Source organism: Hyphomonas pacifica (assembly GCF_000682675.1).
GTDB classification, from domain to species: Bacteria; Pseudomonadota; Alphaproteobacteria; order Caulobacterales; family Hyphomonadaceae; genus Hyphomonas; species Hyphomonas pacifica.
Map to the genome: position 1 here is coordinate 57,159 of NZ_AWFA01000003.1, position 42,136 is coordinate 99,294.

Annotated in this window: 45 protein-coding genes and 1 other RNA gene (1 of these 46 running past the window's edge); 28 read left to right on the top strand and 18 right to left on the bottom strand. The window is 58.8% G+C overall.

The features are described 5' to 3' along the window. On the bottom strand, positions 1-238 hold the 5' portion of the coding sequence (locus tag HY2_RS01745; protein ID WP_051594608.1) for a transcriptional repressor. The gene continues 242 nt to the left of window position 1, outside the view; only the first 238 of its 480 coding nucleotides appear in the window; its start codon is at positions 236-238; its stop codon lies beyond the left edge, outside the window. Between the two features lie 134 nt (positions 239-372). On the opposite strand from HY2_RS01745, the gene HY2_RS01750 reads away from it, so the two are divergent. Continuing rightward, positions 373-759, top strand: a complete 387-nt coding sequence (locus HY2_RS01750; protein WP_233346295.1) for a MarR family transcriptional regulator — start codon at positions 373-375, stop codon at positions 757-759. A gap of 24 nt (positions 760-783) precedes the next feature. After that, the gene (locus tag HY2_RS01755) at positions 784-1,626 is read left to right on the top strand and encodes a C40 family peptidase (RefSeq protein WP_034824090.1); all 843 of its coding nucleotides are present in this window, start codon (positions 784-786) and stop codon (positions 1,624-1,626) included. Positions 1,627-1,642: 16 nt separating this feature from the next. On the opposite strand, the gene HY2_RS01760 is transcribed toward HY2_RS01755, so the two are convergent. Further along, entirely contained in the window at positions 1,643-2,470 is an 828-nt protein-coding gene (locus HY2_RS01760) for a c-type cytochrome (RefSeq protein WP_051594609.1), read from the bottom strand. A 160-nt stretch (positions 2,471-2,630) separates the two neighbouring features. Here HY2_RS01760 and HY2_RS01765 point away from each other — a divergent pair, with 160 nt between their 5' ends. Next, positions 2,631-3,467 carry a prephenate dehydratase gene (locus tag HY2_RS01765; protein WP_034824092.1) on the top strand — a complete coding sequence of 279 codons (837 nt, stop codon included), beginning with the start codon at positions 2,631-2,633 and terminating at the stop codon, positions 3,465-3,467. On the opposite strand, the gene HY2_RS01770 is transcribed toward HY2_RS01765, so the two are convergent. Beyond that, a complete protein-coding gene (locus HY2_RS01770) occupies positions 3,464-4,360 on the bottom strand; it encodes a LysR family transcriptional regulator (protein ID WP_233346294.1) in 897 nt (298 codons plus the stop codon). The two genes, HY2_RS01765 and HY2_RS01770, sit on opposite strands and share 4 nt — an antisense overlap. 250 nt (positions 4,361-4,610) lie before the next feature. Between HY2_RS01770 and HY2_RS01775 the strand changes: the two genes are divergently transcribed. The 3 genes from HY2_RS01775 to HY2_RS17540 all read left to right on the top strand — a co-directional run bounded on the left by HY2_RS01775 (position 4,611) and on the right by HY2_RS17540 (position 6,370). Beyond that, entirely contained in the window at positions 4,611-5,015 is a 405-nt protein-coding gene (locus tag HY2_RS01775; protein ID WP_034824165.1) for a YHS domain-containing (seleno)protein, read from the top strand. 418 nt (positions 5,016-5,433) lie between these two features. Then, positions 5,434-6,003 carry an outer membrane beta-barrel protein gene (locus tag HY2_RS01780; protein WP_034824094.1) on the top strand — a complete coding sequence of 190 codons (570 nt, stop codon included), beginning with the start codon at positions 5,434-5,436 and terminating at the stop codon, positions 6,001-6,003. A gap of 64 nt (positions 6,004-6,067) precedes the next feature. Continuing rightward, positions 6,068-6,370, top strand: coding sequence for a hypothetical protein (locus HY2_RS17540; protein WP_199285694.1), 303 nt, complete (start codon positions 6,068-6,070; stop codon positions 6,368-6,370). 90 nt (positions 6,371-6,460) lie between these two features. Here HY2_RS17540 and nudC read toward each other — a convergent pair whose 3' ends face one another. After that, positions 6,461-7,378, bottom strand: coding sequence for an NAD(+) diphosphatase (nudC, locus tag HY2_RS01790; protein ID WP_034824096.1), 918 nt, complete (start codon positions 7,376-7,378; stop codon positions 6,461-6,463). A gap of 83 nt (positions 7,379-7,461) precedes the next feature. On the opposite strand from nudC, the gene HY2_RS01795 reads away from it, so the two are divergent. The 3 genes from HY2_RS01795 (at position 7,462) to HY2_RS01805 (ending at position 11,429) form a co-directional block, all read left to right on the top strand. Beyond that, entirely contained in the window at positions 7,462-9,132 is a 1,671-nt protein-coding gene (locus HY2_RS01795) for a hypothetical protein (protein ID WP_034824098.1), read from the top strand. A 108-nt stretch (positions 9,133-9,240) separates the two neighbouring features. Then, positions 9,241-11,070: a translational GTPase TypA gene (typA, locus tag HY2_RS01800; RefSeq protein ID WP_034824100.1), complete on the top strand. Its 1,830-nt coding sequence runs from the start codon at positions 9,241-9,243 to the stop codon at positions 11,068-11,070. 173 nt (positions 11,071-11,243) lie between these two features. Further along, the gene (locus HY2_RS01805) at positions 11,244-11,429 is read left to right on the top strand and encodes a hypothetical protein (protein WP_034824102.1); all 186 of its coding nucleotides are present in this window, start codon (positions 11,244-11,246) and stop codon (positions 11,427-11,429) included. A gap of 11 nt (positions 11,430-11,440) precedes the next feature. Here HY2_RS01805 and HY2_RS01810 read toward each other — a convergent pair whose 3' ends face one another. Further along, positions 11,441-11,869, bottom strand: coding sequence for a globin (locus tag HY2_RS01810; RefSeq protein WP_146617186.1), 429 nt, complete (start codon positions 11,867-11,869; stop codon positions 11,441-11,443). Beyond that, on the bottom strand, positions 11,853-13,934 hold the full coding sequence (locus HY2_RS01815) for an alpha/beta hydrolase family protein (RefSeq protein ID WP_034824104.1): 2,082 nt from the start codon (positions 13,932-13,934) through the stop codon (positions 11,853-11,855). The genes HY2_RS01810 and HY2_RS01815 overlap by 17 nt, the downstream gene beginning before the upstream one ends. Before the next feature lie 119 nt (positions 13,935-14,053). On the opposite strand from HY2_RS01815, the gene ffs reads away from it, so the two are divergent. Further along, positions 14,054-14,145, top strand: an RNA gene (gene ffs, locus HY2_RS16980) — signal recognition particle sRNA small type. 17 nt (positions 14,146-14,162) lie between these two features. Here the strand turns inward: ffs and HY2_RS01820 are convergent. After that, on the bottom strand, positions 14,163-14,678 hold the full coding sequence (locus HY2_RS01820; RefSeq protein WP_034824106.1) for an SRPBCC family protein: 516 nt from the start codon (positions 14,676-14,678) through the stop codon (positions 14,163-14,165). Between the two features lie 393 nt (positions 14,679-15,071). On the opposite strand from HY2_RS01820, the gene HY2_RS01825 reads away from it, so the two are divergent. Next, positions 15,072-16,940 (top strand): ribonucleoside-diphosphate reductase subunit alpha, encoded by a 1,869-nt coding sequence (locus tag HY2_RS01825; RefSeq protein ID WP_034824108.1) that lies wholly within the window; start codon positions 15,072-15,074, stop codon positions 16,938-16,940. 87 nt (positions 16,941-17,027) lie between these two features. Here HY2_RS01825 and HY2_RS01830 read toward each other — a convergent pair whose 3' ends face one another. After that, on the bottom strand, positions 17,028-17,405 hold the full coding sequence (locus HY2_RS01830; RefSeq protein ID WP_034824110.1) for a DUF4168 domain-containing protein: 378 nt from the start codon (positions 17,403-17,405) through the stop codon (positions 17,028-17,030). Between the two features lie 722 nt (positions 17,406-18,127). On the opposite strand from HY2_RS01830, the gene HY2_RS16560 reads away from it, so the two are divergent. Both HY2_RS16560 and HY2_RS01840 read left to right on the top strand, forming a co-directional pair. Next, positions 18,128-18,862 carry a lipid A-modifier LpxR family protein gene (locus tag HY2_RS16560; protein WP_158534009.1) on the top strand — a complete coding sequence of 245 codons (735 nt, stop codon included), beginning with the start codon at positions 18,128-18,130 and terminating at the stop codon, positions 18,860-18,862. Then, the gene (locus HY2_RS01840) at positions 18,859-19,917 is read left to right on the top strand and encodes a lipid A deacylase LpxR family protein (protein ID WP_233346769.1); all 1,059 of its coding nucleotides are present in this window, start codon (positions 18,859-18,861) and stop codon (positions 19,915-19,917) included. The genes HY2_RS16560 and HY2_RS01840 overlap by 4 nt, the downstream gene beginning before the upstream one ends. A 2-nt stretch (positions 19,918-19,919) precedes the next feature. On the opposite strand, the gene HY2_RS01845 is transcribed toward HY2_RS01840, so the two are convergent. After that, positions 19,920-21,173, bottom strand: a complete 1,254-nt coding sequence (locus HY2_RS01845) for an RNA polymerase sigma factor (RefSeq protein WP_034824112.1) — start codon at positions 21,171-21,173, stop codon at positions 19,920-19,922. Further along, positions 21,160-21,510 carry a YciI family protein gene (locus HY2_RS17410; protein ID WP_034824170.1) on the bottom strand — a complete coding sequence of 117 codons (351 nt, stop codon included), beginning with the start codon at positions 21,508-21,510 and terminating at the stop codon, positions 21,160-21,162. Before HY2_RS17410 ends, HY2_RS01845 begins: the two co-directional genes overlap by 14 nt. A gap of 183 nt (positions 21,511-21,693) precedes the next feature. Between HY2_RS17410 and HY2_RS01855 the strand changes: the two genes are divergently transcribed. Next, a complete protein-coding gene (locus HY2_RS01855; protein ID WP_034824114.1) occupies positions 21,694-23,685 on the top strand; it encodes an alkyl/aryl-sulfatase in 1,992 nt (663 codons plus the stop codon). Positions 23,686-23,721: 36 nt separating this feature from the next. Here HY2_RS01855 and HY2_RS01860 read toward each other — a convergent pair whose 3' ends face one another. Then, positions 23,722-24,579, bottom strand: coding sequence for an alpha/beta hydrolase (locus HY2_RS01860; RefSeq protein WP_158534010.1), 858 nt, complete (start codon positions 24,577-24,579; stop codon positions 23,722-23,724). A 240-nt stretch (positions 24,580-24,819) separates the two neighbouring features. On the opposite strand from HY2_RS01860, the gene HY2_RS01865 reads away from it, so the two are divergent. Next, positions 24,820-25,848: a ribonucleotide-diphosphate reductase subunit beta gene (locus HY2_RS01865; protein WP_034824116.1), complete on the top strand. Its 1,029-nt coding sequence runs from the start codon at positions 24,820-24,822 to the stop codon at positions 25,846-25,848. Between the two features lie 74 nt (positions 25,849-25,922). On the opposite strand, the gene HY2_RS01870 is transcribed toward HY2_RS01865, so the two are convergent. From HY2_RS01870 to HY2_RS01880, 3 genes are all read right to left on the bottom strand, one after another. Beyond that, positions 25,923-26,288, bottom strand: coding sequence for a PRC-barrel domain-containing protein (locus HY2_RS01870; RefSeq protein WP_034824118.1), 366 nt, complete (start codon positions 26,286-26,288; stop codon positions 25,923-25,925). Between the two features lie 86 nt (positions 26,289-26,374). Then, entirely contained in the window at positions 26,375-27,643 is a 1,269-nt protein-coding gene (locus HY2_RS01875; protein WP_158534011.1) for an EAL domain-containing protein, read from the bottom strand. Between the two features lie 148 nt (positions 27,644-27,791). Then, positions 27,792-28,142, bottom strand: coding sequence for a UrcA family protein (locus HY2_RS01880; protein WP_034824119.1), 351 nt, complete (start codon positions 28,140-28,142; stop codon positions 27,792-27,794). A 321-nt stretch (positions 28,143-28,463) separates the two neighbouring features. Here HY2_RS01880 and HY2_RS01885 point away from each other — a divergent pair, with 321 nt between their 5' ends. Continuing rightward, complete coding sequence (locus tag HY2_RS01885; RefSeq protein WP_034824120.1) at positions 28,464-29,915, top strand: AMP nucleosidase; 1,452 nt, start codon at positions 28,464-28,466, stop codon at positions 29,913-29,915. A gap of 12 nt (positions 29,916-29,927) precedes the next feature. Beyond that, a complete protein-coding gene (locus HY2_RS01890) occupies positions 29,928-30,410 on the top strand; it encodes a GNAT family N-acetyltransferase (RefSeq protein ID WP_034824121.1) in 483 nt (160 codons plus the stop codon). 78 nt (positions 30,411-30,488) lie between these two features. Here the strand turns inward: HY2_RS01890 and HY2_RS01895 are convergent, their stop codons facing one another. Further along, the gene (locus tag HY2_RS01895; protein ID WP_034824173.1) at positions 30,489-31,049 is read right to left on the bottom strand and encodes a lipid-binding SYLF domain-containing protein; all 561 of its coding nucleotides are present in this window, start codon (positions 31,047-31,049) and stop codon (positions 30,489-30,491) included. A 184-nt stretch (positions 31,050-31,233) separates the two neighbouring features. On the opposite strand from HY2_RS01895, the gene HY2_RS01900 reads away from it, so the two are divergent. The 3 genes from HY2_RS01900 (at position 31,234) to HY2_RS01910 (ending at position 34,139) form a co-directional block, all read left to right on the top strand. Further along, complete coding sequence (locus HY2_RS01900; protein WP_034824122.1) at positions 31,234-32,010, top strand: tyrosine-protein phosphatase; 777 nt, start codon at positions 31,234-31,236, stop codon at positions 32,008-32,010. Between the two features lie 85 nt (positions 32,011-32,095). Further along, positions 32,096-33,796: a DNA polymerase III subunit gamma/tau gene (locus tag HY2_RS01905; RefSeq protein ID WP_051594618.1), complete on the top strand. Its 1,701-nt coding sequence runs from the start codon at positions 32,096-32,098 to the stop codon at positions 33,794-33,796. A 16-nt stretch (positions 33,797-33,812) separates the two neighbouring features. Further along, a complete protein-coding gene (locus tag HY2_RS01910) occupies positions 33,813-34,139 on the top strand; it encodes a YbaB/EbfC family nucleoid-associated protein (protein ID WP_034824123.1) in 327 nt (108 codons plus the stop codon). A gap of 10 nt (positions 34,140-34,149) precedes the next feature. Here the strand turns inward: HY2_RS01910 and HY2_RS01915 are convergent, their stop codons facing one another. Next, positions 34,150-35,106 (bottom strand): glycosyltransferase family 2 protein, encoded by a 957-nt coding sequence (locus tag HY2_RS01915; RefSeq protein ID WP_206740974.1) that lies wholly within the window; start codon positions 35,104-35,106, stop codon positions 34,150-34,152. 36 nt (positions 35,107-35,142) lie between these two features. After that, positions 35,143-35,769, bottom strand: coding sequence for a hypothetical protein (locus tag HY2_RS01920; protein ID WP_034824124.1), 627 nt, complete (start codon positions 35,767-35,769; stop codon positions 35,143-35,145). 134 nt (positions 35,770-35,903) lie between these two features. On the opposite strand from HY2_RS01920, the gene HY2_RS01925 reads away from it, so the two are divergent. The 8 genes from HY2_RS01925 (at position 35,904) to HY2_RS01955 (ending at position 41,866) form a co-directional block, all read left to right on the top strand. Continuing rightward, complete coding sequence (locus HY2_RS01925) at positions 35,904-37,259, top strand: DNA recombination protein RmuC (protein ID WP_034824125.1); 1,356 nt, start codon at positions 35,904-35,906, stop codon at positions 37,257-37,259. 44 nt (positions 37,260-37,303) lie between these two features. After that, entirely contained in the window at positions 37,304-37,834 is a 531-nt protein-coding gene (def, locus tag HY2_RS01930) for a peptide deformylase (protein ID WP_034824127.1), read from the top strand. Positions 37,835-37,839: 5 nt separating this feature from the next. Then, on the top strand, positions 37,840-38,001 hold the full coding sequence (locus HY2_RS17265) for a potassium-transporting ATPase subunit C (protein WP_146617187.1): 162 nt from the start codon (positions 37,840-37,842) through the stop codon (positions 37,999-38,001). Next, complete coding sequence (fmt, locus tag HY2_RS01935) at positions 37,986-38,951, top strand: methionyl-tRNA formyltransferase (protein ID WP_034824129.1); 966 nt, start codon at positions 37,986-37,988, stop codon at positions 38,949-38,951. Before HY2_RS17265 ends, fmt begins: the two co-directional genes overlap by 16 nt. Next, a complete protein-coding gene (locus tag HY2_RS01940; protein ID WP_034824131.1) occupies positions 38,951-39,433 on the top strand; it encodes a GNAT family N-acetyltransferase in 483 nt (160 codons plus the stop codon). Before fmt ends, HY2_RS01940 begins: the two co-directional genes overlap by 1 nt. A gap of 10 nt (positions 39,434-39,443) precedes the next feature. Beyond that, positions 39,444-40,190, top strand: a complete 747-nt coding sequence (gene truA / locus HY2_RS01945; protein WP_034824133.1) for a tRNA pseudouridine(38-40) synthase TruA — start codon at positions 39,444-39,446, stop codon at positions 40,188-40,190. A gap of 69 nt (positions 40,191-40,259) precedes the next feature. After that, entirely contained in the window at positions 40,260-41,495 is a 1,236-nt protein-coding gene (locus HY2_RS01950; protein WP_034824135.1) for an acyl-CoA dehydrogenase family protein, read from the top strand. Further along, positions 41,492-41,866: an EthD domain-containing protein gene (locus tag HY2_RS01955; protein ID WP_034824137.1), complete on the top strand. Its 375-nt coding sequence runs from the start codon at positions 41,492-41,494 to the stop codon at positions 41,864-41,866. The genes HY2_RS01950 and HY2_RS01955 overlap by 4 nt, the downstream gene beginning before the upstream one ends. 77 nt (positions 41,867-41,943) lie before the next feature. On the opposite strand, the gene HY2_RS17415 is transcribed toward HY2_RS01955, so the two are convergent. Then, on the bottom strand, positions 41,944-42,136 hold a 193-nt coding region (locus HY2_RS17415), incomplete at its 5' end, for a hypothetical protein (RefSeq protein WP_034824139.1).

The following is a 42,136-nucleotide window of genomic DNA, read 5'->3' on the forward strand; positions in this document are numbered from 1 at the left end:
CTAGGGCGCGATATATGGTCGGTGGCTTCGCCGAGCCTTCCCCGTCCAGATTGGCCAGCAGGTCATACGCCTTGGCTGGCTCTTCACTTTCCAGCAGCAGACGCAACACCTTGCGTCGAATGCGGGTCATGCGCTGGCCCTGACGAGCCACAAGGGCTTCGGCCTCCAGCAGGAATGCGTCGACATCCTGCGGGCTGCAGGGCGTATTGGCATGAATATCTTCGTGCGCGTGCGTCATCTCCCCAATGTCGTGCGTTTCGTGCCGGATGTGAAGACCTGTCCCCAGCTTTACAGCTGGGACCCCTAGACGGCCCCCGCAAATCAGCTGAGATTCTCCAACAAAGCGAAGAAAACAAGGGTAGAGCCATGGGAATGTCTGAGCGTGAGGGTTTGGAATTGTGGCGCCGCGCTGTAACGGCGTCTGTTCGCTCTGATGCGCCAGACCTGACGGCCCGGCAGCAGGCCATTCTCATGACGATTGCCCTCACGCCTGGCCCGCACACGGTGCGGGGGCTTGCAGAGCATCTCAATATTGCAAAACCGGCCGTGACGCGCGCCCTGGATGCCTTGTCGCGACTGGACTTCATTCGCCGCATCAAGGATGACAGTGATCTGCGCAATATCTTCATTGAGCGCACACCTGCCGGAATGAGCTATCTGCGGGCCTTTTCCGGCCTTGTTCTTGCCGCAGCTTCCGGCAAGGATGACTCTGAACTGGCGCCGAAGAAGGCGAGCGGAAAGTCCACTGCCGCTGCCTAGAGGTGCCGCAAGGCGAGGCTCGGTATGCCGGAATTTGATGATAAGAGACTGAAGCTTCCTGAGGGCGAGCTTGAGACGTGTCAGGTGACGGCCGCCGTTGCGAACATATATGAAGGCCCCGATCCGGCGGCCCGTCTGTACACGCAGGCTCTGCATGGTGAGTTTGTGTATGTTGATCAACGTCGGGATGGCTTTGCGCGTGTTCAGTGCCAGCGGGATCGTTATGTCGGCTGGGCGCTTCTGGACGGACTTTCCGAAACCGTGTTTGAGCCATCCCACAAGATTTGCTCGCGCTTGGCCCATGCGTATTCAAACCCGGATTTGAAGTCCCCGCCGAAAGCCCTGCTTAGCCTCGGTGCGCGCTTGACCATCAGCGGACGGGAAGGGGATTGGCTTCATGCAGATCGTGCCGGATGGGTGCACAAGCGCCATGTAGCAGCGCTGACAGATATGGAGAGCGATCCGGCCGCGATTGCAGAGCGGTTCCTTGGTACGCCATATCTCTGGGGCGGGCGTCAGAGTGTGGGCATGGATTGCACGGGGCTGACGCAGCAGGCCTATGAGGCAGTGGGCGTGCTGTTGCCGCGTGACAGCGACATGCAATACGCATGGACTGGAAGGGATATTCCTGAGTGGCGAGAGCCTGGTGCCCTGCGGCGGGGCGATCTCGTCTTCTGGAAGGGCCATGTCGGCATCATGACCGATGCCGAGCACATCCTGCATGCCAATGCCTGGCATATGGCGGTCGCAGTGGAGCCACTAAAGGGCGCGATCACCCGGATCGCAAACTATTACGCCGAGCCCATAGGGGCCCGGCGCATAGATGTTTCGTCTGAAAGAAGGACGGAGCCGGCCTGGAAGGCCTGATCCCGCGCCGCCAGGCTTACTCGCCCTCTTCTTCCGTCGGTGTCGGGGCTTCTTCTTCAAAAGCCTCTTCAGCTGTGGCGTCTGCCGCGTCGGCATCTTCCTCGACCGCTTCGCTTACCGTTTCGTCAGCGGGGGCTGTAGCTTCTTCGGTCGTTGCGGCATCACCCTCTGTTGCTTCTGCAGGTGCAGCGCCTTCTTCCGTGGTGGCTTCTTCGCCCTCTACGGCTTCGTCACTGCCTTCTTCAGCAGCCGGCAGCGGCTCAGGGAAGGGCGGCGGGTTTTCCGTGTTGGAGGCAAGGTATGCGATCACATTGATGCGGTCAGCATCACGGCGCAGACCAGCAAACGACATTGAGGTGCCGCGGGCATAAGAGCCCGGATTGGTCAGCCACTCATTGAGGTTTTCATAGCTCCATGTGCCTTCCATGCCGGAAAGCGCAGCGGAATAGTTGAAGCCTGCATGGTGGGCTTTGTCGGCACCGACAACATTGTGAAGGTTCGGGCCTGTCCCGTTGGAACCGCCAGCTTCAATCGTGTGGCAGGTGGTACATTGGCCTTTGAAGGTACGCTCGCCGCGGGAAACGTCTGCATTGGCAAGCAGGAGACCGAGGTCGAAGACCTCTTCTGCCTCACCACCGGCGCTGCCCGAATCGGCAATATCGACGCAGTAGGCGAACTTGGCGCACATCTGCTCCGACATGGAGGTAGCTTCAGCGTGTTCTTCACCATGGCCGCCTTCGCTTCCATGGCTGAATACGACATTCGACAGTTCGTGCAGTGCGAACAGGCCGAGGGCGGTGGCCAGCAGCGCACCGAAAATCTTATTGAGACCGAGTTCTCCCATGGGGGTTCTTCCTTCGAATCTGTCTGGTCATAACGTCTTGGCGCGCGCCTTTTGGCACGCTAACGGGTTACGCACAATATAAACGCTGCGAGATTGAGGCGCTTCCCCCTATCGTCGCGGCGATCCGACGCACACAAAACCACCGAAAGGAGCGCGTCAAATGACGGGCAAGATCGCATATCAGGGCGAACCTGGTGCAAATTCGCACATTGCGTGCAATGAGGCCTATCCGCATCTGGAGCCTCTTCCTTGCCGGACGTTTGAGGATTGTTTTGCGGCGGTTGAGCGTGGTGACGCTGATCTGGCGATGATTCCGGTGGAAAACACGATTGCTGGTCGGGTAGGGGACATCCACTATCTGTTACCAAGCACACAATTGCAGATCGTTGCGGAATACTACCTGCCGATTCGATTCCAGTTGATGGCACTTCCGGGCACGAAGCTGGCGGCTGTCAAAAAGGCCCGCTCGCACATTATGGGGCTTGGCCAGTGCCGCAATTTCCTGCGCGAGCATGGCATTGAAGGCGTAACGTCGGCTGATACAGCAGGCGCCGCGCGTGAAGTGGCAGAGCTGGGGGATTCCACACTTGCGGCGATTGCGCCGCGACTGGCAGCGGATGTCTATGGCCTGGAAATCCTGGCCGAGGACATTGAGGACGCAACCCACAATACAACGCGCTTCATTATCATGTCGCGCGAGCAGGCCGAGATCGAGGCAGGGGACGGCCCGGCCAAGACGGCATTCCTGTTTGAAGTGCGCAACATTCCGGCAGCACTTTATAAAGTGCTCGGCGGCTTTGCGACGAATGGCATCAACATGACCAAGCTGGAGAGCTATCTGATCGGCGGGTCTTTCGTCTCGACACAATTCTATGCCGAAATTTCCGGGCATCCGGACGAACGCCACGTTCAGCTCGCCTTGGAGGAACTGGGCTTCTTCTCGCAGTCCCTGAAAATCCTCGGCGTGTTCCCGACTTCGGAATACGTGCTGGTCTAGCAGCGATTCATGGAGGCCTTCAGGGCGTCCGCGATGTGATCGGCGAAAAGTTTCGTCTTTCCGCGCAGGCGTCCGGAGGTCCATACGCAATTCACGGGAAGGTTTTCAGTCGTCCAGTCTGGCAAAACTGCCTGCAGGCGGCCTTCCGTGACGCAATTGGCAACCAGCCATTTGGGCCCCAGCAAGATGCCAAGGCCTGCTTCGGCCGCCTGCACGAGATTGTCTCCGCCTGACGCGATGAAGCGGCCTTCCAACCTGGCTGTGACTGTTTCGCCTTCTTTTGTGAGATACCAGTCTGGATGGCGCGCCTTGCGGAAATGTACAGCGCTATGGTGTTCCAGGTCTGCGGGCGTCTTGGGCGTTCCCATGCGGGCCAGATAATCTGGCGAGGCCCAAAGCGCCTGGGGCGAGTCGGCCAGTTTGCGCATCATCAGTCGGGAATCGTCCAGATGCCCGAACCTGAATGCCAGATCGACGCCTTCCTCGACCAGGTCTGTAAAGGAATCATCCGAGATTACATCGAAGCGAATGCGGGGATACTTGTCTGCGAATTCAGGAATAGCAGGAATGATGATACGGCGCGCAAAGGAATTCGAGCATGAGATGCGGAGCAGGCCAACAGGTTCATGCTCCAGACCGCGCACCTCTGCCTCAGCCTGCTCATAGTCGGCAATCAAATCCACGGCGCGCTTGTAAAAGCGCTCACCTGCCTCGGTCAGGCTGAGGGCGCGCGTAGTTCGCTGGAACAGGACGGCGTCCAATTGAGCTTCCAGATCCTGTATTCTGCGCGAGACGGTGGGTTGGCCCACGTCCAGAGCAACCGCTGCTTTTGAAAAGCTGCCGGATTCCGCCACACGAACGAAGAGGCGCATTGCATCTATCCGGTCCATCATCACTCCCGCTTCCAGTGGGGTGCAGCCTAGACGGATAAGCGCGATTCCGCGAGGGGCTTGATGCTCTCTATGGGCGGGCGTGTCTTCACGCAAATGTGGGCCACGCTTACACGGGCTTGCTTTGTCATAAGAGCGGGCGTGTGGGAGGCTGTACCCCGTCTGGCCATAAGGGCTGCCCTCCTGAAAGGAACACTCCATGAAGCTTCATAGCATGTTGGTTACAGCCCTGTTGGCATCAGCGCCAGTTCTAATGGTGGCACCTGCTGCAAGGGCAGAGCCCCCGGTCTATACGGGACTCTTCTCCGATACGGCGCTGCAGGGGTATGATCCTGTCGCCTATTTTACCGATGGAAAGCCCGTAAAGGGATCAGATGAGTACACGACTGAATATATGGGGGCCGAGTTCAAATTCAGCAGCGCGTCGCATCGTGAGACCTTCCTGGCTGATCCGGAACGCTATGTGCCGCAATATGGCGGGTACTGCGCATGGGCGATGGCTGATGGCAAACATGCCAAGGGAGACGCGCGGTTCTGGAAGATTGTCGATGGCAAACTCTATCTGAACTATAATTCTGCCATCCAGAAGAAGTGGGGAGCGGGTGAGGTGGCCTTCATTGAGCGCGCAGACCAGGCGTGGCGCGATATTAACCAATAAGTCGCTGCGCCATATTTATTAATTTCCAGGCGGAGGATGATGTCCGCGTGGCTTCAGTCTCTGGCATGCATTATGCCAGGAAATTCAATACTTTGAAAGCTGACGAAGTTACCACTAAGCGCGACGCTTTGTTTGGGGCGGGTAAACAGACCGCAGGGAACTTCGCCACATTCCTGATGTATTCTGTATGCTGGATACTTCAGGAAGTGAAACCTCCTGGATAAATGGGCGCCCATACTGCTTGCTCTCTCTGGGGGGGGGGCTTCTTTGTTGTAGTGATTATTATCAGCCTAAGGATGAGCAATCGCTATTGGAGGGTGCTGCCTTAAAAGGATGTCATGACGTGCATTTAACTACCGTCCGGCTGATGCGCTGTCCTAGGAGTGAAGGCTTCTTCAACTGCCGAAAAGGTGATTTTATGAAGTATGTTTATCTCGTTGCAGCCGGGGCGCTCGCTGCGCCAATGGCTCTGGCTCAGTCTACGGACGGTAGGGGCTGGTATGGCGGCGTGGGGTATGAATACCTTGTTGTGGATAATGATGCCATCAACGACCGCGAGCTTGATACCCTGTCCATTACGGGTGGTATGAATCTCAACAAGAGCTTTGGGGCGGAAGTCACAGCAGCCACGGGTATTGGCGATGACAGTGTCAACTACGGCAACTATGCCGCCAAGACGAGCCTTAATCACCGTATTGACCTCATGGGCGTCGCCCGTGTTCCTATTGCCGAGCGTCTGAACCTGACCGGCAAACTGGGCGTCTCGAATTATGAATTCCAGACCAAGGGGTGGGTGCAGCCTGCCAGCGACGTCTCTGCCCGAGGTTTCCGGAACATGGATAACGGGTATGCGATCGCCGGTGAGGTTGGTGCGGAATACGCCCTGACCAAAGATCTAACGGTTGATGCGGGTTACACTTATTATGATGGTATCGACACCGACACGGAGTTCGATACGCTGAAAGTCGGCATCAAGAAAAAGTTCTGACAATAAAAAACGGGCGGGATATCCCGCCCGTTCCCATACACTCTGTCCGCAAGCTTACTTTTTCTTGGCGGCAGGCTTTTTCGCTGCTGGCTTTTTTGCGGCTGGCTTGGCCGTCTTGGCTGCAGGTTTTTTTACTGCGGCAGCGGCGGCTTTCGGCGCTGCGGCTTTCTTGGCGGCCGGCTTCGCTGCAGGTTTTTTGGCTACAGGCTTTTTCGCGGCTGGTTTCTTGGCTGCGGGTTTCGCCGCAGCTTTAGGGGCGGCCTTGGCAGCCGGCTTTGTTGCCGGTTTCTTGGCTGCGGTCTTTTTTGCGGCCGGTTTTGCTGCCGGCTTTTTCTTTGTTGCAGTTGCCATGTCGGGTCTCCTGTAAATGGCAAGTGCCAGAATAGAATGATTCTGGAAAAATCAACTCTTATTTTTCGCGTATGAGGGGAGGCGGAAGACCCGGATCCGTGTACGGTTAATCCGTGCGCTCAGCCCATTCCTTCAATAGATGGTGCGCGATAGCGGTTTTGGGCGGGCAATAGAAACGCTCATGCGCCCCGGCCAGCATTTTTTTCAAATCCTCGCGTGATATCCATTCTGCAGACTCCAGTTCCTTTTCATCCACGGTCACCTCTTCGGTTTCCGCTTCCAGGATCAGTCCGACCATCAGCGAAGAAGGGAAGGGCCAGGGCTGGCAGGCAATGTATTCTGCACGGGCCGGATCACAGTGAATGCCGGCTTCTTCAAGAATCTCCCGTGCCGCCGCCTGTTCGATGGTTTCGCCAGGTTCACAGAAACCGGCCAGACAGGAAACAAAGCCAGCGGGCCAATTTGCCTGACGCCCGACCAGGCATTTATCGCCCTTCACGGCCAGCATGATCGCGACGGGATCAGTTCGCGGAAAATGTTCCGTTCCGCAAGCGGGGCATTCACGTTTCCAGCCGGCCTCAACAAGAGCGGTCTGCGCGCCACATTTGGCACAGAAGGCGTGAGACGTGTGCCACATGAAAAGACTGCGCGCGGTAGACGCACAATTGGCATCCAGATCACTCATGCGGGCAGCGGCCGCGCGAAATTCAACGAAACCCCCAACTCCCGCAACAGGCGAATTATCGACATCAAATTTGGAGGGCAGATTGATGGCGAAGACGGGGGCACCGCTTGTGTCTTCACCGAGAAAAAGACGTGGAGAACCAGGAGAAATCTTTTCGACTTCCGGCCCCATCCAGACAAGCCCGCCTTCGGCGCTGACAAATGGGTCTCCGTTGCGCATCATCACGATCAGAACGTCATCGCGCTGGAACGCAGCGTCCAGCCAGCCACCGTCGCAGCGCCTGTGGGCCGCGCGGTCGATCGGTCTTGCGGCCAGTGGCATGTCGTTCGAATTGGTCATGTGGCGATCCTCTTTGATGTCATGGTGACTTGCCGCGACTGAAGCAGTTTGTAAACGTGCCGTGCGTAAAGAAGGAATGCTTCATGATCCGCCTTGCCCTGTTCCTGATACTCGCTTTTGCGGCAGCCTGCTCAAAGCCCCAGCCCGTTGTACCAGAGGGCGTTGAGCAGCTGACAGTAACGCTGTCTCCGGAGGAGGAGCGCATCCTCGCAACCTGGCAGTTGCCGAAAGCTGCCACGGAGTTTTCCTTCAATGAAGACGACATGCCGGTCAGCCAGAGGGAGTCTGACTGGACGCCGGCAGGCGAGGGCTGGGTATTCGATGGCCAGACGCTGTCCCGTGAAGACGGATCGGCTTTCCAGGAATTCTCCTTCACGCTTCCGGCGGCTTCCATGTTCTATGATCGCTATTATGTGCCGGTCTCCAAAGTGGGGAAGGGTGGCTGGGTAATCTTCGCCAACACTCTGGCCCCGGCAGAGGGAGACTTTGAGGTCCGTTTCGATGGCCTGCCGGAAAGCAATGTGATTTATGGGGAAGGCGAGATTACGTCACCAAATGAGCCTCGCGACGGCAATACGCTTGGTATTTTTTATATTGGCCCGGCTGAAAACCTATCTATGGAAGGCGGCATTCTGATTGCGGGGCCTGAAATTCCGGATGCGATCAGAAATGACATTTCCGGCAATCTCGAGAATGCCGTTACCAAGCTGACGGATGCCTGGGGATACGCGCCTGAAATTCCGCCGGCCGTGATCATTACCTATGACCAGAACTGGCATGGCCAGTCCTGGAAAGGCGGCGTGCTCGAAGAAGTCATCACCTTCCATTTGCGCGGCATGGATCTGAGCGGCGATACATCTGAATTTACAGATCATCTGCGCAACACATCTCTGCATGAAGCCATCCATGTCTGGAATGGCACACTGTTCGAGTCTTCTGAAAATTCCGAACAATCCTGGGTGCATGAAGGCGCGGCGGAGTATATCGCCAACCGCCTCTGGATGGATGACGCCACCTTCAATGCCGCTGTTCAGAAGGCGCTGAATGGTTGCATCCTGCAGCTTGGTGATCATTCCATTCGCGGTACTGAAATCGCAAGCCGGGGGCAGACACCCTATCGCTGCGGTCATGTCGTGCATCTGGCGGCAGAGCTATCTGCATTGAAACATACCGGCAAGAATGTGCTTGGTGTCTGGAAAGATGTTTACGATGCCGCCGGAGACGAGCGTGTCTATGACAGCGCGACATTCGTGACGGCCGCTGAGGCAGATGGTGGCACGCCGTTTTCGGACATCATGAATTTGTTCAATAAAGGCCTGACGCCGGAAAATCGTGCGGCCCTTGTCGCGGATCTGGTTGCGCTGGGCGCCGATATCGTGCCGCTGACGCCGGAAAGTGAGACACCTTATGAAACGACGCTGTCCGTAAGAGTGTTGCGCGATTTGCTCATCGGCTATTGCGAAGGCGGATATGGCTTCACCCAGACGCAGGAAGGCTTTGCCCTCGAAACGGCGCAGCGCTGCGGCGATGCCCTGGCCGGAGACCCGCTTGTATCCAGACTGAACGGGCATGATCTGCTGAAAACCCCTGTGGCCGCTTACTTTGCCGCCCGGGAAGCGTGTCAGGCAGGTGAGCCGCTGGTGCTTACGCGCCCAGATGGCCCCGCGCTGGAGCCGTTGGACTGTCCTGAAGGCCTGGCAGCCCTGCCCGAACTGTACGATGTACGGTCTGCTGGGACATTGCCGCCACTCTAGGCGCGGGGGAGGGGCACAGGAAAAGTCTGTCAACAAGGCATAGCCAAGCCTTGCGGGCGCGTGTATGTGCGCGACAAAACAGCCCTCCCTCCCGAAAGCACTACCCATATGTCCACGCCTATCGAGAAAATGCGCAACATTGCGATCATTGCCCACGTTGACCACGGCAAGACCACGCTTGTTGACGAATTGCTGAAACAGTCCGGCACTTTCCGCGAAAACGAGAAGACTGCTGAGCGGATGATGGATTCCAACGATCTCGAAAAAGAGCGTGGCATCACCATTCTGGCCAAAACCACGTCAGTTGAGTGGAATGGCCACCGCATCAATATCGTTGATACGCCCGGACACGCCGATTTCGGCGGCGAGGTTGAGCGTATTCTGCACATGGTGGACGGCGCCATCGTTCTGGTGGACGCGGCTGAAGGCCCGATGCCACAGACCAAATTCGTGGTTTCAAAGGCCCTCAAGGTCGGCCTGAAGCCGATTGTGGCCGTCAACAAGATCGACAAGCCGGAGCGCCGTCCTGACGAAGTGATCAATGAGGTGTTTGACCTCTTTGCGAACCTCGACGCGACCGATGAGCAACTCGACTTCCCGATCCTCTATGGCTCTGCCAAGCAGGGCTGGATGGGCTCTAATTATGAAAGCCCGACCGAGAATATGGATTCCCTGTTCCAACTGGTCGTGGACCATGTGCCGGTTCCGAAAGTGGAAGAGGGCCCGTTCCGCTTCCTCGCAACAACCATTTCGTCTGACCCGTTCCTCGGCCGTATCCTGACGGGCCGCGTTGCATCCGGCACGATCAAGCCGAACCAAACCATCAAGGTGCTGAACCGTGAGGGCGAACTGGTCGAGCAGACCCGCGTTTCCAAGGTTCTGGCCTTCCGCGGTCTTGAGCGCGTTCCGGTCGAAGAGGCTCAGGCAGGCGACATTGTTTCGCTGGCGGGTACGACCAAGGCCAACGTGGCCGACACCTTCTGTGACCCGTCCGTTAGCGAACCGATCGAAGCCCAGCCGATCGACCCCCCGACCATCTCCATGACCTTCCGCGTGAACGACTCCCCGCTCGCCGGTACGGAAGGCACGAAAGTCACCAGCCGGATGATATGGGATCGCCTGCTGAAAGAGGCTGAAGGCAATGTTGCGCTGAAAGTGGAGCGTGCATCTGATGCCGAGGCCTTCACCGTCTCCGGCCGCGGCGAGCTTCAGCTGGCTGTTCTGATCGAGACCATGCGCCGGGAAGGCTTTGAGCTCGGCGTCTCGCGTCCGCAGGTTGTGATGCAAGAAGGCGAGAATGGCGAGAAGCTCGAACCGATCGAGGAAGTCGTCATCGACGTGGATGACGAACATTCCGGTATCGTTGTGCAGAAACTCTCAGAGCGTAAAGCCGATATGCTGGATATGCGCCCCTCCGGTTCTGGACGTACACGGATGATTTTCCATGCGCCGACACGCGGCCTGATCGGCTATCAGGGCGAGCTGCTCTCTGATACGCGTGGCACAGCCATCATGAACCGGGTTTTCCACGAATATGCTCCGCACAAGGGCCGTATCCAGGGCCGTCACACGGGCGTGCTGATCGCCATGGAGCAGGGCGAGGCGGTTGCCTTCGCGCTTTGGAATCTGGAAGATCGGGGTCCGATGATGATCCATCCGGGCGATAAGGTGTATGGGGGCATGATCATTGGCGAGCATACCCGCGACAATGACCTTGAAGTGAACGTGCTGAAGGGCAAGAAGCTGACCAACATGCGCGCGTCAGGCTCCGATGAGGCTGTGCGCCTCACGCCGCCGCTTCAGATGACGCTGGAAAAATCGCTGGCCTATATTGCCGATGATGAACTGGTTGAAGTGACGCCGGAAAACATCCGTCTGCGCAAGATCTACCTCGACCCGCATGAGCGTAAGCGCGCAGCAAAGAAATCTGACGCATAGGCTGCCCTTGCCTCGCTAAGAGGTAAGCACATGTTTCTGTCAGAAGACAAAATAGCGGGCTTCCTGCCGATGGCGGGGAGCCCTTCTTCGTATCTGGAGGAATGCCCTGGTGGGAACCGCTTAGGGCCCTGAACGTTTGAATGTCAGTTCCGTATCAGATTTGGAGATCCCTCATGTCCTCGTTTGGCTTGTATATTATTGGTTTCATTGTTCTCATTGCAGGTCTCGCCTATGCCGCATTCCTGGTCGGCGCGCCGCCTGTCTGGATTGGCGTTGGCGCAATTGTGCTGGTCGGTATTGGCATCATCACGGGTGTCGGCAAGACGCGCCAGAAGGATGAAACCCAGACCAGCGAATAATGTCTGAGGTATCAGGTTACCAGGGAGGGAGCCGACAGTTGGTCGGCTTTCTCCAATACCTGTGTCCAAGCCATATTCATGTCTTCTGTCCATGACGGACCAAGCGCGTCTCGCGTCACATCCCGGATGATGCTGAAGAAGACTTCAAACATGCCGGCTGGCACATCATAAGCATCATGATTCATCCGCTCTGCACGGATAACCGTTTCCGCCAATTGGCCTGTCCCGGCCAGATCCATCAGACACTCAAACGCCTGTGAGAGCATGGACCCCCGCACACCGCCATCTCTGTCCATATCAAATACCGCTTCCATTTCGGGATACTTCTGAAACAGAAGCGCATAGATCTGGTCTGTCGGGTCTCCCTGCGTCTCGGCAAGCTGTGCCAGCGCCAATTCAATTGGATTGACGCTGGCAGCCGCTTTACTCTGTGTCATCATTCTTCCCCTGTTTGGCAGGATCATATTTGGCAAACCAGCCCATGATGTTGTCTGTCTTCGCGATCAGCAGGCTGGGCCGTCCCGCGATGTGGTGAGGCGAGTCCGGTACGCGAATATAGGCCGTGTCCACGCCATTCATTTTGAGGCCGGTATAGAATTGCTCTGCCTCCCAAGCGGGGGTGCGCCAGTCTTCCTCGCCCACCATGACGAGCGTCGGTGTCACAACCTTGTCGACATAGCTGATCGGGGAGCGCTCAAGGAATGCTTCAGGGTTCGACCACGGGTCTTCGCGTACCCAGTATTTGCGCACAAACTGGCCGATATCGGCAGATAGGGCCATCGTCATCCAGTTGATGACCGGCTTCACTGCAGCGGCCGCCGCAAAGCGATCCGTCTTTGTCACGATCCAAGCCGTCAGGATACCGCCGCCAGAGCCGCCTGTTACGAACAGACGCTGTGGGTCCGCATAATTGCGCGCCACCAGATCATCCACGACACTCATCAGGTCGTCATAGTCATGGCCCGGATAGGCAAGGTCGATTTCCTGCGCGAAGGCTTCTCCGTAGCCGGTAGACCCGCGCGGATTCACATAGACCGTGACATAGCCTTCGGCCGCGTAGCGCTGGATTTCACTAGCAAAGAAAGGCCCGTACATTGCAAACGGTCCGCCATGGATTTCCAGGATCAGCGGGAAGCTTCCATCGGCCTTGAAGTCCGGCGGCAAGGCCACCCAGGCTTCGATTTCCTGGCCGTCATGGCTGGAGGTGATTTTCAATTCTTCAATGCGCGCCATGTCCAGATAGGGCAGAACGTCAGCATTCAGATCGGTCAGAACTTTTGCGTTCTTGCCGTTTGTGCCCACAACGGCCACCTCCGCAGGCCGGTCTGTGAAGCCGGCCGTGTAGGCGATTTTTGCGTGGCGTCCAGAGCCCCCAACAGAATAGCTGCCATCGGCATAGGGCCGCCCGATGGAGGCGCCGCCAAGGCCGGTCACCACTTCAGAAATGCGACCTCTCAAATCCACGGAACTCACGCTGAGAACGCCATGCTCCTCGAACAGGAAGTAGAGCGTCTTGCCATCGTCAGACCAGGACATATTGCTGGGCGAGCCTGCAAAGTCCGCGGCCAGCTCCCGCGAATTTCTGCCATCACCATCCATCACATAAAGATGATTCTGCTGATAGGCTTTCAATTCGTCATCATAGCCAAGATAGGCAATCGTCTTGCCGTCCGGGGAAGGGGTGGGCGAATAGTCCGGGCCGTTGCGATCCGTCAGGGGACGAATCGAGAGGTCAGATAGCTTCACTGCATAGATTTCGGATTCGTTCGGATCATCGTCCCGGTCTTCGGCCGTGTTCCCGCTGACCAGCAGCGTGTTATTGTCCAGCCAGGCAGGCTGGCCAATATCAGCGTCGCCATAAGTCACCTGCCTTGGCGTGCCGCCATCTGCCGGCACGACGAACACCTGCGTCGCGCCATCTTCCAGATAGCCCGCGCCATCAAAGCGGAACGTCAGATCGTCGATCACCTTGACTGGGTCTGCCCATTTTGCGCCTTCAGGCGGTGTTAGCGGCTTCGCAAAGCCGGGCTTTTCGCCGGGCACGAACATGGTGAAAGCGATGGACTTGCCATCCGGAGACCAGGTCGCAGCGCCTGGTGGCTTCGGGAATTGCGACAGGGAATAGGTCAGCCCGGTATCCATGTACATGACGCGTAGCTCGGGCTTGCCGTCAGTGGCCGTTGTGTAGAGCAGGCGTGATCCGTCCGGAGACCAGCGCGGAGCGCCTGCACCGGAACCTGCGCCCAGCAAGGGTCGGTGCGCGTCTGTTTCCAAATCTATGGTCCAGAGATGACCCGTGTCGCGGTCGGTCATCTTGTCCATGGAATGGCGAACATACACAATGGTACGCCCGTCCGGAGAGACTTGCGGTCCTGTGGCGTATTCCATGTCGAAAATGCGCTCAGCCGTGAAGCGTTTGGAGGGCGCGTCGTCCTCCTTGGCCAGGGCAGCGCCCATGGCAAACGCGGCCGTCAGGCCTGCAAGTACAAGAAAGTGTTTGGTCATGAGTGTCCCTCCATAGCCTTTTTCGAAGGCTAGCATGTGAGGGAAAGACGCAATAGCTGTTTACGGGCCGCTACAGGCCCTTGCACCCGAGGGCTATGACGCGCATATAGCGCGCAGGAGGCAGGTGGCGGACGGGCCGCTCGCCAACCGGGTCAGGCCGGGAACGGAGCAGCCCTAACGAGTTTTCCGCCCGGGTCGCTCGCCTGTCTCCGCCTTATTCCAAAATCGCTATTTGAACGACGCTGCGTTGGCGCCAAGCTCCACGTGCAGCTTCAGGCGTGCCAGATTGCGGAACACGCGGAAATTCAGCTGCGCGCGCGCGAGCACATATTCGTCGCGGTGCACATTCTCTTCCAGCATGCTGGTTTCCTTAAGGTGCAGGAAGTGGCCGCCGTCCGGGGCTGGCTCGATTGTGTATTCGCGCTCGGCTTCGCTGACGGGGGAGTCGTTGCCTTCCACATAACGCAGCACACGATAGGCATAGTGCTTTTGAGGGTCGGCTTCGGTTACTTCAAAGACAAGGCGGCTTTCCGGAATATCGGGATCGGTCAGCTCGTAGATGCGATAGGCTGGATTGCCCGGGCCGAACTTGAACCCCCGCTCGCGCAAGGCATTGGCAGGGGAGGCGAAGTCCAGTTTTTCGTAGATCTCCTGCGCCGAAGCGTGAATGAGGGTCTCGCCATCCTGCGAGGCGGGCACGTCGGCCCATTTCGTATGAGCCTGATTCTTTAGCCAGTTCAGCATGGGGCCCTCCCGTTCAGCCAAAGGGGTTGACCTGCAGGATGCACCGTCCTGGTTAGGGATCATCTGAGATGGCTTTTCGAATCTTCCAGGACGCAGTTATCTTGCGTTAACGGAATCCCTTCCTACTCCCCTCAGGCGGGTGTGCTGCCGACTGCGTTTTGATGCAGTTTTGCACAGCTTCTCAAAGGCCAATACTGGCGGGCAATCGGGGTGTGTGTTAGGTATTTGTTAACGGGAATTCCACGCCATTTTTGACGTTTTTGAGACTTGGCCCGTTGACCGGTTATTAACCTTCAGACACTATATCTAGTGTCAGGAACGGGGTTGAAGGCCATATCTGGCTTTCTGGGGCTCCCGGGCCTATATTTTCAAGGAATTTGGAGGGCTGCTCTCATGTCTGCAACCGAGGCTAAATCTGTGTCTAAAGCCGCGCCGCGCAAAGGCAAACCCAAGGCGGGTAGTGAGACTCTGCTTCGCGTTGTGGAAGGCGCCCCGATTCAGCTGGATCCCTCTCGCGATTCCCTTTTGACGGAGTTCGGCAAGAAAACGCTTCAGGACCGTTATCTGCTGCCCGGCGAGTCCTATCAGGACATGTTTGCGCGCGTTTCGCTGGCCTTTGCCGACGACAATGAACACGCTCAACGCCTGTACGACTATATGTCGAAGCTGTGGTTCATGCCGGCGACGCCTGTTCTGTCGAATGGCGGCGCGGCGCGCGGCCTGCCGATTTCCTGCTTCCTCAATCAGGTTGGGGACTCGCTGGACGATATCGTCGAGACCTGGACCGAGAATGTCTGGCTCGCTTCCAATGGCGGCGGCATCGGCACCTATTGGGGCAATGTCCGATCCATTGGTGAGAAGGTCGGCCAGAACGGCCAGACGTCCGGCATCATTCCGTTCATCCGCGTGATGGACTCCCTGACGCTGGCCATCTCGCAGGGGTCTCTGCGCCGCGGCTCGGCTGCGTGCTACATTGATGTGCACCACCCGGAAATCGAAGAGTTTCTCGAAATCCGTAAGGCGTCCGGTGACTTCAACCGGAAATCTCTGAACCTGCACCACGGCATCAACATCACCGACGACTTCATGGAAGCGGTGAAAAATGATGAGGATTACGGCCTCATCAGCCCGAAGAGCGGCGAAGTCATCCGCACGATCAATGCCCGCAAGCTGTGGCAAAAGATTCTGGAGCTGCGCATGCAGACAGGCGAGCCCTATCTGTTGTTCACCGATACGGTGAACAACGCCATGCCTGCGCACCAGCGCAAGCTGGGCCTGAAGGTCACGCAATCCAATCTCTGCTCTGAAATCACGCTGCCGACCGGCATCGATCATGTCGGCCAGGACCGTACGGCTGTGTGCTGCCTGTCTTCGGTCAATGCCGAGAAGTATCTGGAATGGTCCAAGGACGAGACCTTCCTGGAGGACATCTTCCGCTTCCTCGACAATGTTCTGGAAGACTTTATCGAGCGCGCGCCGCCGGAAATGGCTCGCGCCGTCTATTCCGCTAAGCGCGAACGCTCGGTTGGTCTCGGCCTGATGGGCTTCCACTCCTTCCTGCAGACCATGAACGTGCCGATGGAAAGCGCGATGTCGAAGGTGTGGAACGAGAAGATGTTCAAGCACATTCGTCAGGGCGCCGATGCAGCGTCGGTCAAGCTCGCCAAGGAGCGTGGGCCCTGTGAAGACGCACGTGATGTCGGCATGATGGCCCGCTTCAGCCACAAAATGGCTGTGGCCCCGACAGCCTCCATCTCCATCATCTGCGGCGGCACCTCTGCCGGCATCGAGCCGATCCCGGCCAACGTCTATACTCACAAAACCCTGTCCGGCTCCTTCACCGTGAAGAACCAGCAGCTGGAAAAGCTTCTGGAGAGCAAGGGCAAGAATACGGACGAGGTCTGGGTCTCGATCCTGGAGCATGAAGGGTCTGTCCAGCATCTGGATTGCCTGGACGAGCATGAAAAGTCTGTCTTCAAAACGGCCTTCGAGATTGACCAGCGCTGGATCATCGAACTGGCAGCAGACCGCACCCCCTATATCTGCCAGTCGCAGTCCCTGAACCTGTTCCTGCCGGGCGACATCGCCAAGTGGGACCTGCACATGCTACACTGGACGGCATGGGAAAAGGGCCTGAAGTCGCTCTATTACTGCCGCTCCAAATCGGTTCAGCGCGCGGCTTTTGCGGGCTCCGAGAAGGCTGAGATCAACCATATGGAAACCCCAAACACCGATTATGATGAGTGCCTTGCCTGCCAATAGGCGGCCGGTTCTCTGACACAGACAAAAAAGCCCCCATCACTCAGGCGATGGGGGCTTTCTTCTGGGAGGAAAGGAGGGGAGAGGGGGCTAGCCTTCCATTTCCGCAATGATCTTGTTGGTAAGGGCCGGATCAGCCTGCGCCATCTGGACAATTTCTGTGTAGCGATTTGTCGTCAGGCCTTCCTGCGTGATCGCGCTTTCAATCTTCTGCTGATAACTGGTCTGGATCTCGCTGGCCTTGGAGGCATCTGGAGCGGATTCGAGTTCGGAACTCATCTTGGTGATGATCGTGTTCACCTGTTTGTTGGCGGCAGCGAACTTCGTGATCTCTGCCTCTGTGACGGGCTCAGCCTGAGTTTGTGCAGCCGGGGCCTGTGGGGCTTGCGCGAAGGCGGCTCCACTGGTCATCAGGGCGATGGCTGCCACGGCAGCGCCTGTGCGGGTGAGGGTGGTCTTGAGGGCCATTCAGGTCTCCTTTTTAGGTTGCCTTAGCAGAGGCAAACATGTGCCGACGCATAGGGCAACCGCCGGGGGAACGGAATTAACGCCTTGTAATTTAACAATAATTCGTGAAATTCGCGTAATGTTCAGGACAAGGAGCATAATACGTTGCATTTGCGGGAAAAATCAGTGTGCCCCGCATACCACTTCAGCAGCCGGTCCGTTCCGCTCCAGTGAGATAAAAAATCCAGTTCGGTCCAGGCGTGAGAAAGAGATTCCATTTTTCATTGCCGTGCTCTATCTTGGAAGTAGGGAAAGTTTTTTCTAAACTGGATGTGCTGGAGAAGAGAGATTAAGGAGTCCCGCGTCTGCGGTTATGTGAGTTCTCCTATATTTTTCAATAGGTTAAATTCTCGATGATCGGGTTGTTTAAGAAATTGCGGCGAAAAAGCGTCGAAATTCCGGGTTCTGGAACAAAATCTACACAGGCGAGTTAGAATGGCGGAATTAATCTTTTTCAGGCGAATTGGCGTTTTGGGGGCATGCCCTCTTTATGCTAAGTTAAAGAACGTAAGGCCTAATTCCAGAATGATCGCATTCTGGTACATGGCATGAGAGGTGTTAGAGCAATGGTGTTCGCAATCACAACTGCTGTCATTACGATGGGCTGTCAGGGCTGCGCTTCCGTTTCTCCCCATGAGCAAGTGCGCTCAGAACCTACCGTTCCGCCATCCCTCGGCGTTCAGATGGCTGCTCCCTCCGCGTTCGGTACGGGTGTGCTTCAGGCGCCGAGCGCCGAACCGTCTGTCCATGTCTTTAACAGTACTTCTACGCGCTTCAGCGGCGTGCCACTTGATACAAGCAGCGCCACTGTGGCCAGCCTGCTGGTGGACCAGCCCGCTGATTACAACGTTCCTGCTCCGCAACTCTCCATTCCGGACAATACGCGCCTCGACTGGACTGGCAGCTCGGCCCTTGTCGCGATCGCTGCCGAGCGTGGGCGCGCAGGCCTTTTACGGCCGCGTGCGGTTGAAAAGAACATTGCCGCAGAGATCGCCATTTCTGCGCCCAAGGAAGTCACTGGCCTGACCTTCGACGTCGGAGTCGCCCCGCGCATCGCGGTTCGGGAAGAAGGAGAAATCCTCACTCGCCGCGTCGGCGGTGAAGTCCGTATCGGTCAGAACTTTGATCTCATTTCCAAGGGCGGTGGGCAGCCCAAGGGCTGGTACATCTTCGCGGGTGCCGATGGTGAAGCGCTGGTATGGGACGCCGACGAAAGTGGCTTTCGTCCAAGCCTTGGTGATATGGCTCTGACGGATCAGGTCACCGTTGGTGACCTTCAGGCCGGTTTTGCTGTCCAGCGCGCAGGCGGAGAGCTTTCACTCAGCTATATTCGTCGCGAAATGAAATATTCTGATCGCAATATCAGCATCAGTGAAACTGAAGATTTCGCAGGTGTTAGTTTCACCATGCGCCGGTGAGTGGTATTTACCTGCTGATGCAGGCTCGATTCTTTCTTCTGGCCGCGATGATCGCGGCCTTTTTTAATGCGCCGGAGGCTTTGGCCCAGGACGCAAATGAACAGCCTGTGGTTCGCAGGGAGCCAAGCATATGGTCATTGACCTCCGAGAACGACATGTTTGGCTCCGGAACGGATCGCAACTACTCCAATGGTGTCCGTATTGAGCATGTCTCTGCAGCTGACAGGGTGCATCCTGGCCTGAAATGGATGGCTGCGCGCTTGCCATGGGTGGACGTGGAGCGCACCAAGTTGCGCCAGGGGTTTGGCCTGTCCCACGCGATCTTTACGCCGGAAGACATTACCCTCAGCATGCCGAACCCCCAGGACCGGCCCTATGCGGGCTGGCTGTCCTTCTCATCCACCATCGCGGCAACGGATGTCGATAAAGCCCTGCAGGATACGCTGCAGGTAAATCTTGGGATTGTCGGGCCGTCTGCGGGCGGGGAGTTCGTGCAGAATAACTGGCACGGCATGCTCGGTATTCCCGGCGCGCAGGGGTGGGACCATCAGCTGAAGGACGAGCCGGGTGTCGAAATCATTGCCCAGCGTCTACAGCGATTGGAAAAAGTTTACCTTCCTTTCGGCTTGGAAGCGGATTTTGCCGGTCATGCCGGTTTTGCGCTCGGCAATGTGCGCACTTATGCGAACACAGGCATGACGGCGCGGATTGGCTGGGATTTGGATTCCGGTTTCGGTCCGCCGCGCATTCGCCCCGCACTGGCCGGGGCGGGGGAGTTCATTCCAGGAACCAGGGAAGCCCCCTGGGGCAGCTATTTCTTTATCGGTGTTGATGGCCGGGCCATTGCGCGCGACATGTTTCTGGATGGCAATCTCTGGCGGGACTCTGCCCGCGTTGAAGATCGCCGGTCACTTGTGGGAGACCTCCAGGCTGGGCTTGCCGTTCATTATCGTGATGTACAAGTCGCCTTCACTTGGGTGAGCCGGACAGAACAATTTGCCTATCAGGACGGCCCCCAGCAATTTGGCGCCCTCTCCCTCAGCATCGCGCACTGATTTTATCTTTTAGAAGCTTGAGCCAGCAACCAGTCCCGTGTGGCCGTGTTGCGGGTGAGGTTTGCGGCGTGTCGAAAATTCTCGCATGCCTCATCCCTATCCCCTGCCGTTTTCATGGCATGTCCGCGCACAGCCCAGAACGGGGCGTGCTGGGAGATCCGTTTATGGGGCATTTCGTTCAGCAGATCAGTCGCCTCATCGACCTTGCCAAGCTGCAGCAGGGTGGCAGCATATCCTATCCGTGCACCCATAGAGTCTGTGAAGGCTTGCAGTGTCTCATATAGCTTGCAGATCATGCTCCAGTCTGTCCGTCCGGTCTGTCTGCGGGCAGCATGCACGGCCTGTATCGCGGCCTCCAACTGGAAGCGGCCGGGCACCTGCATCTTCCCCGCCTCGGTTAGCAGGGCTGTCGCTTCGGCAATGCGGGGCTCGTCCCACAGGGCCGTGTCCTGATCGGTTAGCGGGATGTAGCGTTCCGCACTGTCCTGCCGAGCCTTGCGACGGCTTTCGCAATACAGGATCAGCGCCAGCAGGCCCTTCGCCTCGGCATTGTCCGGCACCTGACGAATCAGACAGCGCATCAGCCATTCGGCCTCTGTTGCAAGGCCGGTCTCAGGATCTGCCCCGCCAGCAATGTTTTCCCAGCCACTCGTATAGGCAGCATAGATCGCACGCAGGACCGCCGCGATACGCTCCTGGCGGATATGGTCTGGTGGTATCGCGAAAGGGATACGTCCCTTTGCCAGAAGGCGTTTCGCCCGGGTGAGCCGCTGGCCAACTGCTGCCGGGCTTTCCAGCGTGGCGGCTGCGATATCTTCCGCCGTGAAGCCGAGCACGGTCTGCAGCATCAGGGCGGTGTGCGCGGGGGCCGGGATGGCCGGGTGGGCGCAGAGGAACATCAGCTCCAGCCTTCGGTCCCGGTTCAAGGGGCCGTCTCTTTCGGAGGGCGCGATGTCGGCAGTCATCATCAAGGGCCGTGCGGCGCGGGCATGGCGCGCGGCGGTGTCGGCCCTGCGGGCGGCGTCGACCGCTTTGCGCGCCGCAGCCTTCATCAGCCAGGCCTCGGGATTCTCCGGCACGCCGCGCTCCGGCCAGGTGGTGAGCGCGCTGGCAAAAGCGTCCGCTAGCACGTCTTCTGCAAGCGTGACGTCAGAGTATTGCGCCGTCAGCTGCGCCATGAGTTTGCCATAGCAGGTTCGCGCAGCCCATTCCGCAGCTGCGCGTGCGTCGGTTTCGGACGGCTCAGGCGTTGCCATAATCAGGCACGGGCCGGATCTCGATCGTGCCACCGCTCTTATGTACCGGGCATTTCCGTGCCCAAGCCTCTGCCTCGGCCATGGACCCGGCATTGATGACATATACGCCGCCCATCTGTTCCTTGGTGTCGGCGAAGGGGCCATCCTCAATGTCGCCTTTGGCTTTCAGGCAACGCGCTGTTTCAGCGGGCTCCAGCGCCACGCCGGTGACATAGGCGCCGGCTGCCTGCAACTCCTCGGAAAAGGCCATGTGCTCCTGCACGATCGCCATCTGCTCGTCTTCGGACAGGGAAAAGAAAGTTGATTCATCTTCGAACAGGAAAAGGGCATATTGCATTACTGCAGTCTCCATAAGAGTGAACTTTGGCACGGGTGCATCCGGTGTCATAGTCTGAAGACGTGTGACCTCTCCCGAATTCGACATTTGCCTCTGTATAAAGTTGCAACTCTTGCATCGTTTTGTGCGCGCGCGCACAGTGCGGCCCAAAGTGGCAGATAACGTGCCATATGGGAGGAAATCATGACAAACGCCTATCGCCTTGCGGCGACCCTTGGTTTTGCGATCAACCTGATGGCAGGCACAGCCATTGCCTATGCGCAGGAAAGTAATGCGGATACTCCCCCGGTGGGAGTTGCGACGGATGCAACACGGGCTGCTAACAAGGCCGTCTCCCTGCGGCTGCCCCTCGATAACAATGATGACTTTCTCGATGCGACGCGCGGCCTGCTGGCGCAGCTGAAAGAAGACACGATTAAAGATGCCGATGGCAAAGTGGTCTGGCAGATCAGCCAGCGCGATTTCATTGAGGGCGACAGTCCGGACACGGTGAACCCGTCCCTCTGGCGGCAGGAGCGGCTGAATTCCGAGCATGGTCTGTTCGAAGTGCAGGACGGCATCTATCAGGTGCGCGGCTATGATTTGGCGGTCATGTCCATTATCCGGGGCGAAACAGGCTGGATCATCGTAGACCCTCTGCTCAGCCAGGAGACAGCGGCGGCGGCGCTGGGCCTCGTGAACGAGACGCTGGGCGAGCGGCCCGTGACGGGCGTGCTCTACACCCATTCCCATGCGGACCATTTTGGCGGCGTGCGCGGCGTGATAGATGAGGCGGATGCCAAGGCGCGCGGCGTGCCGATCCTCGCCCCCATCGGCTTTACCGAGTCCGCAGTAGCCGAGAATCTTCTGGCTGGGAATTATATGAACCGCCGCGCCATGCTGATGTTTGGCAATGCCCTGCCAAGCGGTCCGACCGGTCAAGTGGGCGTTGGCCTTGGGCCGGCCTTGTCTCAGGGGCGCACGGGCTTGATTGAGCCCACGGAAGAAGTCTCCGGACGCGGCACGGTGCGCGTCATTGATGGTGTAACTTTTGAGTTCATTGACGCCGCTGGCACCGAAGCGCCTGCCGAATTCATGTTCTATCTGCCTGAATTCCGCGCGCTGTGTACGGCCGAAGTTGCTACGGCGACCTTCCACAACGCGCTGACCCTGCGCGGGGCCAAGGTGCGAGACCTGCTGGAATGGAGTCGGGTGATCGACTATGCGCTGACCAATTATGGCGACAAGTCAGACGTCATCTTTGCCTCTCACCACTGGCCGACTTTCGGCAATGAGAATGTGGAATCCTATCTGGCAGGCCAGCGCGATATTTATCGCTACACGCACGACCAGACGGTGCGCCGCGCCAATCGCGGACAAACCCAGTTTCAGATCGCCGAGGACCTTGAAGAGCCGCCAGTCCAGGAGACGCATTTCGATACACGCGGCTACTATGGAACGCTGAATCACAACGCGAAGGCAGTCTACCAGTATTACTTTGGCTGGTGGGATGGCGTGCCGGCCACATTCAATGCCCATCCGCTGGAAGAGAAGGCCCCGCGCTTTGTTGAGGCGGTCGGCGGGGAAGATGCCGCCTTGGCTGTCGGCTGGAAGGCGTTTGATGAGGGCGACTATCGCTGGTCGGCTGAAGTCTTCAACTACATCGTTTTCGCCAATCCGGAAAATCAGGCCGCGCGAGACTGGCTGGCCGCCAGCTATGAGCAGCTTGGCTTCCAGGCTGAAAGCGGCGCATGGCGCGATTATTATCTGACCGGGGCAAGCGAGCTGCGCAACGGCTTACCGGATGGCGGCCAGGTGCGGGCTGGAAGCCGTGAGTTCATCATGGGTGTGCCGACCGTGGATTTGTTCAACGCGCTGGCCGTGCGTTACGCGCCGGAAAAACTGGCGCGTGATCCGTTCTTGCTGAACTTCCGCTTCACCGACACGGATGAGGCGATCCTTGTGGATGTCGGCAGTGCCACGGCCTTCCCGCGGGAGGGCGCGCAGTCAGATGACGCCGCCGCGACGCTGATTCTGACGCGCTCTGCCTTCAATGATCTGATCCTGCAGAGTCGCAGCTTTCAGGAAATCGCCCAAACAGGAGAGGCTAGTGTGGAGGGAGACCCGGCTGCGCTGATGGCCTGGTTTACCGCACTGGAGACGCCGGACTTCTGGTTCAGTGTTGTTGAGCCCTAGGCCCAGGCAAGAAACAGGGCAGGGGACAGGCTGTCCTTAATCGGCCAGTTGTTCCCGGAAGAAGTCAACGATCATCGGAGCCGCCTTGTCGCCCTTTGCGCCCAGGCGGTCATTCAGGCTTTTGTGGCTGCGCTTCTTGATCAACTTGGCTTCGGCCTTGTGGCCTTTGCCTTTCAGAGTTTCGGCCAGTTCCTTGGCGCGCGCCGGGGCAACGGCCCGGTCGACATAGAGCAGCAGGAAGGGCGGGATCGGCGTTTCCTCTTCCACCAGCAGGGTCGGGCTGGCCGCAGCCCATACATCCGGGTCATCGCCGGTAAAGGCCGGGTGATAGAAATCCGGAATTTCGCCGTCACGGCCTGTGCGGGAAAGATTGTAGGCTGCGCTGTCCAGCGCGGCGACGCCCTTGATGACATCCGTCTTCAGGCCATAGGCGTCCAGATAGTCTGGATCTATGGCGACGAGGGCAGCCATATGCGCGCCGGCGGAATGGCCCATTAGGAACAGCTTATCCGGGTCTGCGCCATATTCCTTCGAGTGTTCATGGAAATAGGCGATGGCCGCTGCGGCGTCTTCTTCTTGCGCCGGGAAGCGGTGGCTAGGTGCCAGCCGGTAATTGATGGCGATGAAGACAAAGCCCTGCTCGGTGAAATACCTTGCCTGGTTGAGGCCGAGGGCATTCTGCTTGTTGCCGAAGGTCCATGCGCCGCCATGCATCATGATCACCATGGGCGCATCTTTCGCATCTTCCGGCATGTAGACATCGGCGCGTACATCGCCGGGGTCCAGGCCCGGTGCCTCATGATAGATGACATCCCGTATGACCTTCGCATCTGCCGCGCCGGGCAGGGCAAATACGGTGACGAAGGCAAGGAAGACAAGGCTCAAAAAACGCATGGCAACTCGAATCTCGTTATGGCAGGGCAGACAGGCAGCTGAGCCTTTTGACGTGCCTGTCATGCGGCACATTTCAAGGCGGGGCTAGCCTTACGGCCCAAATATGCCAAAACTGTGAGCAGCCCTGTGGACAAGTCATGTTTGTCGCACAAGAACATCTTGCGGCACATGGTCGAATAAGACACTATATGTGGTGTAGATTATCCTTAACAACAAAAGATGATGATGTAGGAGGCCGTGATGGCTGACGGAAATTCCAATGTGCCTGGGCTGCTGACGCCGAGTCTCGCCTACAAGCCGTTCCGTTACCCGTGGGCGTATGACTTCTGGAAGAAGCAGCAGCAGGTCCACTGGATGCCGGAAGAGGTGCCGCTGGGCGAGGATTGCAAGGACTGGGCGGTCAAGCTGTCGGACGAGGAGCGTAACCTGCTGACGCAGATCTTCCGCTTCTTCACCCAGTCGGACGTCGAAGTCGGCGCCAACTACATGACCAACTACATGCCGCGCTTCAAGCCGGTGGAAGTGTCGATGATGCTGTCGGCCTTCTCCAACATGGAGACGATCCACATCGCGGCCTATGCCCTGCTGCTGGAAACCATTGGCATGCCGGACACCGAATTCTCCGCCTTCATGGAATATCAGGAGATGGCGGCCAAGCACGACTATCTCGGCCAGTTCGGCTGTGAGACGAATGAAGACCTTGCGGTCTCCATGGCCGTGTTCGGTGCCTTCACCGAAGGGCTTCAGCTGTTTGCCTCCTTTGCCATGCTGATGAACTTCCCGCGCTTCAACAAGATGAAGGGCATGGGGCAGATCGTGTCCTGGTCTGTGCGCGACGAGTCTCTGCACTGCGAAGGCATGATCAAGCTGTTCCATGCCTTCTGTGCAGAAACCAATGTCATGAATGATGCGCTGCGCGAACGCATTCGTGAATGCTGCCGCACAGTTGTGGGCCTTGAAGACAAGTTCATCGAACTTGCCTTCGAAATGGGCCCGGTCGAAGGCATGACGCCGGACGACATCAAGAACTATATCCGCTACATCGCGGACTGGCGTCTTGGCCAGCTGAAGCTGGAGCCGATCTACGGCATCACCAAGCACCCGATCCCGTGGCTGACCGAGATCCTGAACGGTGTGGAGCACGCTAACTTCTTCGAACAGCGCGCCACCGAATACTCCAAGGGCGCCACCCGCGGCGACTGGCACGGCGAGGAAGGCGTCTGGTCCAAATTCGACAGCCGCAAAACGTCAGAGGTTCCGGCCGAATAAGGCTATGTCAGGCTGATGTCCAAAAAGCTCTCGGCTGTTTCGTGCCGGGAGCTTTTTTGTGTCCCGGGAGCTGTCTAGTACCAATATGGCGCTGCGCCATAATATGCGTACACACTCTTGCCATAGATATGGTCTTGCAGACGCTCATACTCATTGCGCTTGAGCCTGGGGGCTGCGTTGAGTTGTTCCTTGCTCAGACGGATGACGTATGCATCCAGGTTGTCATTATAGGTAAGCGCATTCCAGGGCAGGGGGTGATACTCTTCGCCAATGCCGAGGAACCCGCCAAAAGACATGACGGCATAGGCGACATTGCCCTTGCGCTTGTCCAGCATGATGCTGTCAATGTGGCCGAGTCTGTCCCCATCCGCATTGTAAACTTCCGTGCCTTCAACCCTGTGGCAACTGATCAGGGGATTTGTAATTCGGGTGTCTGACATCTCTCTTCTCTTTGAACACGTGTTCCCGCCAACCTGCCAAGTAACGCAGCGTGCCGGGATATGATCCATTCTTGAGAGAAATTAGTTTAGGCTATCAGGGAGGACTTGAGGGTCTGGGGCCCGCCAAGGCCGATCTTGGGCCGCCCGAGAAAATAGCCCTGGCCTTTCTGAACGCCCAATGAGCGCAGCATGTCCAGCTCGATCTGCGTTTCGATACCCTCTGCCACGACATGGCCCTGCGTTTCCTTGGAGAAATGCACCATGGCGCGCACCAGGGCGCAGTGAGAGGGCTGCTTGTCCAGATCCCGCGTGATGCTCATGTCCAGTTTGATGATGTCCGGGCGCAGCTTCAGAATGTGCCGCATGGAGGAATAGCCCGCCCCGGCATCGTCCACGGCCAAGCGCATGCCGCGTCGCCGTAGCGGCTTCAGGGCCTGCATCAGTTGCTCATAGCTGTCTACCTGAGCGTGCTCGGTAATTTCCAGAACAATGCGCTCCAGCGGTTGCTTAATCATGTGGGCACGGAACTCTTCCGAAATCGCGGTTTCGGGAGAGGCATTGATCGAGATGAATTTCAGTGGGTAGAGGCCCGTCAGCGGGTTGAGGGCCTTGCGGATGACGGCCATTTCCAGATCCTGCAGGCGGCCGACATCATCGGCCTCGGCAAACCACACATCGGGGGCGCGGCCTGTGCCCGTGAAGCGGCAAAGCGCTTCATAGCCGACCGGGCGCATCTCCTCGATGTTAAGGATAGGCTGATAGGCAATTTCGAAATCATTCTGGTCGACCAGGGCATCAATCCGCTCCCGCATCCGGCCGGATTTCTGATGGGCCATCATTTGCGCGTCCAGATGCTCCGTCACCATGTTCGCGAACATCTCCATGACGCGCAGATCGCGGGCGTTCATGTCGGGTTTCGGTGTGTGGCTAATCCCGCAGAACATGCCGAATTTGGTGCCATCCTTCAGGACGAGCGGGATGCCGACATGGGCTGCAATCTTCAGATCCTTGGTGACCTGGAGGTTGCGGGAAATATCCAACTCGCGCGTATCTGTGATCAGCGGGGGCAGAAAGCCATCCATGATATGGTGGCAATAAGTCTCCATTTTGGGCAGACTTTTGCCCACCTGCAGACCGTCGCCCAGTTCACCTGCGGCAATCATGTCCGTCATTTTCGGGGCGATCACTTCACGGAATACCGTATCGCCGTCCACGAATTCAGACATGTAAGCGATGTCGAGTTCGAGATGCTCACGCACAGCGGTCAGGGCAGACCGCAGCATATCTGCGAGGAGGTCTTCCTGAGCGGTGCCCGAAGCAGGGGCGGCCTTTGGAGGGACATATGGTTTCTTCATCGAAACCATATGTCTCATAAAGGTAGTATAAGACTTCCCAAATCGATTGATGAAATTTGCCGGAACTCCATGCCTATGCTGCATAAAAGTGAGGGGCTGCCCGTGGCCGTGGGCAGCCCCTCTCAACGCTATTCCGGGAGGAAATGGTCTAGCGTTGTCCCGCGTCAGCGACGAGGGTTATAGCTTGGCGTGTAAAGACCGGAGACGTGTCGAGGCCAGAAATTTCCTGATTTTCAAGGATTTTCTTCATGGCGCTCTTCGTGACATGCTTGGCGCATTCACGGTCGACATAGGCCTGGTTGGTGACAGCAGAGCGTGTGGTGCAGGCGGATTTAGCCTGCTTCTCAACGGACTCCATCACAATGCTGGCGCCCATGTCAGAGGCCAGCAGGACCTTGTCATAGGAAACCTCAACCGTAATAGGCTTGCCTTCAGCAGTTGCTGCGGCCGGGGCGAGGGTTGCTGCGGCCAGCAGGGCCGGGATGATAAACTTTTTCATGGCTCAATACCTTCAGAGTTAGCGGCGGCCTTTTGGGCCGTCAAAAAACTCCTCCCGCCACACGAAATTGCCGTTTATTATTCCCGACGGTAACACCTGAGTGTCATGGCCGTCCGCCCGGGTTGGTCATCTCATGTTGCGCTGCAACAATTCACGAGGTTTGTGCATGGCTCAACCGCAATCTGCTGTTCAGAAAGTCATGGCTGCCTTGCGTTATCATTCTGCACGCAAGCTGTGCGGGGTGTGCACATTTGTTTGTCATACGGCCGTGCTATGATCCTGACAGATTGACAGAACGTCGCAATCCAGCCATTGGGTGACATGTCAAAACTCACTACACCCGAACAAGTCATAGACGCGCTGGAAGCGCTCTATATCGAGGCCGTAACGGCCCTGTCTGCCGCCCTGAACAGATTTCTGCGCGAAGGCACGCCGCCCGATCCTGCGCTGCGCAAGTCCGGTGCCTTCTGCTATCCTCAGATCCGTCTCATCTACAATCCGGATGGTCCGCCGCCGCCAATTTCGCGCGCCTTCGGCAAAATGTCAGAGGCCGGCACTTATATCTCCACGATGACCCGTCCGGACTTCTTCCGGAACTATCTCAGCGAGCAACTGACCTTGCTGATGCGGGATTATGAGGTCGAGATTCATGTCGAGAAATCCGACTCCGAAATTCCCTACGCCTATGTGTGGGAGCAGGGGCTGGCCAATGGTCTAGAAGAAATCTCTCCGGCTGAACTGGCCCGTCACTTCCCGAGTCCGAATCTGGCTGACATCGGCGATGAAGTGGCTGATGGCGAATTGTATGAGCCTTATGAGACGCATCCGCTGGCCCTGTTCGATGCTCAGCGCGTGGATCTTTCCCTGAAGCGTCTGCAGCATTATTGCGGCACACCTGTGGAACATTTCCAGCACTATGTTCTTTTTACGAACTATCACCGCTATGTTGATGCGTTCTGTGACTGGGCACTGGACCAGTTGGTGCAGGATAATCACTACACGTCTCTGTCCGTGCCTGGCGGGCTGGAAGTATCCGAGCCGACGGAGACGACGCGTGCTGAGATTGATGCGTCTCCCTGGCGCCGCTTCCAGATGCCGGCCTATCATTTGCGCGCGCCGAACGGGGCGGGCATCACGTTGGTGAATATCGGTGTTGGACCGTCCAATGCGAAGACGATTACGGACCATCTTGCCGTTCTGCGGCCCCAGGTCTGGTTGATGGTTGGCCATTGTGGTGGCCTGCGTCACAGCCAGTCGATCGGCGATTATGTACTGGCCCACGCCTATCTGCGCGAAGACCATGTGCTGGACTCCGTACTGCCACCGGAGATTCCGGTGCCGCCGATTGCCGAAGTTCAAGTCGCCCTGCAGGAAGCGGCCGCTGCCGTGACAGGCGAGACGGAGAAACAGCTGAAGCGCCGTCTGCGGACAGGAACGGTTGTCACCACGGATGACCGGAACTGGGAGTTGCGATTCTCGGCCACGTCCCGCCGGTTCAACAAGTCCCGCGCCATTGCCATTGATATGGAAAGCGCCACGATTGCAGCCAATGGCTTCCGTCTGCGGGTGCCTTATGGCGTGCTGCTGTGTGTGTCAGACAAGCCCCTGCATGGCGAGATCAAACTGCCCGGCGCGGCGAACCGCTTTTATGAACGCGCGATCAGCGAACATATCCGTATCGGGATCGAAACGCTGGAGCGCCTCGCTGCCGACAAGGGCGCCAAGCTGCACAGCCGCAAACTGCGCGCCTTCGACGAGCCGCCTTTCCGGTAGGCACGTATGATAATGACAGTCTGGATGCAGGCAGGCCTAGAAGACCTGCCTGACATTTCCCGTATCGCGGCAGAGGTGCATGCCGGTTATCCGGAATCCGATGCCGTGTTTTCCAACCGACTCTCCCTGTTTGAGCCGGGCTGCTTCGTCTGTCGGATGGGGAAGCAGATTGTCGGCTATCTGATCAGCCATCCCTGGCGGTGCGGGCAGCCTGTTCCTCTAGATACGGAACTGACAGCCCTCCCGCAGGGGGCGGACTGTCTCTATCTGCATGACATTGCCCTGCTTCCGGCTGCGCGCGGCAAGGGCGCCAGTTCGCTCGCCCTTCAGGCGGTTAAACAGGTGGCGCGTCAGGCCGGCTTGCCGGTGATCTCCCTCGTCGCCCTTCCGGGAACGGAAGCTTACTGGTCCCGCCAGGGCTTTGAGGCCCGCCCGTGTACAAGCCTTGAAAGCTACGGCCCCGGCGTCAGCTATCGCGAGCGGGGCATCCTTTAGCCGCGTCCAAGGAAAAAGGCGCAGGGCTCGATGACCGAGAGCCCTACGCCTTCACCTTGGCTCACCTGAGCCTTTGGGTTACTGAAGCTTGGTAATTTTCGTACCTTCAATGCTGAGACCAGCCATCAGGCCTTTCTGATTGAAGACGAAGGCATAAGCGTCTTCTTTCAGTGTTGACGTGGAGAGGTTCTCCGCAACGCCGGCATTCACCAGAACGACCGTAGGGCCGACACCGATTTCCCAGCCATCAGACTCGGACAGGTACTGCACAGCGTCGTCATTCATCAGGAAGACAGCATAGCCATATTCCTGCGCGCCAGCCTGCAGACCCCACGAACCGGTCATGGAGTTGTAATAGTCAACCGTCGCACCATTCTGGATCAGCTCACCTTCGCCATACGCACCGCCAATGCCGAGACCGGCTTTGACCATCGACGGGAACACCAGAACGGCTTCGGACTGGTCGTAGATGGCCTTCGCGGTCGCATTATCGTTGATCAGCTTGTTCAGCGCGGCGCGGCTGCTTGCGTCGATCTCGGCGCGGTCAACTTCATCCGGAAGGCTAGTGCAGGCCGTGGTCAGGGCAGGTGCCCCAACAGCCAGAACAGCAGCGAGAAGGGCAGAACGAAATTTCATCATCTGTTGAATCTCCATTTTAGTACCCGTCATGGCCGAATGGCGCGCGGGTTTCCCCGTTGGTGGGGAAGTGTGGTGACAACTCCTTGCGCAATAGAAAGTTCCGCTCAATCAACAGATGTGCGTCATAAAACCTTCCCTCACGGGCATCTGGACGCCGGGCGCGGTGCGCGCTAGGTCGCGGATCATGACAGATCGTATTTATGTGCTTGAGGGTGTCCGGAATTTCCGGGATTTCGGAGGCTATGCCTCCAGACATGGCGGCCAGGTGAAGCGCGGGCGTCTTTTCCGCTCTGGCCATTATGCAGAGGCGACGGAGGGGGATCTTGAGGCGGTGAAGGCGCTGGGCATCCATTTACAGGCCGACCTGCGTCGCCCGGACGAGCGTGAGCGCAATGTTGCCCGCTGGTCGGCCCCGAACACGCTGACCCATGATGGCGGGCGTGAACATGAAGCGCCCCATGCGCAATTCCTGAAACGCGTTGAGGCAGATGCCCAACTGGCCGATGACTGGATGAATGATTATTACGCCACCGCGCCTTTCAAGGCCCACCATGCGGAACTGTTCACCGGCTGGTTCCAGCACCTGGCCTCGCTGGACGGAGCGGCTGCCGGTCTCGTCAATTGCGCCGCCGGCAAGGACCGCACGGGTATCCTCTGTGCGCTGACCCATCATGTGCTGGGGGTTGAGGAATCAGACCTGCGCGCTGATTATGAACTGACCAATACGGCCGTGAACCTTGACGAGTTCCTGCCGCTGGCGGCTGCGTATTTCAATGAGCAGGCCGGCAAGCTCTATGAGCCGGAAGTCTTCCGCCCCTTTCTGGGCGTACGTCTGCGATATCTCGATACCGCGTTCAATGTGATCCAGGACCGTCATGGCAGCATTGATGCCTATCTGGCAGACGTGCTGGGCGTGGATGAGGCGCTGCAGGAAAAACTGCGCGCCCGCCTGATCGACTAACCGACTGGCAGGGCGGGGGAGATCCCCCAGATTCGACACCCGCCCCATTGCCGCGGAGGCCTTAGAGTCGTTAAAGTCCGGCCCGATGAGCGATTCCGAACTCCCCGAAGAACGCGACGACCAGACCTTCTCGATGTTCGGGGAGGATGAGGCGCCAAAATCGGCTGCCTATCAGGTGCTTGCGCGCAAATATCGCCCGCGCCGCTTCGAGGATCTGATTGGCCAGGAGGCCATGGTCCGCACGCTTTCCAATGCGTTCGAGACGGGCCGTGTGGCCCATGCCTTCATGCTGACCGGTGTGCGCGGGGTGGGCAAGACGACCACGGCGCGCCTGCTGGCCCGCGCTTTGAACTATCAGTCGGACGATCATGACGGCCCCTCGATCCGCCTGGACCCGAAAGGCGAGCACTGCGATGCCATCATGGCGAGCCGTCATCCGGATGTGCTGGAGCTGGACGCTGCCAGTCGTACGGGCGTCGCCGACATGCGCGACCTGCTGGACGGCGCGCGTTATGCGCCGGTCTCGGCCCGCCACAAGGTCTACATCATTGATGAGGTACACATGCTGTCCACAGCGGCGTTCAACGCGCTGCTGAAGACGCTGGAAGAGCCGCCCCCCCATGTGAAGTTCATTTTCGCGACAACCGAAATCCGCAAAGTGCCGATCACCGTGCTGTCGCGCTGTCAGCGCTTTGATCTGAAGCGTCTGGATGCGGTGGAACTGGCGAAGCATCTTGGCCGGGTGGCGAAGAATGAAGGCGCGCAGGTCTCGGAAGAGGGGCTCGCTTTGATCGCCCGCGCTGCCGAGGGCTCTGTCCGCGATGGCCTTTCAATTCTGGACCAAGCCATCGTGCAGACCATGGATGGTGAGGAAGTCACCGGCGGCGCCGTGCGGGACATGCTGGGCCTGGGTGACCGGGCGCGTCTGCTGGATGCGTTCGAGCAGGCGATTTCCGGCAAGGCCGCAGACGCGCTGGCCGAAGTGAAGGACCAGGTGCATGCGGGCGCTGACCCGGCGGTCATTCTGAAGGATCTGATGGATGTCTGCGCGGATGTGTCTGTTGCGCAGGCCTCTGGCGGAGACTTCCAGTCTGCCGGCCCTGCCGAGTGGACCGAGCGCACGCTGGCCATGGCGCAGAAGTTGACCGCGGCGCAGGCCGCGCGCTACTGGCAGATCCTGCTGTCGGGCTTCAATGATCTTCAGACCGCGCCAGACACGGCGACGGCCCTGAACATGATCATCCTGCGTCTGGCTGCTGCGGCAAACCTTCCGTCACCGGAAGAAGCCGCGCGGATGATTGCCGAGAAGGGTTCCTCGCCGGGAAAGCCTGAACAACACGGACTGGCCCCGTCTCCCGCCGGCGGGCTGGAAAGCTTTGCCGAAATTGTCGCCTATCTGGGCGAGCTGCGCGAAGTGAATCTTCAGGTGGAGTTGGAGCGCTATGTGCGGCCGGGCCCGGTGCGCTATGGGTATTTCTCGTGCCAGCTGGAAGACGCCGCGCCGGATGATGTGCTGGCGCGCCTGAAGACGTTTCTGGAACGGGAATCTGGCGAGGACTGGGTGGTTGAACAGATCCATACCGGCGCCGAGACGATCCGCCAGACAGAAATCCGCACCCGCGAAGAGAAATTTGCCGCTGCGGCAGAGCATCCCGCTGTGGCGGATGCCTTGAAGAGCATTCCCGGCATTACCATTGTCGATGTGGTAGAGCCCGCCGCCGCACCGGAACAGGATGGTACGGCAGGCGATAATGTCATAGATCTGAACTCCAGACGTACGGCCTGAAGGAGGCCCGCTTCCCATGAAAGACCTCGGCAAGATCATGCAGCAGGCCCAGCAAATGCAGGCCAAGATGCAGGAAGCGCAGGAAAAGATCGAAGCCACGGAGGCCGAAGGTGTGGCCGGGGCAGGCTTGGTCAGTGTCACGCTGAAAGGCAAGGGGGATCTTGTGTCTGTCCGGATTGATCCCAGCTTGATGAATGATGAGGCCGAGATTCTGGAAGACCTGATCAAGGCCGCCCATTCCGATGCCCGCAAGCGTCTGGATGAGGCCATGGAAAAGGCCATGAAGGAAGCAACCCAGGGGCTGGGCGGCGGCATGCTGCCCGGCTTCAAGATGCCATTCTAGGCAGGCGACGTCAGTATAGTTCCGGTTCTGCCTTGCTGGATGTGGATGCCAGCACGCCGCGATGGAACATGGCGCGCAGCAGCCAGTAATTGCGCTTTTCCTCTGACCAGACGAACAGACCGGCCATGATGTAGCAGATGCTGATCTTGGCCATGGCCCCAAGGGCCGCCAGAGTCAGCGTGACCGCATTGCGCGTGGTTAGTGAATGATAGCCATAGCTCATCCCGGAACGGAATTTCCGGTTGCGGATCCAGTCCAGATTCATGCGCTTGGGGTCTACCTTTTCATGGACGATTGCTGCCTCTGTAATGTCCAGCTTGGCGCCATTGAACCAGAGGCGGAAGAAGAATTCGGTATCTTCCCCACCGGTCTTGCCCTTTTCCAGCAGGAAGCGCTGGCCCCGGACAAGGGATGAACTCGCGCGGAGCAGCGCATTGCAGGTGTGGCCGGTCTGGACCACCCCGCCGCGCCGCTGGGGTATATTGGAGTGATAATCCTGTTTGCGCATCCAGTGCGGTGCGTCATCAGGATATTCCGCCATGGCCGGGCCGAATACCGCGTCCAGATCTTTCAGCCGGGCGGTTTGCAGCAGACAGGCGAGCCAATCCGGTTCTGCCTCTTCATCATCATCAATGAAGGCGATCCATTCTGCCTTGGCCTCTTCCAGACCGGCATTGCGGGCGATGGAGATATTATTGGCTGGCGCGTGAATATAGGTGACGGGTATGGACAAGGTGCCTGCCACCTGGTCGACCAGCGCCTTGGCGGAGGGCGTCTCGTCATTGTCGATGACAATGATGCGGGCCGTAACATCGGCGGGCAGGATCTGCGCATCCAGCGAGCGCAGGGTCGCCTCGATAAAGGGGCGGCGATAGGTGCATACGCAGATATCGATCGTCACTTCGGCAACCTCACTCAGGGGAATGTCTACACCTTGCATCATGCGGAACGGGTCAGCAAATCCCATGCCATGCATGCGTGATTCCGCACCGCAAAAACAGTGTCAGGTTTCTGTATCCTGTTGCAGCGGGGCGAGAAGCCTGAGAATTAGGCGTTTGGCAGCCTTCGTGTCGCGCGGGTCCAGCGCGGCTACGTCATGTGTCCAAACGGGCCTTCCGGTGGCGCGGTCATACAGGGTGAGGCAGGCAGTGTGCTCCAGGCCATCCGGGCCGGGGACGCCGCCGAAGAGTACGCCGAGACCACCTTGAACCAGCCGGCTGGCAGAACTTTCCACATCGGCTTTCACCACAATCAGAGCGACAAGATCGCTCGGGCTGCCGAGCTTGCCTGCCATATCGGGCGAAATTGGCTGTGGCGTTTCGGGAGAGGTGGTGAGTCTTTGTGCCTCTGTCTTGCCTGCGCCAGAATACTCCGTCCAAGCCTCTCCGACCGTGTCCAGCAAGGCATCGGCTAGGTTAATGGCAGCGGCCTCCGACCAGTCTTCATGGGGCTCGCGCAGGCCAGCGGCGGTAACCAGGGTGATCTCCGCCACAGGAGGCAGGTAGAGCACGGTGCCGCCCGGTGGCGGGGTCAGTTCGGCCTTGTCCGTCCCGTCAGGGGAGGAGGCGCAGCCTGCCAGCAGCAGGCACAGGGTGAGTGCCCTCAGAACAAGTCCGCTTAAGCGCGACATGGATCATTTCCCCTCGCAAGCCCGTTGCGACAACGCGCGATTGCCGCCGCGAAGTCAAGCGCTGCGCCGATCCCGCATGGACAGCGCTGATTGTTCCTTATATGTTCTGACAAGAATCGTGCAAGGATGCATCTATGGATCCGATCATCATTATTGGCGGTGCGGGCTTTGATGCTGTGCACCTTGTCTTGTTTCTGCTCGTGCTCGCCCTTGCTGGCGCGGCCTGGTGGCTCTCCAGTCAGAGCGGCGCCAAGGCAGAGCGCTACCGGCTGGACTATGAACGCACCAGCGACGATCTGGAAGAAGCGAAGCAGCGGATCCGCACGCTGGAAGAAGTGGCCCGTACGGCGGAGCTGCAACTGGCCGAAGCCAAGGCCCGCAGCGCCGAGGATGAGCGCAAGTTCGGAGAGATGGCGCAGGGCGTGCTGCAGCGGGCCAATGCGCAATTCCTGCAACTGGCAGATGAGACCTTCAAACGCCATAATGAAGGCGCGCAGGGGCATCTGAAGGAGCTGATCAAACCGATTGGCGAGAATTTCGAGGCCTTCAAGAAGCGCGTCGACGAGATCGAGAAGGTCCGCACCGAAGACAAATCCGCCATTCAGGAGCAGGTGAAGGCGATCCATGAGAGCCTGAAGCTGAACACATCCGAGACGGGCAAGCTGGTCAGCGCGCTGACCGCGCCTAAGGGCGGCGGTCGCTGGGGCGAGATGACCCTGCGCAATGTGATGGAGCAGGCCGGCCTGTCGGCGCATTGCGACTTTTCCGAACAGGTGCACGACCAGACGGAGCAGGGGCGCCAGCGCCCGGACGCTGTGATCCACCTGCCGGGCGGACGGCAGATCGTGGTCGATTCCAAGGTCTCACTTGCCTCCTATATGTCTGCCGTGAATGCGGAAGACCCGGCAGAGCGGGCGACCCATCTGAAGGCCCATGCCGCCAGCGTTCAGCGCCATGTGAACACGCTCGCCTCAAAGGACTATCAGTCCAATCTGGGCGGGCGGTTTGACTATATTGCCATGTTCATTCCGGGCGAGAATTTTTTCGCCGCTGCGCTGGAGCATTCCCCGGACCTAATCGAGAAGGCGATGAGCCGCCAGGTGATCGTGACAACGCCGACAACACTGATCGCCCTGGCGCGCACGGTGGCGCATCTCTGGCGCCAGCATGAGATGAACGAAAACGCCATGGCTGCCGCAGAACTGGGCGCAGACCTCTACAGCCGCATGGGAGTCATGCTCAGCCACATCGAAAAGCTGGGCAAATCACTGAATGGCTCGGTGGACCATTACAACTCCATGATGGGGTCTTTCGACAAGCGCGTCCTGCCGACGCTGCGCAAGTTTGAGGACATGAAGATTGCCCCACCGAACAAGGCCCCGGCAGAGCCGAAACAGATTGAGGCGCGCGCAAATGTGCCCGAAAATACTCCTGAAAACACTGGGGAACTAGACTTTGGCGCGTCCGGCAAAGCCCTTCCGGTTGAGTGAGGCAGGGAGTTGACCAAAGCCCCTGCGATGCATATCTGACCCTTATGGCTATCAGAGAAATCCTCACCGTTCCGGACCCGCGTCTCAAGGAAGTGTCAAAGCCCGTCGAGGGCGGCGTCACCGACGAGATCCGCGCGCTCATGGATGACATGCTGGAAACCATGTATGACGCGCCGGGCATTGGCTTGGCCGCGATCCAGATTGGTGTGCCGCTGCGCGTGATCGTGATGGATCTGGCGAAAGAGGGCGAAGAGCCCCAGCCGCGCTATTTCGTGAACCCGGAAATCGTTGAGACGGTTGAAGAAACCCAGCCCTATGAAGAGGGTTGTCTCTCCGTTCCGGACATTTTCGACGAGGTTGAGCGGCCCGAGAAGTGCCTGATCCGCTATCTCGACTATGATGGCTTCAAGGTCGAGGAATGGGCAGAAGGCCTCTATGCCGTCTGCATCCAGCACGAAATGGACCATCTGGAAGGCACGCTGTTCATTGATTACCTGTCCCGCCTTAAGCGCCAGCGCGCCGTGGACAAGGTGAAAAAGGCCAAGCTGCGCGCGCTGCGTGAAAACGCCGCCTGAGCCTGATGGTTCGTCGTTGGTCCTCTGTCCGTGCGGCACTGATCCTGTGCCTGATTACCGGCAGTGTCTGGGGTGTAGGCCAGGTGCGCCTCCACCAGAAGGCGGGTGTGTGTCTTGACCGTGGCGGCGCATGGGATCATGACGCCCGCAAATGTCTGACCAAGTAACACCCCCTCTTCGCATCGCCTTCATGGGCAGCCCTGACATCGCGGTTGGCGTGCTCGATGCACTGATCGCAGCAGGGCATGAGATCGCCTGCGTCTATTCGCAGCCGCCGCGCCCTTCTGGCAGGGGCAAGAAGCTGCGCCCGACACCGGTGCATGCCTTTGCTGAGGAAAAAGGCCTTGAGGTACGCACCCCGAAAAGCCTGAAGAAGGTGCCGGAGCAGGAGGCCTTTTCAGCCCTGAAGCTCGATGCCGCTGTGGTCGTCGCGTATGGGCTGATCCTGCCGCAGGCCATTCTGGATGCGCCGCGTCTTGGCTGTCTCAATATGCATGCCTCCATCCTGCCGCGCTGGCGGGGCGCTGCGCCGATCCAGCGGGCAATAATGGCGGGCGATAGCGAAACCGGCGTCGATGCGATGATGATGGAAGCTGGGCTTGATACCGGGCCGGTCATCGCGTCTGCGCGCACGCCGATCACCGAAGACGACACGGCCGGCAGCCTGCATGACCGGCTGGCCGAACTGGCGGCAGAGCTAGCGCCGCGCGCGCTGGCCGGGCTGGCCGATGGCAGCCTGACCCCTTCGGCGCAGACGGAAGAGGGGATGACCTATGCCGCAAAGCTCGGCCCCGATGACCAGCGTGTCGACTGGACGAAACCGGCGCGGCAGGTCGATTGCCAGATCCGCGGCCTGTCTCCCTTCCCGGGGGCATGGTGCCAGTGGACGCCGCCCGGTGAAGAGGCGTCCATACGCCTGAAACTGCTGATGAGCCGCCGGTCGGGCCGCGAAACCTCGGCGCCTGCCGGCATGGTGCTGGATGATAATCTGCTGATTGCTTGCGGTGATGGCGGCGCTGTGCGTATCCTGCGCCTGCAAAAGCCCGGGGGCAAACCTATGGATGCAGACCAGTTTCTGAGAGGCCAGGCAATTGCTCCGGATACGGTGCTTGACTGATGAGCTTCTGGATTCGCCCCGCCCATGAAGAAGATCTGGACGAGATTGTAGCCCTGAATGATCTGGCCTTTGGCGGCAAGGCGGAAGGCCGCATCGTGCGCGAACTGGCGAAAAGCGGCGAGAGCGTGCTGTCTCTGGTGGCGAGTGATGAGGCCGGCATTGTCGGCCATCTCCAGTTTTTCCGTGTGCATGTTGATGGCGCGCCTGCGGTGGGCCTCGGGCCGATGTCCGTGCATCCGGACTTTCAGAATACCGGCATTGGCAGCGGTCTGATCCAGATGGGCCTGATGGCGCTGGAAGGCTCAGGCGAAAGCCTGGTCTTCGTGCTGGGCCATCCGGATTATTACCCCCGCTTCGGGTTTTCAGCCGAGGCGGCCGCGCCCTATGAGGCCGACTGGTCTGGCGAAGCCTTCATGGCCCTGCAGCTGAGCGATGAGGCACCCGCATCCGGACGGTTGACCTATCCGGCTGCCTTTGGCTAGGGCACGCGCGATGCCTCGTTACAGACTCCTCATTGAATATCATGGTGGCCCGTTCCAGGGCTGGCAGAAGCTGCCGGACACACCGACGGTACAGGGCGTGCTGGAAGAGGCGGCGGCGAAGCTGGATGGTGGACCGGTCGATATCTATGGCGCAGGCCGCACCGATAGCGGCGTTCACGCGACCGGGCAGGTGGCGCATATGGATCTGCGCATCGATCGCGGCGGCAAGGTGGCCGACGCCCTGAACTTCCATCTGCGCCCGCATCCGGTCGCTGTGCTGAAGGCAGAGTGCGTGGCGGATGAGTTCCATGCGCGCTTCAACGCCACGCAGAGGCATTACCGCTATATCGTCATCAATCGCCGGGCCGATCTCAGCCTGGACCGGGGGCTGGCCTGGCGGGTGCCGTCGAAACTGGATGCCGACGCGATGCATGCGGCGGCGCAGGCCTTTGTCGGCACGCATGATTTTTCCACCTTCCGCGATACCGATTGCCAGGCGCTGACGCCGGTGAAGACGCTGAAGGAATTCACCGTCTCGCGCTATGGCCAGCGGGTGGAATTCACCTGCCGGGCGCAGAGCTTCATCCACCGTCAGGTGCGGTCCATGGTCGGCAGTCTGGTGGAGGTGGGCCGGGGCAAGCAGCCGGTTGGCTGGATCGCCGATATTCTGGCCCAGGCAGACCGCTCCGCCTGCGGACCGGTCGCGCCGGCTGACGGGCTTTATCTGGAAAAGGTCGATTACGACACGGATAGCTGACGCGAAGTCAGCCTGTGCAGCGCCGGGCTTCCGGACTAGCCTTCCTGTCAAAACAACAGGGAGCGAAACATGGCGATTGATTTCACGATACCGGAAGAGGCCAAGGAAGTCCGCGCGCGTGTGCGCAAATGGGTGCAGGAAGAATGCCTCCCCGCCGAAAAGGAAATGGATGCCGGCAGGCCCTATAAGGAGGTGCTGGCGGAGCTGCGCAAGAAGGCGCGGGCGCAGGGCCTTTGGTGCCCGTTCATTCCAGAAGAGCATGGCGGCATGGGCCTTGGCCCGCTGGCCAATGCGCTGGTGCAGATGGAACTGGGGCAGAGCCATCTCGGCGCGCTGTCGATGAATTCGCAAGGGCCGGATGATGCCACGATGCTGACCCTGCTGGCGCATGGGACGGACTATCAGAAGGAAAAATACCTGAAGCCGCTGCTGAATGGCGAGAAGCGCATCTGCTATTCCATGACAGAGAAAGCCGCAGGCGCCGATGCGACAGGGATGCAGACGCGCGCGCAGAAAGACGGCAAGGGCAATTATGTTCTGAACGGGGAGAAGTGGTTCTCCAGCGCGGCGACGGCGGCAGACATTGCCGTGGTGATGGCGAAGACCAATCCGGATGCGCCGCGCCACCAGCAATTCTCCACCTTCATCGTGGAGCTGCCCAATCCCGGCTATAACATCATCCGTGATATTCCAACGATGGCCGTACACGGACCGCACTATGAAGAGATGGGCGGCGGCCATGCCGAAGTGAAGATCGAGAATCTCGTCGTGCCGGAAGAGAATCTGCTCGGCGGGGAAGGGGGCGGCTTTTCCATGGGGCAGCACCGGCTGGCCTATGGCCGCCTGCGCCATGGCATGCACAATGTGGCGATGGCCCAGCGCGCTCTTGATCTGGCAACGGAACATGTCACCAGCCGGGAGACGTTCGGTCAGCCGCTGGAAGACCGGCAGGGCGTTCAGTTCATGCTGGCCGAATGTGCAAGCCAGCTCTACATCGCGCGGCTGATGCTGATGCACATTGCCTACAAGGCAGAGAATGGCATGGATTTGCGCCAGGAGAATGGCATTGCCAAAGTGTTCCTGGCGAACATGGTGCACAAGGTGGTGGATACGGCGATCCAGCTGCACGGCGCGCTCGGCTATTCTCTCGATACGCCGCTGGCGGCCTGGTACACGCATATCCGCTCGCAGCGCCTGGTCGATGGGCCGGATGAAGTGCACAAATGGATCACCGGCAAGAATGTAATCCGCGCCTACAAGAAGGATGGGACGACGGCCGCTGCGGCGGGCGGGGATCTGCTGTGATCAAGCTGACTTTTTGTCTGCGACGCCTGCCGCATCTGAGCCGTGAAGAATTCCAGCGCTACTGGCGGGAGCAGCATGCCCCGCTGGTGGCAAAGCATGCGAAGATACTGGGCATTCTGCGCTATGTGCAGACCCATACGGCGCATGATCCGCTGAACGCCGCCATGCAAGCCAGCCGCGGCGGGCCGGAGGCCTATGATGGCGTGGCCGAATTATGGTTCGAGAGCGAGGCAGCGATGGCGGCTTACAGCAGCGAGGCGGCAGCGAAAGCCGGCGCCGAATTGCTGGAGGATGAGAAGAAATTCATCGACCTGGCGAACTCTCCCCTCTGGTTCGGGGAAGAGTTTGAGGTGATTGGTGGGGCGGGCTGACCTATCCGCCAGCACTTTTGCCCGGCATGGCGGGGCCATCCGGTGAGGTGAGCTGAATTCGGGCAGGAATTTCCGTATCAGGAGGTGTCGGGCGCAGGCTCGCGGTATGCTGCGCGCAGGTCTGCGACGGCCGCATACAGGGCGTCCACAAGCGCGCTCAGCAAGAGCGGCCGTGCATCCTCTGCAAACTCGACGGGCATGTCACTGCCGAGCGCCGGGCGCTCCCAGGCAGGGATGGCGGGCGCTTCATATGTGTAGAGATTTTTCGGT

Coding starts and splice junctions, on each gene's coding strand:
- HY2_RS01805 (WP_034824102.1), top strand. CDS start 11,244: ATGTCCTCGTTTGGCTTGTATATTATTGGTTTCATTGTTCTCATTGCA.
- HY2_RS01905 (WP_051594618.1), top strand. CDS start 32,096: ATGAGCGATTCCGAACTCCCCGAAGAACGCGACGACCAGACCTTCTCG.
- HY2_RS01815 (WP_034824104.1), bottom strand. CDS start 13,934: ATGACCAAACACTTTCTTGTACTTGCAGGCCTGACGGCCGCGTTTGCC.
- HY2_RS01920 (WP_034824124.1), bottom strand. CDS start 35,769: ATGTCGCGCTTAAGCGGACTTGTTCTGAGGGCACTCACCCTGTGCCTG.
- HY2_RS01865 (WP_034824116.1), top strand. CDS start 24,820: ATGGCTGACGGAAATTCCAATGTGCCTGGGCTGCTGACGCCGAGTCTC.
- def (WP_034824127.1), top strand. CDS start 37,304: ATGGCTATCAGAGAAATCCTCACCGTTCCGGACCCGCGTCTCAAGGAA.
- HY2_RS01825 (WP_034824108.1), top strand. CDS start 15,072: ATGTCTGCAACCGAGGCTAAATCTGTGTCTAAAGCCGCGCCGCGCAAA.
- HY2_RS01810 (WP_146617186.1), bottom strand. CDS start 11,869: ATGATGACACAGAGTAAAGCGGCTGCCAGCGTCAATCCAATTGAATTG.
- HY2_RS01950 (WP_034824135.1), top strand. CDS start 40,260: ATGGCGATTGATTTCACGATACCGGAAGAGGCCAAGGAAGTCCGCGCG.
- HY2_RS01755 (WP_034824090.1), top strand. CDS start 784: ATGCCGGAATTTGATGATAAGAGACTGAAGCTTCCTGAGGGCGAGCTT.
- HY2_RS01915 (WP_206740974.1), bottom strand. CDS start 35,106: ATGGGATTTGCTGACCCGTTCCGCATGATGCAAGGTGTAGACATTCCC.
- HY2_RS01895 (WP_034824173.1), bottom strand. CDS start 31,049: ATGATGAAATTTCGTTCTGCCCTTCTCGCTGCTGTTCTGGCTGTTGGG.
- HY2_RS01795 (WP_034824098.1), top strand. CDS start 7,462: ATGATCCGCCTTGCCCTGTTCCTGATACTCGCTTTTGCGGCAGCCTGC.
- HY2_RS01875 (WP_158534011.1), bottom strand. CDS start 27,643: ATGAAGAAACCATATGTCCCTCCAAAGGCCGCCCCTGCTTCGGGCACC.
- HY2_RS01820 (WP_034824106.1), bottom strand. CDS start 14,678: ATGCTGAACTGGCTAAAGAATCAGGCTCATACGAAATGGGCCGACGTG.
- HY2_RS01885 (WP_034824120.1), top strand. CDS start 28,464: ATGTCAAAACTCACTACACCCGAACAAGTCATAGACGCGCTGGAAGCG.
- HY2_RS01775 (WP_034824165.1), top strand. CDS start 4,611: ATGGTGGCACCTGCTGCAAGGGCAGAGCCCCCGGTCTATACGGGACTC.
- HY2_RS17265 (WP_146617187.1), top strand. CDS start 37,840: ATGGTTCGTCGTTGGTCCTCTGTCCGTGCGGCACTGATCCTGTGCCTG.
- HY2_RS17410 (WP_034824170.1), bottom strand. CDS start 21,510: ATGCAATATGCCCTTTTCCTGTTCGAAGATGAATCAACTTTCTTTTCC.
- fmt (WP_034824129.1), top strand. CDS start 37,986: ATGTCTGACCAAGTAACACCCCCTCTTCGCATCGCCTTCATGGGCAGC.
- HY2_RS01890 (WP_034824121.1), top strand. CDS start 29,928: ATGACAGTCTGGATGCAGGCAGGCCTAGAAGACCTGCCTGACATTTCC.
- HY2_RS01860 (WP_158534010.1), bottom strand. CDS start 24,579: ATGCGTTTTTTGAGCCTTGTCTTCCTTGCCTTCGTCACCGTATTTGCC.
- HY2_RS01830 (WP_034824110.1), bottom strand. CDS start 17,405: ATGGCCCTCAAGACCACCCTCACCCGCACAGGCGCTGCCGTGGCAGCC.
- HY2_RS01880 (WP_034824119.1), bottom strand. CDS start 28,142: ATGAAAAAGTTTATCATCCCGGCCCTGCTGGCCGCAGCAACCCTCGCC.
- HY2_RS01845 (WP_034824112.1), bottom strand. CDS start 21,173: ATGGCAACGCCTGAGCCGTCCGAAACCGACGCACGCGCAGCTGCGGAA.
- HY2_RS01765 (WP_034824092.1), top strand. CDS start 2,631: ATGACGGGCAAGATCGCATATCAGGGCGAACCTGGTGCAAATTCGCAC.
- HY2_RS01925 (WP_034824125.1), top strand. CDS start 35,904: ATGGATCCGATCATCATTATTGGCGGTGCGGGCTTTGATGCTGTGCAC.
- HY2_RS01910 (WP_034824123.1), top strand. CDS start 33,813: ATGAAAGACCTCGGCAAGATCATGCAGCAGGCCCAGCAAATGCAGGCC.
- typA (WP_034824100.1), top strand. CDS start 9,241: ATGTCCACGCCTATCGAGAAAATGCGCAACATTGCGATCATTGCCCAC.
- HY2_RS01780 (WP_034824094.1), top strand. CDS start 5,434: ATGAAGTATGTTTATCTCGTTGCAGCCGGGGCGCTCGCTGCGCCAATG.
- nudC (WP_034824096.1), bottom strand. CDS start 7,378: ATGACCAATTCGAACGACATGCCACTGGCCGCAAGACCGATCGACCGC.
- HY2_RS01940 (WP_034824131.1), top strand. CDS start 38,951: ATGAGCTTCTGGATTCGCCCCGCCCATGAAGAAGATCTGGACGAGATT.
- HY2_RS01760 (WP_051594609.1), bottom strand. CDS start 2,470: ATGGGAGAACTCGGTCTCAATAAGATTTTCGGTGCGCTGCTGGCCACC.
- HY2_RS16560 (WP_158534009.1), top strand. CDS start 18,128: ATGGCTGCTCCCTCCGCGTTCGGTACGGGTGTGCTTCAGGCGCCGAGC.
- HY2_RS01870 (WP_034824118.1), bottom strand. CDS start 26,288: ATGTCAGACACCCGAATTACAAATCCCCTGATCAGTTGCCACAGGGTT.
- HY2_RS01855 (WP_034824114.1), top strand. CDS start 21,694: ATGACAAACGCCTATCGCCTTGCGGCGACCCTTGGTTTTGCGATCAAC.
- HY2_RS01770 (WP_233346294.1), bottom strand. CDS start 4,360: ATGATGGACCGGATAGATGCAATGCGCCTCTTCGTTCGTGTGGCGGAA.
- HY2_RS01750 (WP_233346295.1), top strand. CDS start 373: ATGTCTGAGCGTGAGGGTTTGGAATTGTGGCGCCGCGCTGTAACGGCG.
- HY2_RS01900 (WP_034824122.1), top strand. CDS start 31,234: ATGACAGATCGTATTTATGTGCTTGAGGGTGTCCGGAATTTCCGGGAT.
- truA (WP_034824133.1), top strand. CDS start 39,444: ATGCCTCGTTACAGACTCCTCATTGAATATCATGGTGGCCCGTTCCAG.